The sequence below is a fragment of the Streptomyces sp. NPDC048650 genome (assembly GCF_043199095.1).
In the GTDB taxonomy this organism is placed as follows: Bacteria; Actinomycetota; Actinomycetes; order Streptomycetales; family Streptomycetaceae; genus Streptomyces.
Genome location: NZ_JBICVM010000025.1, coordinates 1 through 56,279, shown reverse-complemented (window position 1 = coordinate 56,279; position 56,279 = coordinate 1). Strand labels below are relative to the sequence as shown.

General features: G+C 70.9%; 54 protein-coding genes (1 of these 54 running past the window's edge). 21 read left to right on the top strand and 33 right to left on the bottom strand.

Annotated features, from left to right (window positions below):
• Positions 1 to 379, bottom strand: part of the annotated coding region (locus ACGFML_RS37340) for a beta-ketoacyl synthase N-terminal-like domain-containing protein (protein WP_393550276.1) (this coding region is incomplete at its 3' end). 1,231 nt of the annotated region lie to the left of the window's left edge; 379 of its 1,610 annotated nt are in view.
• Between the two features lie 499 nt (positions 380 to 878).
• Between ACGFML_RS37340 and ACGFML_RS37335 the strand changes: the two genes are divergently transcribed.
• The 5 genes from ACGFML_RS37335 (at position 879) to ACGFML_RS37315 (ending at position 7,428) form a co-directional block, all read left to right on the top strand.
• Positions 879 to 2,123: a cytochrome P450 gene (locus ACGFML_RS37335; protein ID WP_393550274.1), complete on the top strand. Its 1,245-nt coding sequence runs from the start codon at positions 879 to 881 to the stop codon at positions 2,121 to 2,123.
• Positions 2,124 to 2,169: 46 nt separating this feature from the next.
• Complete coding sequence (rfbA, locus tag ACGFML_RS37330) at positions 2,170 to 3,057, top strand: glucose-1-phosphate thymidylyltransferase RfbA (protein WP_393550272.1); 888 nt, start codon at positions 2,170 to 2,172, stop codon at positions 3,055 to 3,057.
• 84 nt (positions 3,058 to 3,141) lie between these two features.
• Positions 3,142 to 4,140 (top strand): dTDP-glucose 4,6-dehydratase, encoded by a 999-nt coding sequence (rfbB, locus tag ACGFML_RS37325; RefSeq protein WP_393550270.1) that lies wholly within the window; start codon positions 3,142 to 3,144, stop codon positions 4,138 to 4,140.
• 82 nt (positions 4,141 to 4,222) lie between these two features.
• Positions 4,223 to 6,472, top strand: coding sequence for an alpha/beta fold hydrolase (locus ACGFML_RS37320; RefSeq protein WP_393550268.1), 2,250 nt, complete (start codon positions 4,223 to 4,225; stop codon positions 6,470 to 6,472).
• 104 nt (positions 6,473 to 6,576) lie between these two features.
• A complete protein-coding gene (locus ACGFML_RS37315; protein ID WP_393550266.1) occupies positions 6,577 to 7,428 on the top strand; it encodes a putative RNA methyltransferase in 852 nt (283 codons plus the stop codon).
• 129 nt (positions 7,429 to 7,557) lie between these two features.
• Here ACGFML_RS37315 and ACGFML_RS37310 read toward each other — a convergent pair whose 3' ends face one another.
• From ACGFML_RS37310 to ACGFML_RS37290, 5 genes are all read right to left on the bottom strand, one after another.
• Entirely contained in the window at positions 7,558 to 8,826 is a 1,269-nt protein-coding gene (locus ACGFML_RS37310; RefSeq protein ID WP_393550265.1) for a glycosyltransferase, read from the bottom strand.
• A 64-nt stretch (positions 8,827 to 8,890) separates the two neighbouring features.
• On the bottom strand, positions 8,891 to 10,078 hold the full coding sequence (locus ACGFML_RS37305; RefSeq protein WP_393550263.1) for a hypothetical protein: 1,188 nt from the start codon (positions 10,076 to 10,078) through the stop codon (positions 8,891 to 8,893).
• Between the two features lie 26 nt (positions 10,079 to 10,104).
• Positions 10,105 to 11,103, bottom strand: coding sequence for an NAD-dependent epimerase/dehydratase family protein (locus tag ACGFML_RS37300; RefSeq protein ID WP_393550261.1), 999 nt, complete (start codon positions 11,101 to 11,103; stop codon positions 10,105 to 10,107).
• On the bottom strand, positions 11,100 to 11,327 hold the full coding sequence (locus tag ACGFML_RS37295) for a ferredoxin (protein ID WP_393550259.1): 228 nt from the start codon (positions 11,325 to 11,327) through the stop codon (positions 11,100 to 11,102). Before ACGFML_RS37295 ends, ACGFML_RS37300 begins: the two co-directional genes overlap by 4 nt.
• 39 nt (positions 11,328 to 11,366) lie before the next feature.
• Complete coding sequence (locus ACGFML_RS37290) at positions 11,367 to 12,581, bottom strand: cytochrome P450 (protein ID WP_393550257.1); 1,215 nt, start codon at positions 12,579 to 12,581, stop codon at positions 11,367 to 11,369.
• A gap of 314 nt (positions 12,582 to 12,895) precedes the next feature.
• Between ACGFML_RS37290 and ACGFML_RS37285 the strand changes: the two genes are divergently transcribed.
• Genes ACGFML_RS37285 through ACGFML_RS37265 form a run of 5 tightly spaced genes read left to right on the top strand, consistent with a single transcriptional unit; the run spans position 12,896 to position 17,766 of the window.
• Positions 12,896 to 13,666: a TylF/MycF family methyltransferase gene (locus ACGFML_RS37285; protein WP_393550255.1), complete on the top strand. Its 771-nt coding sequence runs from the start codon at positions 12,896 to 12,898 to the stop codon at positions 13,664 to 13,666.
• Between the two features lie 13 nt (positions 13,667 to 13,679).
• On the top strand, positions 13,680 to 14,297 hold the full coding sequence (locus ACGFML_RS37280) for a dTDP-4-dehydrorhamnose 3,5-epimerase family protein (RefSeq protein ID WP_393550280.1): 618 nt from the start codon (positions 13,680 to 13,682) through the stop codon (positions 14,295 to 14,297).
• A gap of 55 nt (positions 14,298 to 14,352) precedes the next feature.
• A complete protein-coding gene (locus ACGFML_RS37275; RefSeq protein ID WP_393550253.1) occupies positions 14,353 to 15,597 on the top strand; it encodes a cytochrome P450 in 1,245 nt (414 codons plus the stop codon).
• Positions 15,591 to 16,637 carry an NAD-dependent epimerase/dehydratase family protein gene (locus ACGFML_RS37270; RefSeq protein ID WP_393550251.1) on the top strand — a complete coding sequence of 349 codons (1,047 nt, stop codon included), beginning with the start codon at positions 15,591 to 15,593 and terminating at the stop codon, positions 16,635 to 16,637. Before ACGFML_RS37275 ends, ACGFML_RS37270 begins: the two co-directional genes overlap by 7 nt.
• Before the next feature lie 7 nt (positions 16,638 to 16,644).
• On the top strand, positions 16,645 to 17,766 hold the full coding sequence (locus ACGFML_RS37265) for a DegT/DnrJ/EryC1/StrS family aminotransferase (RefSeq protein ID WP_393550249.1): 1,122 nt from the start codon (positions 16,645 to 16,647) through the stop codon (positions 17,764 to 17,766).
• A gap of 141 nt (positions 17,767 to 17,907) precedes the next feature.
• On the opposite strand, the gene ACGFML_RS37260 is transcribed toward ACGFML_RS37265, so the two are convergent.
• The 7 genes from ACGFML_RS37260 to ACGFML_RS37230 form a co-directional block, all read right to left on the bottom strand.
• Positions 17,908 to 18,480 (bottom strand): hypothetical protein, encoded by a 573-nt coding sequence (locus ACGFML_RS37260; protein WP_393550248.1) that lies wholly within the window; start codon positions 18,478 to 18,480, stop codon positions 17,908 to 17,910.
• Positions 18,477 to 19,598, bottom strand: coding sequence for an ROK family glucokinase (locus ACGFML_RS37255; protein ID WP_393550246.1), 1,122 nt, complete (start codon positions 19,596 to 19,598; stop codon positions 18,477 to 18,479). The genes ACGFML_RS37260 and ACGFML_RS37255 overlap by 4 nt, the downstream gene beginning before the upstream one ends.
• 237 nt (positions 19,599 to 19,835) lie before the next feature.
• Positions 19,836 to 20,645 (bottom strand): ATP-binding cassette domain-containing protein, encoded by an 810-nt coding sequence (locus tag ACGFML_RS37250; protein ID WP_393550245.1) that lies wholly within the window; start codon positions 20,643 to 20,645, stop codon positions 19,836 to 19,838.
• On the bottom strand, positions 20,642 to 21,694 hold the full coding sequence (locus tag ACGFML_RS37245; RefSeq protein ID WP_393550243.1) for an ABC transporter permease: 1,053 nt from the start codon (positions 21,692 to 21,694) through the stop codon (positions 20,642 to 20,644). Before ACGFML_RS37245 ends, ACGFML_RS37250 begins: the two co-directional genes overlap by 4 nt.
• Positions 21,691 to 22,674, bottom strand: a complete 984-nt coding sequence (locus ACGFML_RS37240; protein ID WP_393550241.1) for a sugar ABC transporter substrate-binding protein — start codon at positions 22,672 to 22,674, stop codon at positions 21,691 to 21,693. The genes ACGFML_RS37245 and ACGFML_RS37240 overlap by 4 nt, the downstream gene beginning before the upstream one ends.
• A gap of 212 nt (positions 22,675 to 22,886) precedes the next feature.
• The gene (locus tag ACGFML_RS37235) at positions 22,887 to 23,891 is read right to left on the bottom strand and encodes a sugar ABC transporter substrate-binding protein (RefSeq protein ID WP_393550239.1); all 1,005 of its coding nucleotides are present in this window, start codon (positions 23,889 to 23,891) and stop codon (positions 22,887 to 22,889) included.
• 123 nt (positions 23,892 to 24,014) lie between these two features.
• On the bottom strand, positions 24,015 to 24,734 hold the full coding sequence (locus ACGFML_RS37230; RefSeq protein WP_393550278.1) for a GntR family transcriptional regulator: 720 nt from the start codon (positions 24,732 to 24,734) through the stop codon (positions 24,015 to 24,017).
• Between the two features lie 285 nt (positions 24,735 to 25,019).
• On the opposite strand from ACGFML_RS37230, the gene ACGFML_RS37225 reads away from it, so the two are divergent.
• Positions 25,020 to 25,448, top strand: a complete 429-nt coding sequence (locus ACGFML_RS37225) for a VOC family protein (RefSeq protein ID WP_393550237.1) — start codon at positions 25,020 to 25,022, stop codon at positions 25,446 to 25,448.
• A 67-nt stretch (positions 25,449 to 25,515) separates the two neighbouring features.
• On the opposite strand, the gene ACGFML_RS37220 is transcribed toward ACGFML_RS37225, so the two are convergent.
• The 3 genes from ACGFML_RS37220 to ACGFML_RS37210 form a co-directional block, all read right to left on the bottom strand.
• Positions 25,516 to 26,358: a transporter substrate-binding domain-containing protein gene (locus ACGFML_RS37220; protein WP_393550235.1), complete on the bottom strand. Its 843-nt coding sequence runs from the start codon at positions 26,356 to 26,358 to the stop codon at positions 25,516 to 25,518.
• A gap of 130 nt (positions 26,359 to 26,488) precedes the next feature.
• Positions 26,489 to 27,157: a bifunctional 4-hydroxy-2-oxoglutarate aldolase/2-dehydro-3-deoxy-phosphogluconate aldolase gene (locus tag ACGFML_RS37215; RefSeq protein ID WP_393550233.1), complete on the bottom strand. Its 669-nt coding sequence runs from the start codon at positions 27,155 to 27,157 to the stop codon at positions 26,489 to 26,491.
• 351 nt (positions 27,158 to 27,508) lie between these two features.
• Positions 27,509 to 27,958: a ribonuclease domain-containing protein gene (locus tag ACGFML_RS37210; protein ID WP_393550232.1), complete on the bottom strand. Its 450-nt coding sequence runs from the start codon at positions 27,956 to 27,958 to the stop codon at positions 27,509 to 27,511.
• A gap of 176 nt (positions 27,959 to 28,134) precedes the next feature.
• Between ACGFML_RS37210 and ACGFML_RS37205 the strand changes: the two genes are divergently transcribed.
• From ACGFML_RS37205 to ACGFML_RS37195, 3 genes are all read left to right on the top strand, one after another.
• A complete protein-coding gene (locus ACGFML_RS37205; RefSeq protein ID WP_393550230.1) occupies positions 28,135 to 28,845 on the top strand; it encodes a helix-turn-helix domain-containing protein in 711 nt (236 codons plus the stop codon).
• 43 nt (positions 28,846 to 28,888) lie between these two features.
• Positions 28,889 to 29,056, top strand: coding sequence for a DUF6126 family protein (locus ACGFML_RS37200; RefSeq protein ID WP_393550228.1), 168 nt, complete (start codon positions 28,889 to 28,891; stop codon positions 29,054 to 29,056).
• 144 nt (positions 29,057 to 29,200) lie between these two features.
• Positions 29,201 to 31,141: a beta-N-acetylglucosaminidase domain-containing protein gene (locus ACGFML_RS37195; protein WP_393550226.1), complete on the top strand. Its 1,941-nt coding sequence runs from the start codon at positions 29,201 to 29,203 to the stop codon at positions 31,139 to 31,141.
• Positions 31,142 to 31,193: 52 nt separating this feature from the next.
• On the opposite strand, the gene alc is transcribed toward ACGFML_RS37195, so the two are convergent.
• The 4 genes from alc to ACGFML_RS37175 all read right to left on the bottom strand — a co-directional run bounded on the left by alc (position 31,194) and on the right by ACGFML_RS37175 (position 36,297).
• Complete coding sequence (alc, locus tag ACGFML_RS37190; RefSeq protein WP_393550224.1) at positions 31,194 to 32,324, bottom strand: allantoicase; 1,131 nt, start codon at positions 32,322 to 32,324, stop codon at positions 31,194 to 31,196.
• Positions 32,321 to 33,664: an allantoinase AllB gene (gene allB / locus ACGFML_RS37185; RefSeq protein WP_393550223.1), complete on the bottom strand. Its 1,344-nt coding sequence runs from the start codon at positions 33,662 to 33,664 to the stop codon at positions 32,321 to 32,323. The genes alc and allB overlap by 4 nt, the downstream gene beginning before the upstream one ends.
• 159 nt (positions 33,665 to 33,823) lie before the next feature.
• On the bottom strand, positions 33,824 to 35,383 hold the full coding sequence (locus ACGFML_RS37180; protein ID WP_393550222.1) for an NCS1 family nucleobase:cation symporter-1: 1,560 nt from the start codon (positions 35,381 to 35,383) through the stop codon (positions 33,824 to 33,826).
• A gap of 125 nt (positions 35,384 to 35,508) precedes the next feature.
• Positions 35,509 to 36,297, bottom strand: a complete 789-nt coding sequence (locus ACGFML_RS37175) for an aspartate/glutamate racemase family protein (protein WP_393550220.1) — start codon at positions 36,295 to 36,297, stop codon at positions 35,509 to 35,511.
• Positions 36,298 to 36,577: 280 nt separating this feature from the next.
• On the opposite strand from ACGFML_RS37175, the gene ACGFML_RS37170 reads away from it, so the two are divergent.
• Positions 36,578 to 37,384, top strand: a complete 807-nt coding sequence (locus tag ACGFML_RS37170; RefSeq protein WP_393550218.1) for an IclR family transcriptional regulator — start codon at positions 36,578 to 36,580, stop codon at positions 37,382 to 37,384.
• Between the two features lie 127 nt (positions 37,385 to 37,511).
• Here the strand turns inward: ACGFML_RS37170 and ACGFML_RS37165 are convergent, their stop codons facing one another.
• Together ACGFML_RS37165 and ACGFML_RS37160 are read right to left on the bottom strand one after the other, a co-directional pair.
• Positions 37,512 to 37,814, bottom strand: a complete 303-nt coding sequence (locus tag ACGFML_RS37165; protein WP_393550217.1) for a DUF5955 family protein — start codon at positions 37,812 to 37,814, stop codon at positions 37,512 to 37,514.
• A 233-nt stretch (positions 37,815 to 38,047) separates the two neighbouring features.
• On the bottom strand, positions 38,048 to 39,892 hold the full coding sequence (locus ACGFML_RS37160) for a serine/threonine-protein kinase (protein ID WP_393550215.1): 1,845 nt from the start codon (positions 39,890 to 39,892) through the stop codon (positions 38,048 to 38,050).
• Between the two features lie 325 nt (positions 39,893 to 40,217).
• On the opposite strand from ACGFML_RS37160, the gene ACGFML_RS37155 reads away from it, so the two are divergent.
• The 3 genes from ACGFML_RS37155 to aceB all read left to right on the top strand — a co-directional run bounded on the left by ACGFML_RS37155 (position 40,218) and on the right by aceB (position 43,047).
• Positions 40,218 to 40,442, top strand: coding sequence for a hypothetical protein (locus ACGFML_RS37155; RefSeq protein ID WP_393550213.1), 225 nt, complete (start codon positions 40,218 to 40,220; stop codon positions 40,440 to 40,442).
• Between the two features lie 45 nt (positions 40,443 to 40,487).
• Positions 40,488 to 41,126: an NTP transferase domain-containing protein gene (locus ACGFML_RS37150; protein ID WP_393550211.1), complete on the top strand. Its 639-nt coding sequence runs from the start codon at positions 40,488 to 40,490 to the stop codon at positions 41,124 to 41,126.
• 292 nt (positions 41,127 to 41,418) lie between these two features.
• The gene (aceB, locus tag ACGFML_RS37145) at positions 41,419 to 43,047 is read left to right on the top strand and encodes a malate synthase A (protein ID WP_393550209.1); all 1,629 of its coding nucleotides are present in this window, start codon (positions 41,419 to 41,421) and stop codon (positions 43,045 to 43,047) included.
• A gap of 107 nt (positions 43,048 to 43,154) precedes the next feature.
• Here aceB and ACGFML_RS37140 read toward each other — a convergent pair whose 3' ends face one another.
• Positions 43,155 to 43,976: a YitT family protein gene (locus tag ACGFML_RS37140; RefSeq protein WP_393550207.1), complete on the bottom strand. Its 822-nt coding sequence runs from the start codon at positions 43,974 to 43,976 to the stop codon at positions 43,155 to 43,157.
• Positions 43,977 to 44,034: 58 nt separating this feature from the next.
• Between ACGFML_RS37140 and ACGFML_RS37135 the strand changes: the two genes are divergently transcribed.
• Positions 44,035 to 45,522 (top strand): PLP-dependent aminotransferase family protein, encoded by a 1,488-nt coding sequence (locus ACGFML_RS37135; RefSeq protein WP_393550206.1) that lies wholly within the window; start codon positions 44,035 to 44,037, stop codon positions 45,520 to 45,522.
• A gap of 199 nt (positions 45,523 to 45,721) precedes the next feature.
• Here ACGFML_RS37135 and ACGFML_RS37130 read toward each other — a convergent pair whose 3' ends face one another.
• Positions 45,722 to 46,849 carry an FAD-dependent monooxygenase gene (locus ACGFML_RS37130; RefSeq protein WP_393550204.1) on the bottom strand — a complete coding sequence of 376 codons (1,128 nt, stop codon included), beginning with the start codon at positions 46,847 to 46,849 and terminating at the stop codon, positions 45,722 to 45,724.
• 63 nt (positions 46,850 to 46,912) lie between these two features.
• Between ACGFML_RS37130 and ACGFML_RS37125 the strand changes: the two genes are divergently transcribed.
• Both ACGFML_RS37125 and ACGFML_RS37120 read left to right on the top strand, forming a co-directional pair.
• Positions 46,913 to 47,479 carry a TetR/AcrR family transcriptional regulator gene (locus ACGFML_RS37125; RefSeq protein ID WP_393550202.1) on the top strand — a complete coding sequence of 189 codons (567 nt, stop codon included), beginning with the start codon at positions 46,913 to 46,915 and terminating at the stop codon, positions 47,477 to 47,479.
• A 211-nt stretch (positions 47,480 to 47,690) separates the two neighbouring features.
• Entirely contained in the window at positions 47,691 to 48,572 is an 882-nt protein-coding gene (locus ACGFML_RS37120; RefSeq protein WP_393550200.1) for a chitosanase, read from the top strand.
• A gap of 123 nt (positions 48,573 to 48,695) precedes the next feature.
• Here the strand turns inward: ACGFML_RS37120 and ACGFML_RS37115 are convergent, their stop codons facing one another.
• The 9 genes from ACGFML_RS37115 to ACGFML_RS37075 form a co-directional block, all read right to left on the bottom strand.
• The gene (locus tag ACGFML_RS37115) at positions 48,696 to 50,189 is read right to left on the bottom strand and encodes a nucleobase:cation symporter-2 family protein (RefSeq protein WP_393550198.1); all 1,494 of its coding nucleotides are present in this window, start codon (positions 50,187 to 50,189) and stop codon (positions 48,696 to 48,698) included.
• A gap of 299 nt (positions 50,190 to 50,488) precedes the next feature.
• On the bottom strand, positions 50,489 to 51,892 hold the full coding sequence (locus tag ACGFML_RS37110; protein WP_393550196.1) for an 8-oxoguanine deaminase: 1,404 nt from the start codon (positions 51,890 to 51,892) through the stop codon (positions 50,489 to 50,491).
• Positions 51,893 to 51,935: 43 nt separating this feature from the next.
• The gene (locus ACGFML_RS37105) at positions 51,936 to 53,339 is read right to left on the bottom strand and encodes a nucleobase:cation symporter-2 family protein (protein ID WP_393550194.1); all 1,404 of its coding nucleotides are present in this window, start codon (positions 53,337 to 53,339) and stop codon (positions 51,936 to 51,938) included.
• An 82-nt stretch (positions 53,340 to 53,421) separates the two neighbouring features.
• The gene (gene pucL, locus ACGFML_RS37100; RefSeq protein ID WP_393550192.1) at positions 53,422 to 54,345 is read right to left on the bottom strand and encodes a factor-independent urate hydroxylase; all 924 of its coding nucleotides are present in this window, start codon (positions 54,343 to 54,345) and stop codon (positions 53,422 to 53,424) included.
• A 7-nt stretch (positions 54,346 to 54,352) separates the two neighbouring features.
• Positions 54,353 to 54,748, bottom strand: coding sequence for a hydroxyisourate hydrolase (uraH, locus tag ACGFML_RS37095; RefSeq protein WP_393550190.1), 396 nt, complete (start codon positions 54,746 to 54,748; stop codon positions 54,353 to 54,355).
• Positions 54,745 to 55,266: a 2-oxo-4-hydroxy-4-carboxy-5-ureidoimidazoline decarboxylase gene (gene uraD / locus ACGFML_RS37090; protein WP_393550189.1), complete on the bottom strand. Its 522-nt coding sequence runs from the start codon at positions 55,264 to 55,266 to the stop codon at positions 54,745 to 54,747. The genes uraH and uraD overlap by 4 nt, the downstream gene beginning before the upstream one ends.
• Positions 55,267 to 55,430: 164 nt before the next feature.
• Complete coding sequence (locus ACGFML_RS37085) at positions 55,431 to 55,811, bottom strand: helix-turn-helix domain-containing protein (protein WP_393550187.1); 381 nt, start codon at positions 55,809 to 55,811, stop codon at positions 55,431 to 55,433.
• The gene (locus ACGFML_RS37080; RefSeq protein ID WP_393550186.1) at positions 55,808 to 56,077 is read right to left on the bottom strand and encodes a hypothetical protein; all 270 of its coding nucleotides are present in this window, start codon (positions 56,075 to 56,077) and stop codon (positions 55,808 to 55,810) included. Before ACGFML_RS37080 ends, ACGFML_RS37085 begins: the two co-directional genes overlap by 4 nt.
• Positions 56,078 to 56,087: 10 nt before the next feature.
• The coding region (locus tag ACGFML_RS37075) for a hypothetical protein (RefSeq protein ID WP_393550184.1) at positions 56,088 to 56,279 on the bottom strand (192 nt) is incomplete at its 5' end.

Below are 56,279 nucleotides of genomic sequence, written 5' to 3'. Positions count from 1 at the left end.
GGGTGGCGTAGTCGTCGGAGGCAATGCCGGCGAAGACGCCGGTGTCGGTGCCCGCGAGCCGGTCGGGGGCGAGGCCGGCGTGCTCCAGGGCCTCCCAGCCGAGTTCGAGCAGGAGGCGGTGCTGGGGGTCGGCCGCGGCGGCCTGGGCCGGGGACATGCCGAAGAACGCGGCGTCGAAGCCGCCGTGGTCGGCCAAGGCCGCCCGCCAGGTGCCGTCCGGTCGCCGGGTGACCTCGTTGCGGCCGGTGCGCAGCAGTTCCCAGAACTCGTCCACGGTGTCGGCACCGGGAAGGCGGCACGACATGCCGATGACCGCGATGGCGGCTCCGTCGCCGTTGCTGTCATCGCCGTTGGACTTCACACCGAATTCCGCGTTCATCAAGTCTCCGTAGCCAAAGCCATAGCGAGTGGCGCGATGTGCCGGTGTCCGCTTGAGGGAGGGGCGTGAGGGTAGGGAGTCCGGGGCACCGAGCCGACCTTCAACTCCGCCAGCCAACCTCCGGTTGGGACGGTGACTCGACAGTTGTCCGGCAACTGTGTCAGGTCGCCCGCGGGGTCGGATTACCGTCATCGCTCCTGGTGGAAAGCGCCCTGGGCACTATGTCAGGTCCCGTCTTGCGGACCGAGAAGGCCGCCGTCTAACTTTCTCGGCATTGCACGACATTCACTCGGCAATGAGCGAATGACCTATCGACATGGCACATGGCGTGGCATTGCATTGCCGGACAGGCAAGGCAGTGGATGTGGCCGGGCCGCCCTCCTGCAATTCCCTACGTTGACCACTGGGTCGCTTCCGCGCTTCGCTCCGCGGCGTTTTCCGGACTGCCGCCGGTCTCTGGCCCCGGCCGAAAGATTCCAGCCCCCACGAGAGAGTCGAGATGACGACGCAGACCAGGGACACCGCAGCAGATTCGGGAACGGAGCCGTCCGTCCATCCACTCGCCCAGCCGGCGGACGCCGATGCGCGGCAGCTGCTGGCGTGGTTCGCCCGCGGCCGAGCGGAGGCGCCGGTGTTCTGGGACGAGTCCCGTCAGGCGTGGCAGGTCTTCCGCTACGAGGACTACCTCACGGTGTCCACCAACCCCCAGGTGTTCTCCTCGGACTTCTCGCCGGTGTTCCCGGTACCCGAGGAGCTGGCCCTGCTGATGGGTCCGGGGACCTTCGGCGGCATCGACCCGCCCCGGCACGGGCCCTTGCGCAAGCTGGTCTCGCAGGCGTTCACCCCGCGCCGTATCGCCCGGGTGGAGTCGCGGATCTCGGACATCTGCCGTGGGCTCCTGGCGGGCCTGAAGGACCGGGACCGGCTGGATGTGGTGACCGACCTCGCCTATCCGCTGCCCGTGATCGTCATCGCCGAGCTGCTGGGCATTCCCGCCGAGGACCGGGACCTGTTCCGGGAATGGGTGGACGTCATCCTCAACAACGAGGGACTGGAATACCCGAACCTTCCGGACGATTTCGCGGAGACGATGGGTCCGGCCATCAAGGAGTGGTCGGACTACCTGTATGCGCAGATCGCGAAGAAGCGGGCCGAACCGGCGGACGACCTGATGAGCGGGCTCATCGAGGCCGAGGCCGAGGGTCAGCGGCTCACGGACGAGCAGATCGTGAACATCGTGGCGCTGCTCCTGACCGCGGGGCATATTTCGAGCGCCACTCTGCTCGGAAACCTGTTCATCGTCCTGGACGAGCATCCCGAATCCCTGGCCGAAGTACGGGCCGACCGTTCCCTCATTCCCGGGGTCATCGAGGAAACGCTGCGCTATCGCAGCCCCTTCAACAACATCTTCCGGTTGCTGAAGGAGGACACAGACATTCTCGGGCACCCCATGAAGGCAAACCAGATGGTGGTCGCCTGGAGTGCCTCGGCCAATCGTGACGCCGCCCATTTCCCCGAACCTGACCGGTTCGACATCCGCCGCACGGGAAACAAGCACATGGCGTTCGGCCATGGAATCCACCACTGCCTGGGGGCGTTCCTCGCCCGGCAGGAAGCCAAGGTGTTCCTCGGCCTCGTCCTGGACGAATTCAGCGACTGCCGCATCGACCACGACGGGGTGGAGTTCTACGACGCGGATCAGCTCACCGCTCGCCACCTTCCCGTTCAGGTGACACGCACCTGACCGGGGGGACCACTCCATGATGACGACTCTTGCGGACCGGCGGCCCATGAAAGGCATCATCCTGGCCGGCGGCAGCGGCACCCGTCTGCGCCCCCTGACCGGGGCGCTGTCCAAGCAGCTGCTGCCGGTGTACGACAAGCCCATGATCTACTACCCGCTGTCCGTGCTCATGCTGGCGGGGATCCGGGATATCCAGATCATCACCTCGAAGGCGCACCTGGAGATGTTCCGATCGCTGCTGGGTGACGGCAGCCGGATCGGGATCCGCGTCGACTACGCCGAGCAGGAGGAGCCCCGGGGTATCGCCGAGGCGTTCCTCATCGGCGAGGAGCACATCGGTGACGGTCCGGTGGCGCTCATCCTGGGGGACAACGTCTTCCACGGCCCGGGGTTCTCCTCCGTGCTGGCCGCCTCGGTGGCGCGGCTGGACGGCTGTGAGCTGTTCGGCTATCCGGTGAAGGACGCTCGGCGCTACGGCGTCGGCGAGGTCGACGCCGGGGGCCGCCTGCTGTCGCTGGAGGAGAAGCCGGAGCGGCCCCGCTCGAACCTGGCTGTGACGGGTCTGTATCTCTACGACAACGGCGTGGTGGACATCGCCCGGCGGCTGACGCCGTCCTCGCGGGGCGAGCTGGAGATCACCGACGTCAACAAGGTGTACCTGGACCAGGGCCGGGCCCGGATGACCGAGCTGGGGCGGGGCTTCGCCTGGCTGGACATGGGCACGCACAGCTCGTTGCTCCAGGCGGGCCAGTACGTCCAGCTTCTCGAGCAGCGGCAGGGTGTGCGGATCTCCTGTGTCGAGGAGATCGCGCTGCGGAAGGGGTTCATCAGCCCCCAGCAGTGCCACGAGCTCGGCCGCGAGCTGGAGAGCTCCAGCTACGGAAGGTATTTGATGGATGTGGCGGCGGCGCACACCGCCGGCCCGGCCGCGTAGTCCGCCGTCTTCCGGCCGTCGGTTCCCCCGCCCGTCCCGCTTGTCGTTCTCCTCCCCGTCCGTGGAAGAAAGGTCCGTGCTCCCATGCGTCTGCTGGTCACCGGAGGTGCGGGCTTCATCGGCTCGCATTTCGTCAGACAACTGCTGACCGGGGCGTACCCGGACCTGGCCGGGGCGCGGACGGTGGTGGTGGACAAGCTGACCTACGCCGGCAATCTCGCCAACCTGGACCCCGTCGCGGGCCATCCGGCCCTGGAGTTCGTGCACGCCGACATCCGGGACGCGGACGCGATGGGCCGGGTCGTGCGGGGTACGGACATCGTGGTCCACTTCGCCGCGGAGTCCCATGTGGACCGCTCCATCGCCGACGCGTCGGCGTTCGTCGAGACGAACGTGGGGGGTACCCAGACGCTGTTGCAGGCCGCGGTGGAGGCGGGGGTCGGCCGGTTCGTCCATGTCTCCACGGACGAGGTGTACGGCTCGATCGCCGAGGGAGCGTGGCGCGAGGACCAGCCGTTGGCGCCGAACTCCCCCTATGCCGCCTCCAAGGCGGCGTCGGACCTCCTGGCCCTGGCCTACCACCGGACCTACGGGCTGCCGGTCGTCGTGACCCGCTGCTCCAACAACTACGGCCCGTACCAGCACCCGGAGAAGGTCATACCGCTCTTCGCCACCAATCTGATGGACGGCCTGACGGTGCCGCTGTACAGCGACGGCGGCAACAGCCGGGACTGGCTGCACGTGGACGACCACTGCCAGGGGATCCGGCTCGTGGCGACCGGGGGCCGCCCCGGCGAGGTGTACCACATCGGCGGCGGTACCGAGCTGACCAACCGGGAGCTGACGGAGCGGCTGCTGGGGCTGTGCGACGCCGATGCTTCGTCCGTACGCCATGTCACCGACCGGCCGGGGCACGACCTGCGCTACGCGCTGGACATCGGCAAGATCGCGGGAGAGCTGGGGTACGCCCCACGCACCGGCTTCGCGACGGGTCTGGCCGACACCGTGCGCTGGTACGCAGAGAACCGCTCGTGGTGGGAGCCGCTGAAGAAGGCGGCGCAGGAGGCCCGGCGCCCGGACTGACCGCGATCGTCCCCGCCTCGACTCCCCCACCCCGCCGCACCGTTTCGGACAGCGGTCCGCCGACCGCGAGGAGCTGCATCACGTGAGTACCCGTTCCGCACCATCCGTTCCCGCCGCCCCGTCGCCGGCCGGATCCTCGGACGAGAGCCTGTGGTTCCGCCGTTACCGCCCGGTGGGGGATCCGGAGCTGCGCCTGGTGTGCTTTCCGCACGCCGGTGGGGCCGCCACGTCCTACCTGTCCCTCGCCCGCGGCCTGGACGAGACGGTGGAGGTGCTGGCGGTGCAGTACCCGGGCCGCCAGGACCGCCGGCACGAGCCGTTGGTCCCGTCCGTCGCCGCGCTGGTCGAGCAGGTGCTGCCGGAGTTGCGGCGCTGGGCCGACCGCCCGTTCGCGCTGTTCGGGCACAGCATGGGCGCCACGGTCGCCTACGAGGTCGCGCGTCGGCTGCGGGACACCGGGGCGGGCCCGGTCCATCTGCTGTTGTCGGGCCGCCGCGCGCCGACGGTGCCCCGGCGGGACGTCGCCCACCTCCTCGACGACGACGCACTGATCGCGGAGATCGCCAAGCTCGAAGGCACCGACGCCGCCGTCCTCCAGGACGAGGAACTGGTCCGCATGGCGCTGCCCGCGATCCGCAACGACTACCGCGCGGCGGGCACCTACCAGTACGTCCCCGGCCCCGCCCTGGACTGTCCGGTCACGGTGCTCACCGGGGACCGGGATCCGAACGTCCCGCTGGAGGAGGCGATGGCGTGGCGGGAGCTGACCACGGGCCCCTTCGCCCTGCATACCTTCCCCGGCGGTCACTTCTATCTGAACGACCGGATCGACGAGGTGTGCCGGACCCTCGACCGGGCGCTCGCCGACCGAGCGGCCGGGCACCCGGCCGCCACTCCCGCCTCGAGCGGCCGTGCGCACGCGGCCCGTCCCGCCGACCCGGTGGACACGGCGCGCCGGGTCCTCGTCTCGGCACGGACCCTCGACAGCCCGGTCACGCCGTTCGAGGGGATCTCCGACTGGCTGACCGAACTCCTGCGCGCGGGACGCTTCGACGTGACGCGCATCCCCCTGGACGAGCTGCGCGGCTGGAGCTTCCACCCGGACACGGGCAATCTCCACCACGCCTCGGGCCGCTTCTTCTCCGTCGAGGGGCTGCACGTCCGCACGGATCGGACTCCCGAGCGGGGCTGGTCGCAGCCGATCATCGTGCAGCCGGAGGTGGGGCTGCTGGGCATCGTGGCTCGAGAGATCGACGGTGTCCTGCACTTTCTGATGCAGGCCAAGATGGAGCCGGGCAACGTCAACGTCCTTCAGGTCTCCCCCACGGTCCAGGCCACCCGCAGCAACTTCACCAAGGTCCACAAGGGGCGCGACATCCGGTTCCTGGACCTGTTCATGGAGCCCGGACGCGCGCGCGTGCTGGTGGACTCCCTCCAGTCGGAGCAGGCCGAGTGGTTCCTGGCCAAGCGCAACCGGAACATGATCGTCGAGCTGGCGCCGGACGACGCCGTCGACACCGGCGAGGACTTCCGCTGGATGACGCTGGGGCAGATACGCCGGCTGTTGCTGCTGGACAACGTGGTCAACATGGATGCCCGGTCCATTCTGGCGTGCCTGCCCACGGCGGACGCCGATGCTGCCGCGGCGTCCCCCGTCGGCCGGTCCTTCTTCGGTTCGCCGTCCCGGGCACGGCACGACACGGCCCAGGTCCTCATGTGGTTCACCGGAGTCCGGGCCGTGCGGGAGTTGGTGCAGAACCGGGTACCGCTGAACTCGGTGACGGCAAACGGCTGGTACCGCACCCGGCAGGAGATCGCGCACGAGAGCGGACGGCACTTCCGGGTCATGGCCGCGGAGGTCACCGCGAGCAGCCGGGAGGTCGCCTCCTGGACGCAGCCGCTGATCGAGCCGCGAACGCCGGGCCTGATGGCGCTGCTGGTGCGGCCGTTCGACGGCGTCCTGCACGCGCTCGTCCAGGCGCGGGTGGACGTCGGGCACCTGAACGTCGCCGAGCTGGCCCCCACCGTCCAGTGCCGGCCGTCGGAGCTCTCCGGCCCGGACGGGGACACGTACCCGCCGTACCTGGACGAGGTGCTGAACGCGCCCACGGACCGGTTCCGCTATGACGCCGTGCAGTCCGAGGAGGGCGGGCGCTTCTTCCACGCGCAGAACCGCTACGTGATCGTGGAGGCGCCGTCGGACTTCCCCCAGGACGTGCCCGACGACTACGCCTGGCTGACGCTCTCTCAGCTCACCGGCCTGCTGGCGCACGGCAACTACCTCAACATCGAGCTGCGCACCCTGGTGGCCTGCGCCCACACGCTGTACTGATCCACCGGCGCCCGGCAGCCCCGCCCGGCAGCCCCGAAGCGGCACGTGAGGAGCATTGATTAGGCTGGACTTCTGTCACGACAGCAGAGGAACAAGGGGACACCATGCGCAATGAGGCAGTGCGATATCTGCGGTGTCCGCACTGTTCCGACACGTTGACGATGACGGACGGTGCGCTCGGTTGCGCCCTGGGGCACAGCTTCGACGTGGCGAAGCAGGGCTATGTGAACCTGCTCCGCGGGGCCGTCAAGTTCAGCGCGGACACCGCCGACATGGTCGCGGCCCGCGCCGAGTTCCTCGCCGCCGGTCACTACGCGCCGATCGCCGAGTCGTTGGCCGCGCTGGCACGCGAGACGGCACCGCAGCCGGCGTCCGGTGACCCCGGCTGCGTCGTCGACATCGGCGGCGGCACGGGTTACTACCATGCGCGGGTGGTGTCGGAGTTCCCGCGCTCCGAGGGCGTCCTGCTCGACATCTCCAAGTTCGCCGCCCGCCGGGCCGCACGGGCGCACCCCCTGATCAGCGCGGTGGTGGCCGACGCCTGGGACCGGCTGCCGCTCGGCGACGGCACCGCGTCGGTGGTCCTCAACGTCTTCGCGCCGCGCAACCCGGCCGAGCTGCGCCGGATCCTGCGTCCGGAGGGCGTTCTTCTCGTGGTCACGCCCCGGCCCGACCACTTGCGGGAGCTGGTGACCACCCTCGGGCTGCTGCGGGTCGGCGAGCAGAAGGACGAGCGCCTGGCCGACCGGTTCGCAGCACACTTCACCGAAGTGGCCCGGGAGGAGTCGCGGCACACCATGCCCCTGGACCACAAGGTCCTGCCGCAGCTGGTCGGGATGGGCCCCAACGCCTGGCACCAGGACGGCGGGCAGTTGGCGGAGCGCATCGCGCTGCTGCCCGAGCCCTGCAGTGTGACACTCTCCGTGACACTGACCGCGTACCGGCCGCGGGTGTGACCTCCGCGACGAACGCGGGGCGAGCACTGGCCGGGGAGCGCCGCGGCAGGGCTCTCTGACGGTGCGCCGGTAGACGCCGCGGTCCCCGGCGGGGGTGACCCTGCCGGGGACCGCGGCGTTCGGCGTGCGTCAGCCGGCGGCCGTAATGACTCCCTTGGCCGCGGCCCACTTCTCGACGACGTCGCATGCGGCGTCGACTCCGCGCTCGGCCGCCACGGCCTTCCCGAGCCGCCGGGCCCGCGCGGCCACGGCAGGGTCGGTCGCCGCCTGCAGGACGCTCGCGGCGAGCTCCTGCCGGTTCATCCGGCGCATGGGCACCGGCGGGCCGCCGAGCCCGGCCCGGAACAACCGGGCCGCCCAGAAGGGATGGTCCGCGAATACCGGCACGATGACATGGGGCACGCCCGCGCGCAGCACCTCGGCCGTGGTACCGAACCCGCCGTGGTGGATCACGGCGGCGGTACGCGGGAACAGCCACGAGTAGTCCGCACCGGAGAGCCGGAAGACGTCGTCGGGCAGCGCCCCGTCCGGGCCGCCGACCACCACGAGCCGGCGCCCGGCGCCGCGCGCCGCGTCGATGGCGTACCGGAGGGTCTCCTCCTGGCGGTGCACCGGCCAGGTGCTGCCCAGGGTGAGCGCGACGGGCGGCTTGCCCGCGGCCAGGAAGTCCTCCAGCCCGGCGGGCGGCTCCCACCCCGGCTCGTCCCAGAACCAGTACCCGGTGACATGGCAGTGACCAGGCCAGTCGGCGGGCTTCGGCAGGACGCTCGGGCTGAACGGGTACAGGTGGGGCTGATCGCGACCGAGCCGGCGCAGGGGCGAGTCGCCGCCGAAGGGCTGCAGGCCGCGCCGGGCACGGTACTCGTCGATCTCGGGGCCGCGCCACACCCAGTCCTCGGCGGCGGCCCGTACATGCGTGTAGTGGTGGTACAGCGGGGTGAGCGGTCCCATTTCGCGCTGGCCGGACTCGATCGCCGGGAAAGCGGTGGTCTCCGTGTCGGGCCACCAGCAGGCGGACAGCCACGGTGTCCGGGACGTGCCGAACGCGGCGGCCACCGTCAGCGGGGAGTGCACAACGAGGTCGACGTCCTCGGCGGCCGTCTCGATCTCGTCGAGCACCTGCTGGTCGTAGCCTTCGGGAGCCTTCGGAAGAGCCTTGATCAGATTCCTCATCGAGGGACTGCGGCGCAGGGCCTCGACCACCTCCGGCATGATGAAGAACCCGTCCGGATCGCCCGGGGTGGTGCGGTGTTCCAGGCCGGCCCGCTCGACCAGGGGGCGCAGGGCGTCGGGAGCGCCGAGCACGACCCGGTGCCCGCGGGCGCGCAGCCCGTCGCCCAGCGCCACGAAGGGCTGCACATCGCCGCGCGAGCCCATGGTGAGCAGTGCTATGCGCATGCCGCGCTCCGGGGCCCGGCGGCGGTGCGGCGCCGGTGGTCCGAACATCGGTCGTGGGACGCGGTCATGCGGCGCCTCCCGACGATGCGGCCACCAGGGAGTCGAAGTCGCGGGGGATCCAGGGCGGGATGCCGCCCTCAGCGTTGGCGCCCTTCTCGATGAAGGCGAGGTTGTGGTAGACGTGCAGGCCCGTCACATGGCGGTCCGCATAGCTGGGGGTACGGCCCTGCTCGGGCGGCCGTTCCTCGTGCTGGAGGCTGTCGATCAGGGACTTGAGCAGGCCGAGGCTGGTCGCGCCGCTCTGCCGCGGGTCCTCGTTCCCGCCGAAGCCGGGCCAGTAGGCGGTCCACAGGTCCTCGATGACATAGAGGCCGCCGTTGCGCACATGGGGGAAGAGGGCGTGGAAGGACGTGCGCACATGCTGGTTGATGTGGCTGCCGTCGTCGATGACGATGTCGAAGGGCCCGTACCGCTCGGCGATCTCCGCGAGGCAGTCCGGGTCGTTCTGGTCGCCGATCAGGGTGGTGATGCGCTGCTCGTCGGCGTGCGACTTGTCGACGATGTCGAGGCCGTGGATCAGCCCGCGGTGGAAGAAGTGCTTCCACATCCGCAGTGACCCGCCGCCCCACTCGGGGTGCTGGTAGCCGCCGATGCCGATCTCCAGGACCCGTACCTCCTGGTCACGGTAGGGCCGGAAGTGGCGGTCGTAGTGCGGGGTGAACCAGTGCAGCGAGCCCCACTTGGGGGTGAGGTAGCGGGAGGTCAGCTCGTTCAGGTCGGGCTTGGCGGAGGTGCAGCCGGCCAGTACGGTCGCGGTCGCCTGCTGGGCGGCCAGGAAGTAGGGGCCGATCTGGTCGGCGGCGTCGGAGCCCGCGTAGGGGAACAGCGTGGTCTCCCGGACGCCGGAGGGATTCTCCCGGGAGGGGCCGAACAACTCGCGTACCAGGTCCGGAAGTTCGTACTCGATCCGCATGGCCACGAAGTCCTCGCCCCGGGCGACGGGACGGACGGGGGCGTCCTTGACGGCGCTGAGCCAGTGGGGCAGCCGCTCGCCGTCGGTGCGCACGACGAACTCGACCAGCACCGGCTCCTCGTTGACGGGGGCCGGGCAGCGCGAGCAGACCTCGTCGATGAGCACCCTGGCAACGGCGTCCGCCGGATGGCGTTCCGACAGTTCGCGGAGGGACGCGGCGTGTCCCCCTGCTGCGCGGATGATGTCCTGCACGAGGGAGAGGTCGGTGTTCTCGGCCACGGAGAGCCTTCCAGGTCGTGGGTCGGTCACTTCGGTTGTGGGCGTTCGTTGCGTCGGTACCAGCGCACGGTGTCCTCCAGCCCCGCGCGCAGCGTCCGGGGCTCGACATCGGTCACCTCGCGCATCCGGGTGAGGTCCAGCCTGCGTACCGGCGCGCCGGCGGGACGGGAGGGGTCCGTGCTGACGCGGGACGGCACGCCCAGAGCCGTGGCCACCTCATGGGCCAGCTCCAGGATCGACACCTCTTCCGCGGAACCGATGTTCACCACCTCGTACTTGCCGGTCTCGACCACCTGGAGCACGCAGCGCACCAGGTCGGCGGCGTGGATGAAGGAGCGGGTCTGGCTGCCGTCTCCCCAGATCTCGATCTTCTCGCCGGCGGCCGCGCGGGCGACCATGCTCGGGATCACCCGGTGGTGGGCGCCGGCGGCGCTGTCCCGGGGGCCGTACACGTTGCCCGGCCGGATCCGGAAGAGCCGGGTGGCGAACTGCCGCTGGTGTTGGTCGGCGATGATCTCCCCGAAGATCTTGGACAGGACGTAGCCGTTCTCGGTGTACTGCGGGCTGCGGCGGACGTCCTCGTCCTCGGACGCCGGGGAGGCGTCAGGTGCGCAGTACACCTCGGACGAGCTCAGCAGCAGGACGTTGTCCACGTCGACCTCGCGGGCGCAGTTGAGGAGGTTCGCCGTGGTGCGCACGTTGGCGTCCAGGATCTCGGCCGAGTGCTCCCGCTTGTACTGGGCGTTGCCGTCCAGAGCGGCGCAGTGGAAGACGGCATCGATGTGCGGGGCCAGGTAGCGGAAGGCGGCCCGGGTCTCGTGCTCGTCGCCGAGATCGACCCGGGCGAGCCGCAGCCGGTCCCCTGCCAGGGTGGCCAGTTCCGACCGGATGGACGGCCGGTCGCCTCGGTAGAGGCCGATCACTGTCGCGTCCTCGGCGGCGAGTCGCTCGACGAAGTGGGAGCCGATGAAGCCCAGGGCGCCGGTGACCAGCACGGTCCGGCCGGCCCAGGTGCCGCGCGTCATGGCGTCTGCCTCCGGTCGCTCGGGGTGGCCCGGTCCGAGGCCATCAGGACCGCACCGACCGGGCAGAGCGCGGCAGCCTCCTGGACGGCGGGCCACTGCTCGGCCGTCGGTGTCTCGGTCAGGGCACGGCTGATCCCGTCGTCGTCCTGGGCGAAGACGTCCGGGGCCGACCGCTCGCACTGGCCTGCGCCGACGCACAGGTCCCTGGCGATGCCTACACGCATGTCATGCGTCCTTCGTTCGCTGTGACTTCGGTGGCCGCGTCACCAGGTGACGGGCAGCGAATGGAGCCCGAAGATGGCGGAGTCCTCCTTCACCCGGAGCGCGTCGACGTCCGTGGCGAGGCGCAGCTCGGGCAGCCGGCGGAGCACCGCGCCGAGGGTGATCTCCAGTTCGAGCCGGGCCAGGTTCTGGCCGAGGCACTGGTGGGGCCCGTAGCCGAAGGCGATCTGCTGCCGGGCGGGGCGGTGGATGTCGAAGACGTCCGGGGAGCTGAAGACGTGCTCGTCCCGATTGCCGGAAGCCAGCAGGAAGATCAGGCCGTCACCGGCCCGGATCGTGTGGCCGTCCAGCTCGATGTCGGCGGCGGCGGAGCGGCGCAGTCCATCGGCGACGGTGAGGTAGCGCAGGAGTTCCTCGACGGCGTTGGGCAACAGGTCCGGATCCGCGCTCAGTTCCTGCCATGCCTGCGGGTGCTGGAGGAGCGTCAACACGCTGAGCGCCGTCATGGCGGCGCTGGTCTCGTGTCCGGCGGCCAGCAGCAGCACGGCGTTGTCCAGGACGTCCGCGTGGGTCAGTTCGCCGGTGCGCAGGCGCTGGGACGCGAGGGCGCCGAGCACTCCGCCGGCGGGGGTCTCGGCTCGTGCCATGGTGGTGATCAACTGGTCGAGGTAGTCCCGCAGTTCCAGCAGCGCGGTGATCGACTCCTCGTCCCCCATGAGCCGGGTGGCGCGTTCGCTGCGGCTCTGGAAGAACTCGTGGTCCTCATAGGGCACGCCGAGCAGCTCGCAGATGACCAGGGTGGACATGGGCAGGGCGAGTTCGGCGACCAGGTCCGCCGGGCGTTCGAGGGTCTCGAAGCGGTCCAGCAGCCCGTCCACGATCCGTTCGATGCCGGGCCGCATCGCGCGGACCCGCCGTACGGTGAACTCGGGGATGAAGACGCGGCGCAGCGTTCCGTGGTCGGGGGCGTCGAGAGTCAGCAGGGAGCGGGTCGCCTCGGCCTCGCCGTCGGCCGGGGACAGCCTCGGCAGCTTGGCGGGGTCGATCCTGACCCGGGGGTCGGCGAGCAGCGCCCGCATGTGCTCCTGCCGGGTGATGAGCCAGGTCTGTGACGTGTCCCAGACGCGGGCCGACGCGATCGGGGTGGTGGCGCGCAGTTCGGCGTAGCGGCCCGGCGGCTGGAAAGGGCAGGTGCGGGCCATCGGCCAGGAGGTCTCCTGCTGCGCCTCGGCATCGGCAGCACGTGCTGGGCTCAACGGACTCCCCTTACGTCATCGATGACGGCACGGCGCACAACCCGCCGTGACCGGCCCAACGAAGCACGCCGCCGCGACGGGCGGCAAGGAAACTCCCGCGATCTTCGTCAGGTCGGCGCGGGTCCGCGGCGGGCCGGGCCGCACCGCGCCGCCACCGCACGGCCGTTGCACCGGAGGGCCTGGTCAGGGTGATGGCCGACCTGACATACGGATCGGCCGGAGAGTGGCGTTCCGCCGTCCGCTGTCCTTAGCGTCGGAACCCTCATGGGCACCCGCCAGGCACCGGTGTGCTCCCCTCTCGCTGGAGGATCTCCTTGACAGTCGCCACCGCCGCCGGACGAGATCTCTACCTCGACCTTCTCAAGAAGGTCGTCTCCAACATGATCTACGAGGATCCCACGCATGCGGCGGGCCTCATCACCGATGCCCGTTTCGACCGGGACGCCCGCGAGAACGGCGAGGACTACCCGGTGGTCGCCCACACGATGATCGGGATGAAGCGCCTGGACAACCTGCACCGGTGTCTGGAGGACGTCCTGCGGGACGGTGTGCCCGGCGACTTCATCGAGACCGGTGTGTGGCGCGGCGGCGCCTGCATCTTCGCCCGCGGGCTGCTGAAGGCGCATGGTGTGACGGACCGTACGGTGTGGGTCGCCGACTCCTTCCAGGGGTTCCCCAAGACGGAGACGGACGACCACCCGATGGACGTCGAGATGGACCTCCACCAGTACAACGAGGCAGTGAGCCTGCCCACCGCCCTGGAGGCCGTGCAGGAGAACTTCGACCGCTACGGGCTGCTGGACGACCGGGTCCGCTTCCTGCCGGGCTGGTTCAAGGACACCATGCCGACCGCGCCGGTCGAACGGCTCGCGGTCATGCGGCTCGACGGCGACTCGTACGGGGCCACCATGGACGTCCTCACCCACCTGTACGCAAAGTTGTCGCCCGGCGGCTACGTCATCGTCGACGACTACTGCATCCCCGCCTGCCAACAGGCCGTTCACGACTTCCGGGACCGCATGGGCATCCACGACGAGATCCATCAGGTGGACCGGCAGGGTGCCTACTGGCGCAACGGTGGCTGAGGACAGGGGCGTCATGCGCCCGCTCGGCATCGAGGGCGCCTGGGTGGTGGAGCCCGAGGTGCACCCCGACCGTCGCGGCGAGTTCCACGAGTGGTTCCGGAGCGAGCAGTTCAGCCACGCCACCGGGCACCCGCTGCCCCTCGCGCAGGCGAACGTCGCGGTGAACCGCCGCGGTGCGCTGCGCGGTGTCCACTTCACCCGACTGCCGCCCGGCCAGGCGAAGTACAGCGCCTGTGTGCAGGGCGCGGGTCTGGAGGTGGTCGTCGACATCCGCACCGGCTCGCCCACGTTCGGGCAGTGGGAGGCGGTACCCGTCGACGAGCACAACCGCACCGCCGTGTATGTGTCGGCGGGCCTGGGCAGGGCGTTCTTCGCGCTGACCGACCGCACCACGCTCGTCTACCTGTGCTCGACCGGGTACGCCCCGCGGCTCGACCACACGATCAGTCCGCTCGACCCCGACCTGGCGATCGCCTGGCCCGAGGGCATCGAGCCGCTGCTCTCCGCGCAGGACGCCGCCGCCCCCACCCTCGCGGACGCGGAACGACGGGGCCTCCTCCCCTCGTACCGCGACTACCGGGACCATCACGCGCGGCTCGGCGGCGGGGACGCCGCACCCGGGCCGGGATGAGGGGCCGGCCGGGGCACTCGCGCAGGATCCGTATCGCTGATCGCAGGAAAGGCTCATGACGTCCGACAGCTCCACCTCCGAGGTAACCCCGCCCGACGCGTCGGCCGGGACCGGTGCGACCGCACGGCCGTATCCGTTCAGCACCGCCACGGGGCTGGGCATGGACCCGCTGTACGGGTATCTGCGCGAACGCGAGCGCATCGCGCGCGTCCGCATGCCGTACGGCGGCGAGGCATGGATGGTGACCCGGCACGCCGACGCCAAACTGGTGCTCAGCGACCCGAGGTTCAGCATGGCGGCGGGCGCGGGCAAGGACGTCCCCCGCCCCACGGAGCAGCTGCTGGAGCCCGGCGGGCTGGTCGCGATGGATCCGCCCGAGCACACCCGGCTACGCCGGCTGGCGGGCGCGGCCTTCACCCATCGCCGGGTGGAGGGCATGCGCCCCTCGGTCGCCGCGCTCTCGGAACGGCTGGTGGACGAGATGACCGCCCGGGGCCCGTCCTCCGATCTGCTGGAGGCGATCGCGCTTCCGGTGTCGATCGGTGTGATCTGCAAGCTGCTCGGTGTGGACTACGAGGACCGGCATGTCTTCCAACGGTTCTCCGAGGCGCTGCTGTCGACCGCGCTGCCGCCCGAGGAGGTCAGACGGGCGGGTGAGGAATTCGTCGGGTATCTGGCGGAGTTGGTCGCGGAGCGGCGCGAGCAGCCGACCGACGACCTGCTGGGCGCGATGGTCCAGGCCCGTGACGACGAGGACCGGCTGTCCGAGAACGAGCTGTACATGCTGGGGGCCGGGCTTCTGGTCGGCGGATACGAGACGACGGCCACGCAGATCGGGAACTTCACGTATCTGCTGCTGCGCGACCGCCGCCTGTACGCCTCGCTGGTCGCCGACCCGGGACTGATCCAAGGGGCGGTGGAGGAGCTGCTCCGTTTCACCCCGCTGACCACGGTGGACGGCTATGCGCGCATCGCCCTTGAGGACGTCATGGTGGGCGACACGCTCATCCGCGCCGGGGACGCCGTGTTCACCTCCGTGGCCGCCGCCAATCTGGACCCGGAGGTCTTCCCCGACCCCGATCGGCTGGACTTCACCAGAGAGCGCAATCCGCACCTCGGCTTCGGCCACGGTATCCACTACTGCATGGGCGCCCCCCTGGCCCGGCTGGAGATCCAGGTGGTGCTGCAGGTGCTCACCCGGCGGCTGCCCTCGCTGCGCCTGGCCGTTCCCGCGGCGGACGTCCGGTGGCAGCCGGGCCTGCTGCTGCGGGTGCCGGAGCGACTTCCCGTCACATGGTGAACCGCCCGGAGTCGATGCGTGAACCCCGGTCCGGCGAACGCGGGACCGGTCAGGGGCCGGAGCCGTCCTCGCGCGGCAGCGTCGTCGTGCTCGGCGGCGCCGGTTACGTCGGGCGGCATGTGTGCGCGGCCTTCGCCGCGCGCGGGCGCGACGTCGTGGTGGTGGGCCGCCGTCCGCCCGAGGAGTCGATGCCGTATCGCTGCCTCACCCTCGACCTGGCCGGTACGGATCCGCAGGCGCTGGCCGCGGCGCTGGACGCCGAGCGTCCGGACACCGTCGTCAACTCCGTCGGCAGCATCTGGGGCCGGAGCGATGCGCAGATGTGGTCGGCCACCGCAGTGCCCACGCTGCGGCTGCTGGACGCGATGGCGCTGATGTCCGCGCGACCGCGGCTGGTGCACCTCGGCTCGGTCCTCGAATACGGCCCGGTGCCGCCCGGCACATCGGTGGGCGCGGACGCGGAGACCCGCCCGGACACGGCGTACGGCAGGAGCAAGCTGGCCGCCAGTGAGGCGGTGCTGCGGGGCGCGTCCGAGGGGAGCATCGACGGCGTGGTGCTCAGGGTCTCGAACGTGTCGGGTCCCGGCACGCCCCGGATCAGCCTGCTCGGCCAGGTCGCCGAACGGCTGCTGGCGACGGCCGGGACCGGTGCAGAGGCCGTCGTGGAACTGTCCCGGTTGCGCGCGCACCGCGACTACGTCGATGTGCGGGATGTGGCCGATGCCGTCGTCGCCGGCGCCCGCGCACCGGCCGTCCCGGTCGCCGTCGGCATCGGGCGGGGCGAGGCGGTCTCCGTCCGCGATCTGGTCGACCTGTTCATCGACGCGAGCGGGATTCCGGCGCGGGTAGTGGAACGCCCGACTCCGGGCCGGGCGGCCGGCGGCCGGGAGGACTGGCTCCGGGTCGACATCGGCCCGGCGCGCGCCCTGCTGGGCTGGGAGCCGCGCCGTTCGCTGCCGGAGTCGGTCCGGGACTGCTGGCACGACCTGGACCGCGCGCACCGGACCCCTACCACCCCATCGAAACCCTCTGGAGGTTGAGCTCTCCGTGACTACTTACGTCTGGGACTACCTGACGGAATACCAGAACGAACGCGCGGATCTCCTCGACGCCGTCGAGACCGTCTTCGGCTCCGGGCAGTTGGTGCTCGGCCCCAGCGTGGAGGGGTTCGAGAAGGAGTTCGCGGACTACCACGCCCTGCGCCACTGCGTCGGCGTCGACAACGGCACCAACGCCGTGAAGCTGGGTCTGCAGGCGCTGGGCGTCGGCCCGGGGGACGAGGTCGTCACCGTCTCCAACACCGCCGCTCCGACGGTGGTTGCCATCGACGGCACCGGCGCCACACCGGTCTTCGTCGACATCCGAGCCGACGACTACCTCATGGACACCGACCAGGTCGCGGACGCCATCACACCGCGGACGAAGGCGCTGCTGCCCGTGCACCTGTACGGGCAGTGCGTCGACATGGCTCCGCTGCGCGCCCTGGCCGAGGAGCACGGCCTGGCGGTGCTGGAGGACTGTGCCCAGGCGCACGGCGCCCGCCATCACGGCGAACTGGCCGGCACGCTGGGCGACGCGGCCGCCTTCTCCTTCTACCCCACAAAGGTCCTCGGTGCGTACGGCGACGGCGGGGCCGTGCTCACCGACGACGTGGACGTCGACGGTGCGCTGCGCAGGCTGCGCTACTACGGCATGGAGGACGTGTACTACGTCGTCCGGACACCCGGCCACAACAGTCGGCTCGACGAGGTGCAGGCGGAGATCCTTCGACGCAAACTCACCCGGCTCGACCGCTATATCGAGGGCCGCCGCGCCGTCGCCCGGCGCTACGCCGAAGGGCTCGCCGACCTGACGGGGCCCGGGGGGCTGGTGCTGCCGTCCGTCAGGGAGGGGAACGACCATGTGTATTACGTGTACGTCGTCCGCCATCCGCGCCGTGACGAGATCATCGAGGCGCTGAAGACGTACGGCATATCCCCCAACATCAGCTACCCGTGGCCTGTGCACACCATGACCGGCTTCGCGCACCTGGGCTACGCCAAGGGATCGCTGCCGGTGACCGAGCGGCTGGCGGACGAGATCTTCTCGCTGCCGATGTATCCGGCGCTCGCACCCGAGGTCCAGGACAAGGTGATCGCGGCACTGCACGAGGTGCTGGGCGCGCTCTGAGGCCGGGGGGGGAGACGCGCATCGAGCGGCTGGGGTCGAGGGCTGCGGCTCTGCACCGGGCCCGCAGGAGGCGTTCTCAGACGGGCCCACTGCGTTCTCGGACGCCGACGCGCCCCCGGAGCCGAAGAGACGGACAGGATTTCAGAACGTGATGGTCGCGACCGTGTAGACGACCGGATGGCCGGGTTCGTCGTAGCTGACCATGATCCGCTGTGACGGCTGCGGCGCCTTCTTGGGGTTCACGGTGCCCGCCCAGGGCCAGTCGACGCCGAAGTCCCAGCCGACCTGCGCCGCCTGTCCGGGCGGAATGGTCTTCACGCCCTTCTTGAGGGCGGCGGTGCTCGTACCCACCGCCTTGAGGTAGTGGTCCAGACCCCAGTCGTTGGTACGGAACTGCACGAAGAGGGAGCTGGTCTTCCAGGAGTTGGTCTCGTAGTAGTAGACCGGCGTCGAGCCCACGGGCACCGGCACGTCGTAGACCCGCTGCTGGACCTTGGACGGGAAGGCGTTGGTGAGCCCGGTGGCCGCGGCCTCCGCCTCCTTGCCCACGCCGCTGTCCCGGCTCTGCTCGGCGGAGATGACGATGTAGCCGGCCGGGATGGCGATCAGCAGGAAGATGATCAGCCCCAGCAGCACGGGGCGGCGGCGCCTGCCGCTCGGCGGCGGCGTGGAGTGGGAGTCGTCGTGCATGGCGTTCGGTTCGCTGTCGGTCATCGGCGGCCGGACCGTTCGTAGCGCTCATAGCGCTCGACACGACGGCGGTTGGCCCGACGGAAGCGTCGGGCCACCAGACGCGCGAGGTCGGCGGCACCGACCATGCCGGCCTCCGGGCCCAGCTGGGCCTTGGCGATGGTGGCCTCGGGGCGGTAGCCGCGGCCGGTGAGGGTGCGCCGGAAGGCGTCCCGGGCCGGGCCGATCAGCAGGTCGTCGGCAGCGCTGACGCCGCCGCCGATCACGAAGCAGGACGGGTCGAGGGCGGCGGCGAGGTTGGCGATGCCGACGCCGAGCCACTGGCCGATGTCCTGGAGGAGCTCGACGCACATGGCGTCGCCCTCACGGGCGAGCTCGGTGATCAGGGGGCCGGTGATGTCGCCGATCCGCCCGCCGACCCGGTCGATGATGTTGTACGCGACCGGGGAGTCGGCGGCGGCCAGCTCGCGGGCCTCGCGGACCAGGGCGTTGCCGGAGCTGTACTGCTCCCAGCAGCCTCGGTTGCCGCACGGGCAGCGGTGGCCGCCGGGCACGACCTGCATGTGGCCGAACTCGCCGGCCACGCCGTACTTGCCGCGCTTGACGGCGCCGTCCTCCAGGATCGCGCCGCCGATGCCCGTGCCGAGCGTGATCATGACGAGGTGGTCCTCGCCGCGGCCGGCGCCGAACCGCCACTCCGCCCACGCGGCGGTGTTGGCGTCGTTGTCGACCATGACGGGGACGGCCAGGCGGCCCGCGAGGCGGTCGCGCAGCGGTTCGTTGCGCCAGTTCAGGTGGGGGGCGAAGAGCACTCGGGAGCGGTCCGCGTCGACCCAGCCGGCCGCGCCGATGCCCACCGCGTGGACGTCGTGGCGGTCGGAGAGGTCCAGGACGAGCTCGGTGATCGTGTCCTCGACGACCTTGGGGCTCTTGGACTTGTCCGGCGTCTCGGTGCGGACCTGCTCCAGGATGTTCCCGTCGGCGTCGACCACGCCCGCCATGACCTTGGTGCCGCCGATGTCGATACCGACGGTGGGCACCCTGGGGGCGGTCAGGTGCGAGCGCCGCTCACGGGTGCCGACCGTGCGCAGGACGGTGGCCCTGGCGGATCCTCGGTGCACCCGGTCCCGGTACATGCTCATCGGCCCACCCCTTCTCCGTGACGTCCTCCGTGACGGATGCCATGACGGTCGCGGCGGCTGCATGCTCGCAAGAGTCGTCTCGTCCCTGCGGGTATCGGGAGGCCGGGGCCTCGGCGTGGATGGCTGGTGTTGCGGATGGCTCGGTGCGATTGTGCATCACCGGCGACGTCCGGCGCATCGCGGCGTGGGCTGCCGTGCCCCGCGCGGCCGTGAGCCGGTGCGGGGCACGGCGGTGGATCAGTCGGGCCGGTGGCCGCCGGGGAACTTCGGGGTCGCCGTGCGGGCCAGCTCATGGCTGAGCTGCTCCAGCTCGCTGCCGCCCGCCATCTGGCGGGTCAGCTCCTCCAGGGCGATCTCCGACTTGGCGTGGCTGCCGGCCATGGCGCCGCGCTTGAGCAGGATGAAACGATCGCCGACGAGGTAGGCGTGGTGCGGGTTGTGGGTGATCAACACCACGCCGAGCCCGGCGTCCCGCGCGGCCGCGACGTACTTCAGGACGACGCCGGACTGCTTGACGCCGAGCGCTGCCGTGGGCTCGTCGAGGACCAGGACCTTGGCACCGAAGTAGACGGCTCGGGCGATGGCCACGCACTGCCGCTCGCCGCCGGAGAGGGTGCCGATGGGCTGGTCGACGTCGCGCAGGTCGATGCCCATCCGCAGCAGTTCGCTGCGGGTGGTCCGGCGCATCGTGCGCACGTCGAGGCGCTTGAAGGGCCCCACTCCGGTGGTCGGCTCGGAGCCGAGGAAGAAGTTCCGCCAGACCGGCATCAGCGGGACGACGGCCAGATCCTGGTAGACGGTGGCGATACCGCGGTCGAGGGCCTCGCGCGGGGAGGCGAGCCGGGTCTCCTCGCCCTCGATGGTGAGGGTGCCCGCGTCGTGCCGGTGCAGCCCCGCGATGATCTTGATGAGGGTGGACTTGCCGGCGCCGTTGTCGCCGAGCACACAGGAGATCTCCCCCGCGTGCACTTCCAGGGACACGTCCTGAAGCGCCTTGATGTTGCCGTAGAACTTGCTGACGTCGTCGAGCTCGATCAGCGCGGTCATGACTTGTCCTCCGCCCGCTTGCGGACCCATGCGTTCAGGAGTGTGGCGAGCAGCAGCATCGCGCCGAGGAAGAACTTGTACCAGTCCGGGTTCCACTGCGCGTAGACGATGCCCTTGCTGGTCATGCCGAAGATGAAGGCGCCGACCGCGGCACCGATCGCCGATCCGAAGCCGCCGGTCATCAGACAGCCGCCGACGGCCGCCGCGATGATGTAGAGGAATTCGTTGCCGACGCCGTCGCCGGACTGGATCGCGTCGTACGAGAACAGCAGGTGCTGGCCGGAGACCCAGGCGGCGAAGGCGACGCCCATGTAGAGAGCGATCTTCGTCCTGGTGACCGGGACGCCGACCGCGCGCGCCGCGTCCGCGTTGCCGCCCACCGCGAAGATCCAGTTGCCGGCCTTGGTGCGCAGCAGGATCCACGTGGCGAGGGCGACCAGCACGATCCACCACAGGATGGTGATCTGGATGTCCACGCTGCCGACGGTCAGGTGGGAGGCGAAGAGCGCACGCGCCGACTCGAAGCCCTCCATGTCGGCGATGGACTTCGTGGAGACGGTCCCGCTGATCAGCTTGGTGAAGCCGAGGTTGAGGCCGGTCAGCATGAAGAAGGTGCCGAGCGTGATGATGAAGCTGGGCAGTCTCGTACGGATGAGCAGTACGCCGTTGAAGACGCCGATGGCCAGCGTGACCAGCAAGGACACCCCGACACCGACCCAGGTGTTGGCCGTCATCTGGTAGCTGAACATGGACGAGATCAGCGCCGAGCTGACGACCATGACACCGGCCGACAGATCGAATTCGCCGCCGATCATCAGCAGCGCCACCGGTACGGCCATGATGCCGATGGTCGACGAAGCGTAGAGCACGGTGGAGAGGCTGGAGGCCCGCAGGAACGGCTCGGCGGCGACGGCGAAGAAGAGGAAGACGGCGATGGCGCCGACGACCGAGCCCAGTTCGGGGCGGCCCATCAGGCGGCGCGCCAGCGAGCGGTGCAGCAGCCGTTCGTCACCGGTCTTCGCGACCGGCGGGGCGTCGGTGTTGCTCATCGGGTCCCCCGCTTCGTGAACTCCTGCAGTGCGGCGGCGTCCTTCTTGGTGATCACCTGGGGTCCGGTGAGCACCGGCTTGCCGCCTCCGAGGACGTCGGCGTTGTACTTGTAGAGCCAGAGCAGGTCCACGGCCTGGTAGCCCTGGAGGTAGGGCTGCTGGTCGACGGCGAAGCCCAGCGAGCCGTCCTTGAGGCCGCCGGCGACCTGGGCGTTGAGGTCGAAGGTGTCGATCTCGGCCTTGCTGCCGGCCTGCTCCCTGGCCTTGACGGCCGTGGGGGCGAAGGGCGCGCCGAGCGTGACGACGGCGTCGATTCCGGGGTCCGCCTGGAGCTTGGACTCGATGGACGACTGCACGTCGGGCATGTTGGTGCCCTCGACGTAGAGCTTTTGCAGATCGCCCTTGAAGGTCTTCTCCGCGCCGTCGCAGCGCTGCTCATGGCCGACGTTGCCCTGCTCGTGCAGGACACACAGGGCCTTCTTCCGGCCGCGCTTGTTGAGCTCCTCGCCGACCGCCTCGCCGGCCACCGTCTCGTCCTGCCCGATGTGGGTGAGCGCGCCGAACGCCTTGGACTCGGCGGCCCCGGAGTTCACCGAGATCACCGGGATGCCGGCCTTCTCGGCCTTCTTGACGACGTCCTTCATCGCGCTGGGCTTGGCGAGCGAGACGATCAGCCCGTCGACCTTCTGGTCGATGTAGGACTGCACCAGCTGGGCCTGCCGCTGGGCCTCCTTGTCGTGGCCGTAGACGAACTTGATGTTGTCCTTGGCTGCGGCCTGCTCCGCGCCGCTCTGCACGATGTCCCAGAAAGTATCGCCATCACCCGAATGGGTGACCATCGCAAATGTCCACCTGGGCGTGTTCACGGCGGCCCTGCCGCCGGCAGCGGCGGCGGCGCGCGCGTCCTCGGCCCGCTTGCCTCCGGTGCTGCTGCACCCTGCCAGCGAGACGCAGAGCGCCCCCGCCAGCACGGCGCTCACGACGCGTCCCCTTCTTCGAACCCTTGCCACGAGGACTCGCCCTTCCCGCTGATGTCGCTGTGTCGGCCGCTTCGGTTGTCCTGGCCCAACCGGCCAAGTATCCGTTACCGGTGATCTGTACCGGTTCGTGGGGTCCGGTCGCCGGTCCCGCCCGGGCTCCGGCCGCCCTTCCCACCCGGGATCGCGTCCCGGTTCCGGTCTTCCGTGAGGCTTCATCGGGTACCCCGTCCGGTGTACTTCTCCAGCTTCGGAACATCCTTGCCGGTGACGAGCGCGGGCCCGGTGAGCACCGGCTGTCCGCCACCCAGCACGTCGGCGTTGTTCTTGTGCAGCCACAGCAGGTCCACCGCCTCGTAGCCCTGGAGGAAGGGCTGCTGGTCGACGGCGAAGGTGACGTCCTTGTCCTTGAGCAGCCGTACGACGGCGGAGTTCAGGTCGAAGGTCGCGATGCCCGCCTTGCTGCCCGCCTCCTTCTTGGCCTTGACGGCGATCGCCGCCATCGGCGCACCGAGCGTGACGATCGCGTCGACGGACGTGTCGGACTGCAGCTCGGCCTCGACGGAGGACTGCGAGGCGGGCGCGTTGGTGCCGTCGACGTTGAGGTTCTCGACCGGCCCTGAGAAGCCCTTGCGCACGCCCGCGCAGCGGTCCTCCAGTGACACGTTGCCCTGCTCGTGGATGACGCACAGGACCTTCTTGGCGTGCCGGGCCGTGAGCTCCGCGCCGACCGCCCGGCCGGCCACCGACTCGTCCTGGCCGATGTGCGTCAGCGCCCCGTACGCCTGCGAATACTCACCGCCGGAGTTGACGGTGATGACCGGGATCCCCTGCGCGACGGCCTTGTGGATCACCGCCTTGAGGGCCTGCGGCTTGGCGAGGGTGACGATCAGCCCGTCGACCTTCTGGTCGATGTAGGACTGCACCAGCTCGGCCTGCTGGGAGCCCTCCTTGTCGTTGGCGTAGAGGAACTTCACCCGGTCCTTGGCGGCGGCCCGCTCCGCGCCGTTCTGGACGATGTCCCAGAAGGTGTCGCCGGCGCCGGAATGGCTCACCATGCCGATGGTCATCCGGGGGGCACGGGAGTCCTGGCCGGCGTCCTGCCCGCCGGCGGCGCTGCACCCGGTGGCCAGCGCGAGGGCCGCCGTCAGGGCGGCGGCACCGCGGGCGGTGACGGGTCCGGCCGTACGCACTCTTCGCGCGCTTCGCACGCCGCTCATCGTGGAACCGCCTTTGCTCCGGGCCGCGGGAATGCGGCTGGAGGAGTTCTAACGGCGGGCACGGAGCCACGTCAATGGTTTGTCAGAACATTCTGACGAACATACGGCCCGGGGCACCGGACCTCAGGGACGCACCAGCAGCTGGAACTCGAAGGCGTACCGCGACGCGCGGTAGACGTGCGAACCGAACTCGACCGCCCGCCCGGTGTCGTCGAAGGTGGTGCGCTGCATCGTGAGCAGCGGGGCGCCCTCGGGCTCGTCGAGCCGGCGACCCTCCTCCCCCGTCGCGGCTCGCGCACCGACGGCCTGGCGGGCACTGTGCAGGGTGATCCCGGCCGACCGCATCAGACGGTAGAGCCCGGTCTCCTCCAGCGCGGCGGTCTCCAGCGTCAGCAGTCCGGCGGGAAGGTGGTTGCGCAGATGCGCGACGGGCTCACCGTGGGTCAGGCGCAGCCGTTCGACCAGCGCGACCTCCGCGCCCTCGGCGATGCCCAGCGCGGCGGCGACCTCGGCGTCGGCTTCGGTGGTGGTGTTGAGCAGCACCCGGGTCGCGGGCTTCTGCCCGGCGGCCTCCAGGTCGTCGTAGAGGCTGCTCAGCTCCAGCGGGCGCTTGACCTGGCTGTGCACGACCTGGGTGCCGATGCCGCGGCGGCGGACCAGCAGCCCCTTGTCCACCAGCGACTGGATCGCCTGGCGCACCGTGGGCCGGGACAGCCCCAGCCGCCCGGCCAGCTCGATCTCGTTGCCGAGCAGGCTGCCGGGCGCCAGCTTGCCGTGCTCGATCGCGGCCTCCAGCTGCTGGGAGAGCTGGAAGTACAGCGGGACCGGGCTGCTCCGGTCCACGCTGAACTGGACCGGGCTCACGGCGCCCGCGGCGTCTGCATCGCGTTTCCCCACGGTCGCGAGCGTATCCGCCCGCGCAGATGACGGGAAGTCCGGAGGTCACATTGTCCGGACAAGGTGGGTACGCCCCCGGGGCGCCGGAGGGCTCGGCCGGCTCGGAGGCGCTGCCGAGGGGGCGGGGGCGCGGGCGGCGGGCGGCGCACCGCACGGGGCCTCGGCCGGCCGTTCCGCTCCCCCGGGCGCCTTCGCACGGCAGACTCGAGGCCCCCGACCGAGGAGCCAGCGATGTCCGTCCGCCGCGTCGTCCCCGATGTGCTGTCCGACTCCCTGGAGAGGAGCCGGCAGTTCTACGGACTGCTGGGCCTCGAGGAGGTGATGAACCAGGGCTGGGTGATGACCCTGGCGTCCCCCGCCAACCCCACGGCGCAGCTCACCTTCATGACGGAGGACCGGACCGCACCGGTCATGCCCGACATGAGCATCGAGGTGGACGACGTGGACGCGGCGTACGCGGCGGTGCTCGCGAGCGGCGCGGAGATCGTCCGTCCGCTGCGGGACGAGGAGTGGGGCGTGCGTCGCTTCTTCGTCAGGGACCCGGACGGGCAGGTGGTGAATGTGCTCGGGCACATCGACCGGCTAGGGCACCCGGAACCAGGAGACGGGGGCCACGAGGACGCGGTCGGGGCCGACCGCCCGCGCGGGACGGCCCGCTGAGCGGCCCCGCACCCACCGCCGGACCGGTTGGTCGTGCCGTGCGTCATGCCACGTACGGGATCGTCGGTCACTTCATCCAGACGTCCTCGTACGTGCGGTACGTCCCGTCGTGCGTGGCCAGGTGCACCCACTGGTTCACATACGCCGTGAACTCGCCGTCACCGCGCGGCAGTGCGTACGCCTTCTCGGAGAAGGAGAAGGGCTTGTCGGGATGGACCGAGCACAGCTGCGGGTGCACCTTCGCCTGGTAGCGGGTCTCGCCGGCGTCGGTCATCATCACGTCCGCGCGACCCGCCACGATCTCGTCGAAGATCGTGGTGTTGTCGGGGTGGACCGTGAGGGCGGCCCGCTTGATGTGGGCGCGGGCGAACTCCTCGTTCGTCCCGCCGGGGTTGACGATGACCTTCGTCCCCGGCCGGTCGATCCGATCCAGCGTCCGGTACTTGTCCTTGTCGGCGCAGCGCACGATGGGCGTCTTGCCGTCCGTGCGGGTCGGCTCGCTGAAGGCGACGGCGCGGGCCCGGGCGAGGGTGATGGAGACACCGCCCATGCCGATGTCGCAGCGCCCGGCCGCCAGGTCACCGACGAGCTTCGCCCAGGTCGTGGCGACGTAACGCGGCCTGGCGTCCAGGCTCTTGGCCAGGTCCCGGGCCATCTGGATGTCGATGCCGGTGTACTTGCCGGTCCTGGGGTCGCGGTAGCTGAAGGGGCGGTAGTCGCCGGTGGTGCAGACGCGCAGCACCCCGCGCCGCGGGACGGCGTCCAACAGCGTGGTCGCCCGGTGCCGGATGTCGGGGGCGGCGGTGGGGGCGGACCCCGGTGCGGGCGCGGGGGTACGGGCGGGTGAGGGGGCCGCGGCGGTGGCGGCGAGCAGACAGGCGAGGGCGGACAGCGTGGCGGCGCGCTTCATGGGGGCTCCTGCGTCATGAGCATGATCGCGTGATCGACTCGCTCAGCGTGGCAGAGGCCGCGGCCGAGGTGAACCCCGTGACCGGTCGGTGGGATCACCTCGGACCGCGGCAGGGCCGCACGGGCAGCTCTCAGTCGTCGTACAGCCCGGTGGGGACACCCGCCCGCGCCTGATCGGGGGCCACTTCGGCAAGACGGGCGAGCAGATCGGCGGCCCGCTTGGCCACCGTGTCGCGGTCCCCCTCGGACAGTGCGGAGCCCATCCCGACGGCCACCGCGCCCGCGGCGATCCAGTCCGGCGCGTCCTCGACGGTCACGCCGCCGGTCGGCAGCAGCGGCGCCTGCGGCAGCGCGGCGCGCACGTCGCGTATCCAGGAGGGGCGGTGCGAGGAGGCGGGGAACAGCTTGAGCGCATCCGCGCCGAGCTCCAGCGCGCGGACCATCTCGGTCGGCGTCGAAACTCCGGGGAAGACCGGCACGCCGTAGCGGTGGCCGGTGCGGATGACCTCGGCGTCGAGGCTCGGCGAGACGAGGAAGCGCGCCCCGGCGTCGACGGCCATCCGGGCCGACACCGCGTCAAGGACCGTGCCTGCGCCGATGACCGCGTCCTCACCCAGCTCCCGGGTGAGGGTGGTGACCGCCTCCAGGGCGAACGGAGTGGTCAGCGATATCTCCAGGCTGGTGATGCCGGCCGACAGGAGGGTGTCGGCGGTGGCGCTCGCCTCGTCGTAGGTCTTGCTGCGGACGATGGCGAAAACCCGCTGAGCCAGGGCGGCCCGGGTAATCTCCCAGCGATACACGGCAGTTCGCCGTCCTTCCTTGTCTCCAGCGCTCCACGCCGCCACCGTGACCCACGGCGCAGACAGCACTTCCCGGGGCGGGCCGGTGCAACCGACCGCTTCATGGCCTCTTTGCCGCCGATGCCCGCCCACTCCTCGTTTCTACCGAAACGCTACCGGCAGCCACTGACAATCCCTCCGCGGGGGTGCCCTCCCGCCCCCTCCCGCCCTCTCCCGCGCACCCACCGCCGGGAGCGGGCGGGTGGTGCCCCGGGCCCGGAACGCAGAACGGCGGCGGCCGGGGTGCGTGTGCACCCCGGCCGCCGCGGTCTTCTCCGTGGCGGTGGACGACCGCCGCTCCCGTCCCCGCCGTCAGCAGCTGCGGTCGACGAGGTCGAACGTCTCGTAGTGGTCGGCGGTGTAGTAGTCCTCGTTCTTCTTCTCACCGGCCACGATGCGCCGGGCACCGCGGTCGGGAGAGCCGGGAGTGATGACGGTGTACTCGTGGTAGTAGCCCGTGCTCTGGGCCGGGAGGATGCCCTCGCGGTTGTCGAAGACGGTGCCGTCCTTCGGGTACGGGAAGGGGCCGCCCTTCTCGATCAGGCCCAGGGTGTCGTGCGCCTGGGAGGGCAGCTTCGAATAGCAGATGTCGCCGACGGCGTTCACCTGCACGGTCGTTGCGTGCGCCGGCGCGGCGTACGCGGTGGCGGCGTGGTGGGGGGTCGCGACGGCGGGCGCGGCGACCGCGGTGCCGCCGAGGAGCAGGGCCGATGCGATGGCGCCGGCGGCGCCGATCCTGGTGATCCGTGGGGGGATTCTCATGCCCTCCAGCATGACGCGCGTAGACATGACCCTGTCAATGCCAACGGGCCGAAGTTTCCAAGGAGTTCACAGAATTCCCCCTCTGGCCGGTCCGGCCCACGCCGCCCCTTCAGGGGCGACTTTGCCTCAGAGGCAAAACTTTTGCCCGGGAGGCGAAGGGTCGGTATACCAGGGACATGACGGACACGCCCACGGACCCGCCCGCCGACCGGCACTCGGAGCCGGGACCGGCCGGACTCTCCGACGAGCGGGGGACCCCGCCCCCACCCGCGCCCGCGCCCGCTCCCGCTCCCGCCCCCGAGGAGCTGACCGCCGTCGCACCCCGGCTGCGGGACCTGCGACGGCGCAGCGGTCTGACCCTCGAGGCCGCGGCCCGGCGGGTCGGGCTGTCACCCGCGCACCTGTCGCGGCTGGAGACCGGTCAGCGCCAGCCGTCGCTGCCGATGCTGCTGGCACTCGCCCGGACGTACGGAACCACGGTATCCGACCTGCTCGGCGAGACCGCGCCCGAGCGGGACCCGATCACGCGGGCCGGGCGCACCGAACCCTCTCAGGCCGGCGGCTGGACCTACTGGACCGTGGGCGCCGCGGGGCGGGCGATGCAGGCGCTGCGGGTGCACGTCCCGCAGCGGGCGCAGGGCGACCTGGTGCGGGTGCACCCGGGCGAGGAGTGGCTGTACGTCCTCAAGGGGCGGCTGCGGCTCACCCTCGGCGAGGCGGTGCACGTGCTGGATCCCGGCGACACGGCGCACTTCGACTCGCTGACGCCGCACCGGATCGCCGCCGCCTCACAGGGCGGGACGGAGCTGCTGTTCGTGCACACCCTGCTGCAGAGCGGGGCCGCGGAGCTGTGCCTGGGCGACGCGGCCCCCCGCCGCGGTCTGTGACCGGGCGGACCTCACCACCGAATCCAGGGAAGGACGTACACCCGTGACCGAGCAGACCCCTGACGCCCCCGCCGGCCCCACCCCCGCCCCCGCATACGTCGAGACCAAGCCGCCGCGCGGCGTCTATGTGCGGGTGTTCGTCTACGTCGTCGCCACCCATGTGCTGCTGGCGTTCATGAGCCTGCTGGTGTTCGTCGCCAAGACCCGCTGAAGGCCGGGGCGCGCGCCGCTCCTCCTGACGGCGATGTCCATCCATACGGTGGGAAAGTCCATTGCCCCGGCCCGCCCAGCGGGTAAAGCCTGCATGCGCACCCCCGCTCCCGTACCCGCCCGCCGCACCGAGGAGGACCGAAGGATGCCCCGCACCCGTACCGCCGCGGTCACCGCATTCGCCCTTGCCCTCGCCGTGATCCCCCTGACGGGCATGTCCGGGCCGCCGGGCCCGGCCGGGTCGGCCGGGTCGGCCGGGTCGGCGCCCGCCGCCTCGGTCTCCCCCACGCCGCAGTCCGTCCACCCCCGCCAGGACCAGGTCACCATCACCCCGTCCGTGACCGTCGTGGCGGGCCCCGGGGCCGATGCCCCCGCGCTGGCACTCGTCGAGAAGTCCCTCAAGGACGCCGGTGCCGGACGGGTCGTCCGCGCCCGGCACGCACCCTCCGGACGGCAGCTCGCCGTGTACGTGGACGGGACGGACGCGACGCGGGCGCTGCGCGGGCTGGGGGCGCGGGACACCGGCGGGCTGCCCGCCGAGGGGTACAGCCTGGCGATCGGCGACGGCCGCATCGCCCTTTCCGGCAAGGACGCCACCGGGACGTACTACGCCGCCCAGTCGCTCCGTCAGCTGCTGCCGCACCGCACCCGACCGGGTGCCCGCGTTACGGGCACCGTCGTACGGGACTGGCCGGCCACCCCGCTGCGCGGCGTCATCGAGGGCTTCTACGGCACTCCCTGGTCGCACGACGCCCGCCTGGACCAGCTCGACTTCTCCGCCGAGCACAAGATGAACCTCTACGTCTACTCGCCGAAGGACGACGCCTATCTGCGCGAGAAGTGGCGCGACCCCTATCCCGCCGACCAGCTGGCGCGGCTCAAGGAGCTGGTGGACCGGGCGCGGCAGCGGCATGTGGAGTTCACCTACGCGCTCTCGCCCGGTCTGTCCGTCTGCTACAGCTCGGACGCGGACCTCAAGGCGCTGACCGCCAAATTCCAGACGCTGTGGGACATCGGTGTCCGGACGTTCGCGGTACCGCTCGACGACATCAGCTACACGGACTGGAACTGCGCGGCGGACAAGGAGAAGTTCGGCACCGGCGGCGGAGCGGCGGGTGCGGCGCAGGCGTATCTGCTCAACCGCGTCAACCAGCAGTTCATCGCCGGGCACCCTGGCGCCCAGCCGTTGCAGATGGTGCCGACCGAGTACTACGACGTGAAGCCGTCGCCGTACAAGAAGGCTCTTGCCACCCAGCTGGACAAGGAGGTGCTGGTGGAGTGGACGGGCGTCGGCGTGATCGCGCCGACGATGACCGTCGAGCAGGCCCGGCAGGCCCGGGAGGTGTTCGGGCACCCGATCCTCACCTGGGACAACTACCCGGTCAACGACTATGTGACCGGCCGGCTGCTGCTCGGACCGTTCAGCGGGCGCCAGAAGGGACTGCCGGCGCAACTGGCCGGGATCACCGCGAATCCGATGATCCAGCCGTCCGCGTCCAAGATCGCACTGCACACCGTGGCCGACTACGCCTGGAACGACACCGCCTACGACGCACGCGCCTCCTGGGGCGCCGCGGTGGACGAGCTCGCCGGGGGTGACGCCCGTACGGCGCGGGCGCTGCGGGCCTTCGCGGACGCCAGTTACTCCTCCGCACTCAACCCGCAGCAGGCACCCGGACTCGCCGCCGCCATCGGCGAGTTCAAGAAGGACGGCGACGTGGGGCGGCTGGACGCGGCGCTGCGCACCGTCCAGGAGGCACCCGGGGTGCTGCGCGACCGGCTCGCCGACCGCGGCTTCGTCAAGGACAGCGGCCCGTGGCTGGACGCGACCCGGGCGTGGGGCGTCGCGGCCCGTACCGCCCTGCGGCTGATCGAGGCCACCAGGGCGGGCGACGAGGCGCAGGCGGGGCGGCTGCGGCAGCGCATCCCGGGCGAGGTGAAGACCGCCAAGTCCTTCGTCTATGTCGACATGAAGGGGAAGCGGGTCCCGGTGCTGGTCGCGGACGGGGTGCTGGACACCTTCATCGAGGACGCCGTCGCCGCGCACGACAGGGCACCGGGCGCCACCGGCCGCCCCACATCCTGAAGATGCGGAGCGGGGGCGGCCCGCCGGGCACGGGCGGGCCGCCCCTCGGGAGTCAGCCGCCCAGCGCCTCGACGCGGGTGGCCAGCCGGTGCGCGCCCTCCTCGGTGAGGGAGCCGTGCAGCCGCAGTCGGGCGATGCCGCCGTCCGGGAAGATGTCGATCCGGACGTGGGTGGCGGCCGGGGCGTCGGCCGGCAGGAAGCGGTGGACGGTGTCGGGCTGCAGACGGGTGCGGGGCAGCAGTTCGGTCCACTCGCCGTCCTCGCCGTCCCGCGCGGACAGCGCCGCCCAGCCCGCCGCGTTGCCCTTGAGGTAACCGGTGTCGATCTCCACCGCGCGGATCACCGACTGTTCGGTGAGCCGGTAGCGCACCCAGTCGTTGCCGCTGCCGCGGCGGCGCCGGGTCTCCCAGCCGTCGTCCATCTTGCGGGAGCGGCCCGGCTGGATGGTGTGGGTGGGCGAGGAGTAGAAGCGGTCCGAGGCGTCCTCGACCCGACCGCCGTTCTCCAGCGCGGCGACGTCGAACGTGCCCAGCGCGGCGAGCCAGGCGGGGGCCGGGACGACCTCGCCGTGGACTCGGAGGCGGGCCACGCCGCCGTCGGGGTGCTGGTTGAGGCGCAGATGGGTGAAGCGCCGTTCGGTGTCGACGGCGAAGCCGTTGGCGGCGTGGCCGCCGATGGCGGTGCGCGGGACGAGCGTCGTCCAGACCACGTCCTCGGCCAGGAGGTCGTCGGGCGAGGGGGAGCCGTCGACGCAGGCGCCCTGCACGCTCACGGACTGCGGGTAGTTGCCGCGGAAGTGGGCGGTGTCGACGACGATGCCGTGGATCACGCCGGGCGCGCCGAGCCGGATCAGCGCCCAGTCGTGGTCGGCGTCCGCCGGGAAGGGGTGCTCGCCGTCGATGCCGCGGCGGCGCCTGGTCTCCCAGCCGTCCATGATCTTGCCCTTGTGACCGAAGTGCTCGGGGTCGAAGTGGGCGGGCTCGGGCGTGAGGAGGTTCTCGCGTTCGGCGAAGAACTCGTCGTTCGCGGCGATCACACCCGCGCCTAGTCGCCGATCGGCGAGGTCGGGCAGCTGGTCGAAGGCGAAGCCGTCCGGGCCCGGCGTGCGGTAGTCGGCGTAGGGGTCGCCGCCGGCGTACGGGCCGGCGTCACCGGTGTAGCGGGGGAGAGCGGCGGGCGTCATGCGCGGTCCGCCCTTTCCAGGAGCTCGCCGGTGGGCTCCGCGAGGGCTGCGCCGTCGTTGATCCGGCGGCCGCGGAGCCAGGTGGACCGTACGACGCCGTACAGCGTCTTCCCGGCGTATGCGGTGATCTTGTTGCGGTGCTGGAGGGCCTGCGGGTCGACGGTGAAGGTCTCGTCCGGGGCGAGGACGGCGAAGTCCGCGTCCCGGCCGGGCTCGATGGCGCCCTTCTGCCCCAGGCCGACCAGCGCCGCAGGTGCGGTGGCCATCCAGCGCACGACGTCGTCCAGGGTGTGGCCACGCTCGCGGGCCGCCGTCCAGATGGCGGGCAGACCGAGCTGGAGCGAGGAGATGCCGCCCCAGGCGGCGCCGAAGTCGGCGGTCTTGAGGTTGGCGGTGGAGGGTGAGTGGTCGGAGACGATGCAGTCGATGGTGCCGTCGGCCAGGCCCTGCCAGAGCGCGTCCTGGTTGGCCGCCTCGCGGATCGGCGGGCAGCACTTGAACTCCGTCGCGCCGTCCGGGATCTCCTCGGCGGTCAGGGTCAGAAAGTGCGGGCAGGACTCGACGGTGATCTTCACGCCCTCGGCCTTGGCGGCGGTGATCAGCGACAGTGCGTCGCTGGAGGACAGGTGCAGGACGTGCACCCGGGCGTCCAGCAGCTTGGCCAGGGCGATCAGACCGGCGATGGCGTCGTTCTCGGAGACCCGGGGGCGGGAGGCGAGGAAGTCGGCGTACTTGGGGCCGTGCGCCTCGGGGGCGGCGTCCAGGTGCCCCGGGTCCTCGGCGTGCACGATCAGCAGGCCGTCGAAGCCGGCGATCTCCCCGAGGGCGGCGGCCAGCTGCTCCTGGTCGAGCTGGGGGAACTCGTCCACGCCGGAGGGCGACAGGAAGCACTTGAAGCCGAAGACCCCGGCGTCGTGCAGCGGGCGCAGGTCCTTGACGTTGCCCGGGATGGCGCCACCCCAGAAGCCGACGTCGATGTGCGCCTTGCTGCGGGCCACCTCGCGCTTGGTGTCGAGGTGGGCGGTGGTGGTCGTGGGCGGCAGGCTGTTGAGCGGCATGTCCACGAGGGTGGTGATGCCACCGGCCGCGGCCGCGCGGGTGGCCGTCCAGAAGCCCTCCCACTCGGTGCGGCCGGGGTCGTTGACGTGCACGTGGGTGTCGACGAGGCCGGGCAGCAGGACGTCGTCACCGAAGTCCTCCACCCGTGCGCCGGCCGGAGCCTCGGCGTCGTGCGGCAGCACTGCCACGATCCGGCCGTCCTTGACGGTGACGGACGCGGCGCGCGTTCCCTCCGGGGTGACGACGCGCGTGGAGCGCAGCACCAGCTCTATTTCGGACACCCAGTCCCCTCCTCGTATCGTGTCTTCATCGTTGCGTGACGGCGCGCGGGACGCACGGCCGCAGGGCGCCGTGGCGCCGTCGGCCGGTTTCTCCACTCCGCGACGACATACGGAATTCAACAGTCTGTTGAATGAGTCTTCACTCCGGATCCCGGCCCGTCAAGACCCCTTCGCGGGCAGCGGTGCGACGACCACCCCGGCCCCCTCCGACGCCTCCGGCTGTTCCACGGCACCCGCCCTGACCTGCGACGCGATAATCTCCTGCGGGATGGGCCCGGCACCCGCCCCGACCCGTCCACGGCGCGAGACCGCGGCGTAGAGCGCCCCGGAGACCCCCATGCCGAAGATCCAGGAGAACGGCGCCAGCGCCCCGAAGAGCGGAATCAGGGCGAGCGCGGCGGAGACCGCCGCGGCCGGCAGAAAGGCGATCACGGCCTTCGGGTTGTAGCCGCGGCGGTAGAAGTACGCGCCCTGCTCGTCGGCCGAGAACAGCGCGTCGACGTCGATCCGGCCGCGGCGTATCAGGAAGTAGTCGACGAGCAGGATGGCCACCAGCGGGCCGAGGAAGGCGCCCAGCGCCCCCAGGAAGTACTGGATCACCAGCGCCGAGGAATACAGCTTCCAGGGCAGGACGAGCACGGCCAGCACCGCCGTGATCATGCCGCCGCGCCGGAAGTTCAGATACTTCGGGGCGAGGTTGGCGAAGTCGTAGGCGGGCGAGACGAAGTTGGCGACGACGTTGATGCCGATGGTGGCCACGACGAAGGCCAGCGCGCCGATGACCGTCACCACCGGGTTGTCGATCTTCTGGATCACCTTCACCGGATCGTAGATCGCTTCACCGAAGACGGAGATGGTGCCCGCGGTGACCAGGACGGCGACCACCGCGAAGGCCGTGAAGTTCACCGGCAGGCCGATCAGGTTGCCGCGGCGGTAGGAGCGGTGGTCGGGCGTGAACCTGGCGAAGTCGGCGTAGTTGAGGACCAGCGTCAGAAAGGTGGCCACCGTCAGACTGACCGCGATCAGGCTCTGCTCGACCTGGGCGCCGCTGTCGAGCCCGGTCAGGCTGCGGGTCAGTGAGATGTCGCCGTCCGCCCTGACGACCAGGTAGACGGCGAGCGCCAGCACCACCAGCCAGACCACCGGCCCGGTCGCGAAGTCCTGGACCTTGCGGATGAACTCCATTCCGCGCGTCAGCAGCGCGGCCTGCAGGCCCCACATCACCATGAAGGCGACCCAGCCCAGGGTGGACAGGCCCAGGACCGAGTTGTGGTGGTAGGCGTCGAGCCCCGGCGCGAGCTGGAGCGTCAGCAGGACCACGGCCGTCGAGGCGAGCCAGGTCTGGATGCCGTACCACGCCACCGCCATCACCGCGCGCAGCAGCGCCGGGATGTTGGCCCCGTAGACGCCCCAGCTGGCGCGGGCGAGTACCGGGTAGGGGACGCCGGTCCGGTGCCCCGCGTGCCCCATGCGGTTCATCAGCCAGTAGACGATCGAGATGCCGACCAGCAGCGCGAGGAACACCTCCCAGGCCGGCAGACCGAGCACGAACAGGCTGGCGGCGAAGGCGTAGTTGCTGATCGCGTGGGTGTCGGACATCCACAGCGCGAAGATGCTGTACGTGCCCCACTTGCGCTCGGGGGCGGGCGCGAGGTCCTCGTTGAAGAGGCGGGCGTCGGGTGGTGCGGGGCGCTGTGTGTGCTGCGGGGACGTCGGCATGTGTCCTCCCGGGCAGGTGAGGTGGAGCTCAGGGACCGGTTGTCAGGTGTCGGATCCGGTGGCGTGGTCGTGTGGGGTGGACCGATCGCGGCGCTCGTGGGTGGACCACGGTCGCGGGGCAGTTGTCAGATGTCTGATGTCTGTGCCGAAAAGTCGACGCCCCGTGGGGAGTCCTGGAAACGCTCCGGGGACAGATGGGTGCTCAGCGGCCAGGAGCCGATGACCTTCGGGCGGGGCGGCGCGAAGCTGCGTGCCGTACTGGTCGTCAGCCCGAGGCCGACGACCGCCTCGGCGAACTTCACCGCGGCGGCGACCCCGTCCACGACGGGCACGCCCAGCGCGTCGGCGACCCTCTCCTGCAGGCCGGCCATCCCGCCGCAGCCCAGGCAGATCACCTCGGCACCGTCCCGGACCGCTCCGCGGGCGGTCTCGATGATCACTTCGACGGTCCGCTCCGGGTTCGCCTCCAGCTCCAGGACGCCGAGGCCGGTGCCGCGGACGGCGGCGCAGCGCTGCAGCAGCCCGGCGGTCAGCAGCCGGTCCTGGATCTGGGGTACGGCGCGGTCGAGGGTGGTGACGATGCCGTAGGCGTGGCCGAGCATCATGGCCATCTGGGCGGCGCTCTCGGTGATGTCCAGGACGGGGACGTCCAGCAGCTCCTGGGCACCCTCCCGGCCCGGTTCGCCGAAACCGGCCATCACCAGGGCGTCGAAGGACGTGTCGAGGGTGGTGAGCCGGTCCAGGACGGCCGCGGCGCTGAGGTAGCCCTCGAAGTGGCCCTCGATCGACTCCGGGCCCCACAGGGGTTCGGTGGCGATGATCGAGGTCCCGGGAGCCGCGACGGCGGTGGCGGTGGCGCGGATCGATGCGGTCATGGAAGCCGTGGTGTTCGGGTTCATGACGAGAATGCGCATGACGCTCCAGCAATTTGGAGGATTCCACAGAATGGACAGTAGGTTTCGCGCAGCAGAACGTAGCTATGGCCACTGGCACCGTCAAGAGATGGCGACTAGAGAACGCACCCTTCTCACGCCTTGGGACGCCCAACACGCTGACCGGCGCGAACGAGTGTGCGAGAGACCGTGTGTCGACGGAAGGGGACCGGTAGGCTGCTCCGATCGGGCCCGGCGCCCGAAAGCCTCAGGGCACGCACTTTGCCGAGACCGATCTGACCCGCCCCGAAAGGAACGCGACGTGCCGCCGTCCAGCGCCAGCACCTCCGCCGCCGAAGCCAAACCCCAAGGCGCCAGCGGCGGCGTCCAGTCCCTCGAGCGCGCCTTCGACCTGCTCGAGCGGATGGCCGACGCCGGCGGCGAGGTCGGTCTCAGCGAACTCTCCGGCAGCAGCGGCCTGCCGCTCCCCACCATCCACCGCCTGATGCGCACGCTCGTGGCCTGCGGCTACGTCCGACAGCAGCCCAACCGCCGGTACGCCCTCGGCCCGCGGCTGATCCGGCTGGGCGAGAGCGCGTCGCGGCTGCTGGGCACCTGGGCACGGCCCTATCTGGCCCGCCTGGTCGAGGAGACCGGCGAGACTGCCAACATGGCGCTGCTCGACGGCGACGAGATCGTGTACGTCGCCCAGGTACCCTCCCGGCACGCGGTCCGCATGTTCACCGAGGTCGGCCGCCGGGTGCTGCCGCACTCCACGGGCGTCGGCAAGGCGCTGCTGGCCAACCACCCGCCGGAGGAGGTCCGCGCGCTGCTCGGCCGTACGGGCATGCCCGCCGCGACCGAGAAGACGATCACCGACCCGGACACCTTCCTCGACGCCCTCGCGGACGTCCGCCGGCTCGGCTTCGCGGTGGACGACAACGAGCAGGAGATCGGCGTCCGCTGCTTCGCGGTGCCGGTGCCCAACTCCCCCACGTCGGCGGCGATCTCCATCTCGGGCCCGACGGGCCGGGTGACGGAGGCGTCGACGGACAAGATCGTGCCGGTGCTCCAGGAGGTCGCGGCGCAGCTGTCGGTGGCGCTGGCCAACCAGTCGCCGACGCAGTAGGGACCGGCCGGGCCGGGCGCGCGAGCCCCGGCCCACGCCCGTCCGCGCTGCCGTGCACCTGCAGCCTTCCGCTCTCCCGCGGGACCGCGGCGTCACCCGCCACTCGCCGCCCGTCACCCGCCGCCCGTCACCCGTCGCGTGGCAGTTCCCCGAATCCGTCGATTCCCTCGCGGACCTCGGCCAGTGCCGGCGACAGCGCACTCACCGAACCGACCGCCCCCGCGATCAGCAGTAACGAACGCCGCAGCCGGGGCACTTCGGGCGGCCCGTGGCGCACCATCGCCTCCAGCGCGGCCAGCTCTTCGTCCGCGGCCGCGCGGTCCGGCAACTCACCTGGCAGAAACGCCAGTTGACGCCGCAGTCGGGCCACCGCCACCCGCAACTCCCGGACCCGGGCCGCGTCCCCTCCGCCGGCCGTGCGCCCGGTCATGCGCCTGCGCTCCGCTGTCTCCACCTGGGCCTGTTCCACAACGGCTGCGGCCTCCATGGTCGTTGTCCGCTGCACAATGCGGGACAGTAAACGCCACGCTGGGGTGACCGCGCCATACGGAGAGCGAAACCGATCATCGGGTGGGCCGCCCCGGTGGAGGCGGACCGCGGCGGCCCGCCTCCTCCCGGCCCGGGCCCGGAAGCCGCATCACGCCACGGCGCCGGGCCTCCCGCTCACTGCTGGTCCTCGGACTCCACCGCATTGCGCCACACCCGCACCGCAACGGTCACATAGCTGCTCACGTCCGACTCGGGCGCCATGCCCTTGAAGGTGATCAGCGCGACCGTGCCGTAGTTGGTGGTCAGGCACATCTGTGCACCCTTGGTCAGCTTCTTGATGCTGATGCTCGTGGCGAACCGGGTCTCCGTACGGCAGGTGGCCAGCGTGGCCTCCTCGCCGGAGTTGAGCAGGACCAGCTTGCCGGTCTCGGTGTCGACCGTGCTGTCCGTGTAGTCGTTGTGCGAGAAGGAGAAGTCCCCGTCCGCATCGCTGTCCTCGCTCTTGGGCGCGACCGGCTCGTCGTCCATGGACAGGTGGTAGTCGTCGGGCAGATCGATCTTCGCGTAGTCGATGGGCTTGGGATCCTTCACCACCGTTCCGGAGCCGTCGCCGCCGTCCGCACCGGGGCTCGGCGACGCATCGCCCGGCTTGCCGGACTCGTCGCCCTCACTGCCCGCCGGCTTCTTCTGCTGGGTGCCGCCCTTGCTCTCGGCCCGGTCCTGCGTCGCCTTGCCGTCGTCCTTCATGAGGTAGTAGACGGCGGTGCCGCCCGCGCCCGCGAAGACCAGCATGCCCGCCAGCGCCAGGGCCGTGACCAGCCCCTTGCGCTTCTTCTTCGGGGGCTGCGCGGGTGGCGAGCCCGCCACGGTGGCGGTCGGGCCGGTGCCGGCCGGGCCGCCGCCGATCTGGGTGAGGGGTGCGGTGAAGTGGGCGGTCGGCGCGTACGCCGCGGCGCCGGGGCCGGGCGGCGGCGTCTGCGGCTGATGCGGCACGGGCGCCACCGGCTGGGCAAGCGGGTACGCAGGGGCCTGCGGGACGGCCGCCGCGGGCACGGTCGGCTGCGTGGTGGGCGCCTCCACCGGGGGCGGCGGGGTCGGCGTCGGCGCGGGGGCCGCCGTACGCGTGGTGATGTCGGCGGCGACCGCGGTGGGCAGCCAGTCCTCCGGGCGGCGCAGCTGGGTCTGACCGGAGGCCGCGCCGCACAGGGCGATCACCTCGGCGACGGACGGGCGCCGTTCGGGTTCCTTGGCCAGGCAGCGGGTGACCAACTCGCTCAGCTCGTCGGGGAGTCCGGTCAGATCCGGCTCCTCGTGGACGATGCGGTAGAGCACACCGTGCGAAGTGCCCTCGCCGAACGCCGGGGAACCGATGGTCGCGTAGGCCGCCACCTGGCCGAGCGCGAAGACGTCGGTGGCGGGGGTGATGGTGCTGCCCGCGGCCTGTTCGGGCGCCATGAAGGTGGGGGTGCCGACCGTGACACCGCTGCTGGTCAGGGAGGTGGCGTCGGCGGCGCGCGCGATACCGAAGTCGATGACGCGCGGGCCGTCCGCGGCGAGCAGGACGTTGGACGGCTTCAGGTCCCGGTGGACGATGCCCGCGCCATGGATGACCTGCAGCGCTTCGGCGATCCCGGCGACCAGCAACAGCACGGTGGAGACCGGGAGTTTGCCGTGTTCGGCGACGGCCGCGGACAGCGAGGGGCCCGGCACGTACGCCGTCGCGAGCCACGGGTTGGCGGCCTCCGCGTCACTGTCGATGACCGGGGCGGTGAACAGCCCCTGGACGCGCTGCGCGGACTGCACCTCCTGCTTGAAGCGGCGGCGGAATTCGGCGTCCTCGCTGAACTCGGGCCGGATCACCTTGATGGCGACCGGCCGCCCGCCGGGCGTGTACGAGAGATAGACCTTGCCCATGCCGCCGGACCCGAGCTTCGCCGTGAGCCGGTAGCCCGCTATCGCCCGCGGGTCGTCGCCCTCCAACGGCTGGAAGATCCCGGACGATCCCACTCTGTTCACCACTAGGTCCCCCGACTCAGAAAACGGGCCCGCCGTATCGGCACGGCGGCCACAATGCCCGCAACGGAGCAGAACTTTATCCGGCCGATCGCCGTGCCGCGCCATCCGTCCCACCACCGCGGCCGCCATGTCCGAACCGCCGGATTCGCGACCGGCCCGGCGAGCGGAGCAAGCGTCTACCCGCCAACTTCCTGATCATGCATCGGATATGCGTTCGCCACGCCACCCGTTGGCGTGGGCGTAGGGCATCCGATGCGTACAGCGGGACGCGATGGAGCACTCTCACGTTCAGGGAAATTTCCGGCATATCACTGGATCGGAGACTGTCTTGGACCCCAACACCGGCCCCGAATCCGGCCCGAACCCGCACCCCGTCAGCGTCGTACAACTGATCTGCCGGGCGTACGGCCTCTCCGACGCGTCGGAGATCACGGTGGAACACATACACCGCTATGTCACCGAGCACCGACTCGCGGACCAGCGCACGCATCGACTCCGGGACCGCCTGCGGCCGAGAATCCCGCGGCAGCGGGCGTCCGGCGATGCGGCGTGACCCAGCGCACCGCATCGGCGGGCCGCCATGAGGTAAGCACTCCCCATGGCATCGACCTCTCGAACGACAGCATCGAACCGGACGCCGCAGCCGCCACCGGGACGGGTGGCCGGACTCCTCCTCGCCGCGGGCGGCGGGCGGCGACTGGGCGGGCGACCCAAGGCGTTGCTCGACCACCGGGGCCGCCCCCTGGTCGAGCATGCCGCACGGGTGCTGCGGGACGGCGGCTGCGACCCGGTGCACATCGTGCTGGGCGCGGCCTCCGGCGCCGTGCGCGAGCGGGCCGACCTCGCCGCGTACTCCGTTTCGGAGAATCCCAACTGGGCTCAGGGCATGGGCTCTTCACTGCGGGTGGGCCTGGCCGCACTGGCCGGCTCGGGCTCGGACGCGGTCGTGGTCTCCCTGGTGGACCAGCCGGGCATCGGCGCCGCCGCGGTGGCACGGGTGGCCGCCGCCTATGAGGACCGCGCCTCCCTGGCATCGGCGGCGTACGGGGGCCGGCGCGGCCATCCGGTGCTGTTCGGCGCCGACCGGTGGGCGGACGTCGCGGCGGGCGCGCAGGGCGATCAGGGTGCGCGCGACTATCTCCGGCGACACGCCGATGTGATCAACCTCATCGAGTGCTCGGACGTGGCCGAGGCGTACGACATCGACACCCCCGAGGATCTGTACCGGCTGAAGTGACCGGACAGGGGCCCGACCTGGGGCGCGGCCGGAAGTCGCCCCTCACCCCGGGCGGTGATGGAGAGTGACGACAGTGGCACTCGGCGCCATTTGATCTTCATTTCTGTCGACTCAGAGAATCTCGACATCAACAAACCATTGAAGTTCCGCGATAAGGAAACTACTCTCCACTGGTCAGAAGCGCCCTGAACCCAGACGGCGCCCGCGACCGTATCTCGGAGCCCGCGGCACCCCGTGCCGCCCAGGCGCCCCGGCGGCCGCCAGGCACCGCCGCTGAATGGAGTGACAGCTCATGTCCGCACCAGCGCCGTCCCCGCTGGCCATCGTCGAAGTCGACCCCGCCCACACCCCTGCACGGCAGGGCGAGGTCCTCACCGACGCCGCACTCGCCTTCGTCGCCGAGCTCCACCGGCGGTTCACCCCGCGCCGCGACGAGCTCCTCGCCCGCCGCGCCGAGCGCCGCGCCGAGATCGCCCGTACCAGCACCCTGGACTTCCTCCCGGAGACCGCGCACATCCGGGCGGACGACAGCTGGCGGGTCGCCGAGGCACCGGCCGCGCTCAATGACCGCCGGGTGGAGATCACCGGTCCCACCGACCGCAAGATGACGATCAACGCGCTCAACTCCGGCGCCCGCGTCTGGCTCGCCGACTTCGAGGACGCCTCCGCTCCCACCTGGGAGAACGTCGTCACCGGTCAGCTCAACCTGATCGACGCCTACGAGCGCCGGATCGACTTCACGGACCAGAAGTCGGGCAAGTCCTACGCGCTCAAGCCCGCCCAGGAGCTCGCGACCGTCGTGATGCGCCCGCGCGGCTGGCACCTCCAGGAGCGCCACCTGCGGTTCGAGGGGACGCCCGTGCCCGGCGCCCTGGTCGACTTCGGCCTGTACTTCTTCCACAACGCCCAGCGCCTCCTGGACCTCGGCAAGGGCCCGTACTTCTACCTCCCGAAGACCGAGTCGCACCTCGAGGCCCGCCTCTGGAACGACATCTTCGTCTTCGCCCAGGAGTACCTCGGGATCCCCCAGGGCACCATTCGCGCCACCGTCCTCATCGAGACGATCACGGCCGCGTACGAGATGGAGGAGATCCTCTACGAGCTGCGCGATCACGCCTCGGGCCTGAACGCCGGCCGCTGGGACTACCTCTTCTCCATCGTCAAGAACTTCCGTGACGGCGGCGCCAAGTTCGTCCTGCCGGACCGCAACGCGGTGACGATGACCGCCCCGTTCATGCGGGCGTACACCGAACTCCTCGTCCGCACCTGCCACAAGCGCGGCGCCCACGCCGTCGGTGGCATGGCCGCCTTCATCCCCAACCGCCGCGACCCCGAGGCGAACGAGCAGGCCCTCGCCAAGGTCAAGAACGACAAGGACCGCGAGGCCGGCGACGGCTTCGACGGCTCCTGGGTCGCCCACCCCGACCTGGTCCCGGTCGCCCGCGCCTCCTTCGACGCGGTGCTGGGCGACAAGCCCCACCAGAAGGACCGACTGCGCGAGGACGTCTCGGTCGCCGCCGCGGACCTCATCGCCATCGACTCCCTCGACGCCAAGCCCACCTACCAGGGCCTGGTCGACGCCGTTCAGGTCGGCACCCGCTACATCGAGGCATGGCTGCGCGGTCTGGGCGCGGTCGCCATCTTCGGTCTGATGGAGGACGCCGCCACCGCCGAGATCTCGCGCTCGCAGATCTGGCAGTGGGTCGACGCCGGAGTCGAGTTCGAGAACGGCGAGAAGGCGACGGTCGACCTCGTGCGCAAGATCGCCACCGCGGAACTGGCCGCCATCCGCACGGAGATCGGCGAGGAAGCCTTCGCCTCCGGCGCCTGGCAGCAGGCCCACGACCTGCTGCTCCAGGTCTCCCTGGACGCGAACTACGCGGACTTCCTCACCCTCCCCGCGTACGAACTGCTGGGCTGACCCCGCCCGCCCGACGGCTCACCCCCGAAGGGCCGCACGCCCGAAGGGCCCGTACCCGCCGCCGCACTGCGGCGGGTACGGGCCCTTCGCCATGTGCCGTGCGGGAGTCACCCACCGCTGGGGCCCGCCGGATCCTGTGCGGAGGACCGGGTCGCGGTGCACCCGGGTGCACACCGGCCGGCGTCGCTCCGGTAGGCGAACGGACGCAGGAGGAACTGGGTGACCGGGCCGACCGCGAGGGCGTACACCACGGTGCCGACGCCCACCCGCCCGCCGAGCAGCCAGCCCACAACGAGCACGGCGATCTCGACCAGGGTGCGGACGAGCCGCAGGGAACGCCCGGTGACGGAGGCCGCGCCGGTCATCAGCCCGTCCCGGGGGCCGGGCCCGAAGCGCGCGCCGACGTAGACGGCGACGGACAGACCGTTGAGGAGCACGCCGCCGACGAGCAGGAGGGCCCGGGCCGGGAGCCCGAGGTGCTGGGGGATGAGCCGGAGGCCGAGATCGGACGAGCACGCCAGGACGACGACGTTGGCGAAGGTGCCGAACGTCGGTCGCTGCTCGAGGGGAATCCACAGCAGGAGCACGAGCACACCGAGGGCGGCGGTGATCGTGCCGAAGCTCAGGGAGATGTGCCGCGCCAGCCCCTCGTACAGCACGCTCCAGGGGTTGGCACCGAGCGAGGACCGGACCAGGACCGAGAGGCTGAATCCGTACAGGGCAAGGCCGGCGAACAGTTGGGGAAGGCGCCTGAGCGGGCGCTCACGGAGGGGGACGTAGGTGAGCGGCGGCAGGCGCGGGCGCGTCCCGGGTGGCCGGGGTCCCGCGGCCCGGCTCCGAGGGCGTCGCCGGTGTACGCGCTCGCCGCGGTCCGTGGCCTCGTGCTCCATGACCGTCGCCTCCGGTGCGCTCGTCCGCCTCAACATCATGGTGGCGAGTCTGTACAGTCATTGGCCCAGATGGCACAGCCAATTCGGGGAGAATGGTATGGCCGAGGTGCATCCGCTCCCGCCCATGGACAGAGCGGGCCACGCGGGGCGGACGCTGGGGGGCCGTCAGCTCGCCGCCCTGCTGCCCGACCCGGTGGGCGTGAAGCCCGTCTACCGCCACCTCGCCCGGGCGATCGGCGAGCTGATCCTGGACGGACGGATCGCGTTGCACGTCAGGCTCCCTGCCGAGCGCGAGCTGGCCGGCGCCCTGAACGTCAGCAGGGCCACCGTCACCGCCGTGTACGACCTGCTGCGCGAGAGCGGTCATGCACACAGCCGTCAGGGATCCGGCACCTGGACGGCCCTGCCCAAAGGCCGCACCCCGCACGGCGTCACCCGGCTGCTCGGGCGCCAGGACACCGCCATCGACCTGGCGAGGGCCGCCCCCGGACTGCCGGAACAGACCCTCGTCGACGCCCTCTTCCAGATCGCCCCGCAGCTCGCCGAGCACGCGCACACACCCGGCTACCACCCGTACGGCCTGCCGGAACTGCGCGCCGCCATCGCCGAGCGATTCACCCGGCGGGGTCTGGTGACCGTGCCCGAACAGATCCTCGTGACCTCCGGCGCCCAGCACGCGCTCACGCTGGTCATGGGCCTGCTGTGCCGCCCCGGCGACCGTGTCGTGGTCGAGAACCCGTCCTACCCGAACGCACTGGAAGCGATGCGCCGGAGCCGGCTGCGCACCGTATCGGTCCCGGTGACCGACACCGGCTGGGACGGCGAGATCGTCGCATCGACCCTGCGTCAGGTGGTGCCTCAATTGGCCTACCTGATACCCGACTTCCACAACCCGACCGGTTGTCTCATGCCGGACGAGGAGCGTGTCCGCATCCTCCGCACCGCGCAGCGCTCCGGCACCTGGCTACTCGTCGACGAGACCCTCGCCGAACTCGCCCTCGACGTTCCCGCCCCGCCGCCCTTCGCCTCGCACGCCACGCCCGCCGGGGCCGGCCAGGTCATCACGATCGGTTCGATGAGCAAGACCCACTGGGCCGGCCTGCGCATCGGCTGGCTGCGCGCCCCCTCGCGGCTGGTGACCGAACTCGCCGGCCAGCGCGTCGTCACCGACATGGGCGGCTCGGTACTGGACCAGCTCCTCGCCCTCACTCTGCTGGCACGGGCCGAGGAGCTGCTGCCGCCCCGCCTGGAACAGCTGCGCCGACAGCGCGCCGCACTGGTCGCCGCCCTGGCCGAGCACACCCCGCAATGGACCTGGCAACTGCCGCCCGGCGGGCTGTCCCTCTGGGTCGACCTGGGCGAACCGATCGCCTGGACACTGGCCGAGCGGGCGCTGGACCACGGGGTGCGGATCGAAGGCGGCGCCGCCTTCGCCACCGACCCCGGCATCTTCGAACAGCGCCTACGCATCCCGTACACCACGCCGCCGGACACCCTGCGCGAGGCGGTGCACCGCATGGCCACCGCACTCGCCGACGGTCTCCCCCGCACACCGGCGGCGCGCGGGCCGCACTGGATCGCCTGATGCCCCGGGGCGATCACGGAACGGACGAATCAGGCTGGTGAAGCGGCTGCACCCGCCGACCCGATCCGGCCGGCGGGGCCCTGCCGGTCGACCTCCACGACACCCTCGTCGCCCGCATCGCCGAGGCCGAGCACCAAGGGAGGCCGATGAAGAGCCCGTCCTCGCCGCTGAGACCGGCGACGGGAGGGGCCGGGCGGCTTCAGTCGGGCGGGCCGCCGAGGGTGAGTGCGGCGCGCAGGACGGCGTTCCGCGCGCTGGTACAGCGGCGCACCCGGGCCATCCGGCTCATGGCGCGTGCGGTGCGGGCCAGCCGCCGGGTGGGCGGCCGTCGCCGGGCGTCGTAGGCGCGCAAGGCGGTCGGCACATCGGGGGCGGCGCGTAGCGCGGACGCCAACTCCACGGCGTCCACCAGCGCTTCGCAGGCGCCGCGGCCCAGGTCCGGGGTCATGGCATGGGCGGCGTCGCCGATCAGGACCGTGCGGCCGGCGAAGTGGCGCGGCAGCGGCGGGTCGAGCCGGCAGAGGTCGTGCCGCAGCACCTCGCCCTCCTCCAGGCGGTCGAGGATGTCGCGTACGGCAGCGTGCCAGTGGCCGAACCGGGCGCGCAGGGCGGCGATCTCCCCCTCGGGCGAGTGGGATCCTGCGGGCTCGGGGGCCGCCGCGAACCAGTTGGTCCGGCCGCCCTCCTGCGGCGTGATCCCGAAGCGCCGCCCCTCCCCCCAGGTCTCGGTGACCATCCCGGTGTCGCCGTCGACGGTGCCCCGCCAGCCGGTGGTACCCGCGTAGACCGCGCGGTACGCCGGGCCGAACAGGGCCTCCCGCACCCGGCTGTCGGCGCCGTCGGCAGCGACGACCAGGTCGTATGCGCGCTCCAGCGCGGGGAGCCGAGCGCCGTCGACCGGCGCGCCGAAGCGGACCGTGCCGGGCCCGGCGGCGTCGTGCAGCAGGCCCAGGAGGGCGGGGCGGGAGAGCAGGTGGACGGTGTCGCCGGTGCGGCGCGCCAGGCCCGCGATGTCGAGGGTGGCGATCCGGCGGCCGTCGGGGCGCAGGAAGGCGCCGCCGGTCTGCGGCCGCCCCAGGTTCCGTACGGCGCCGCCGATGCCGAGCTGGTCCAGTGCGCGCAGGGCGGCGGGCCACAGACCGAGGGCGGTGCCGGTGGAGGGGACGGCACCGGCGCGTTCGCGGACCTCGACGCGCCAGCCGTCGCGACGCAGGGCGATGGCGGCGGCGAGCCCGCCGATGCCGCCGCCGACGACGAGCGCGCGGGGCCGGGGGCCAGGTGCGGACCACCCATGCGGCGAGGGCTGTGCGAGCGCGGGAGGCGTCATGCCAGCACGGTACTATGTTTGTAGTAAATCGGCACTATGAACGTAGTAAAAGGAGCGGGTGACGTGGCACGACGGCGGGAGCAGGTACTGGACGCGGCGATCGGGGTCCTGGGTGCCGAGGGCTCACGGCGCCTGACCTATCAGGCCGTGGACTCCGCGGCGGGCGTCCCCACGGGCACCACGTCGAACTACTTCCGCAACCGCACCGCCCTGATCGACGGCATCGTCGACCACCTCCAGGCCCTGGAGCGCCGCGAATGGGAGTCCTTCGCGGCCGGCACCGACCCCGCCGACCCCGGAGAACTGGCCGAGGCCATGGCCGCCTTCGCCCGGCACGCCACCGGGCCGGGGCGGGCGCGTACGGCCGCCCGCTTCGCGCTCTTCCTGGAGTCGTCGGCCCGTCCCGAACTGCGCGCCCCGCTGACACGCGGGCGGCAGGCGGTCCTCGCCTGGAGCGCGGAGTGGGTGGGCCGCTTCGGCTCCCCCGCCCCGGAGCGGCACGGGCGGATCCTGCTCGACCACCTCGACGGCGTGGTACTGCATCAACTCGCCTTTCCCGCAGAGGACTTCGACCCGACAGCGGACATCCGGGACCTGCTGGGGGGACTGCTGGGCCGCCCCGGCCACTGACGGACGGGAGCCGGCACGGCCACGCCGGGACCAACCCCCGTACCGCGGCGGGCTGTTGGCGGTGCGTGACGGGTTCACACCGTGTGGCATGACGGGTTCACGCCGCGGTGCGTGACGGGTTCACGCCACACGCCAAGTCTGGTAGGAAAGCTTCCTAACGATTGGGGACCCCCCACGGCCCCCCACGGTTCACTCCGGACTGGAGGACTCCATGCGCACCCGATCGACAGACAGCCGGGCACCGGGCAGCGGTCTGCCCAAGACCGCCGTCCGCGTCGCCCTCGGCCTCGCCCTGCTCGCCATACCCGCCACCGCCGTCGCGACCACGGCCGCCCCGGCCGGACACCCCGCCCCGGCCGCCGCGCCGCAGGCCCCGCGGGCCGCGACCGGCCTCGACGACCCGGCGAAGAAGGAGATCGCCATGCAGCTGGTCTCCAGCGCGGAGAACTCCTCGCTGGACTGGAAGGCGCAGTACAAGTACATCGAGGACATCGGCGACGGCCGCGGCTACACCGGCGGCATCATCGGCTTCTGCTCCGGCACGCACGACATGCTGGAGCTGGTGGAGCTCTACACCCGGCGCAAGCCGGACAACGTCCTGGCCGCCTACCTGCCCGCGCTGCGCAAGGTGGACGGCAGCGACTCGCACGAGGGGCTGGACCCCGGCTTCCCCCAGGACTGGAAGAAGGCAGCGGCCGACCCCGAGTTCCGGAAGGCGCAGAACGACGAGCGCGACCGGGTGTACTTCGACCCGGCGGTCGAGCAGGGCAAGGCCGACGGCATCGGTGTGCTCGGGCAGTTCGCGTACTACGACGCGATCGTGATGCACGGCGACGGCGACGACGCCACCAGCTTCTCCGGCATCCGCAAGCGCGCGCTGGACAAGGCGAAGCCGCCGGCCCAGGGCGGCGACGAGACGGCCTATCTGAACGCCTTCCTCGACGCCCGGGTCTGGGCGATGAAGCAGGAGGAGGCCCACAGCGACACCAGCCGGGTGGACACCGCACAGCGGGTGTTCCTCAAGAAGGGCAACCTGGACCTGCACACGCCGCTGGACTGGAAGGTCTACGGGGACAGCTTCCACATCGGCTGAGCGGCCCCGGACCCCGGCGTACGGCCCGCACGCACCGACGGCCCGTACGGGAGCAGTCGTCGCCGCTCCCCTACGGGCCGTCGTCGGCATCCGGGGCTGTGCGGGGTAATCCGCCTTCCATGGTCAGTGCGCGGGGGCCGACGCCGGGTCGTCCGACTCCCGGTCCCGGTGATCGGGCTGTTGCGGGATGCTCATGGGCGCGCCGTCACCGGCCTCCGCCCCCTCGACCGGAGTCGCCGTATCCGCCCCATCCGCCGTATCCGCCGGATCCGCCGTGTCCGCGCCCTTGCCGAAGTGGTTGAAGGCGAGGTTGAGGACGATGGCCACCAGGCACCCTGTGCTGATGCCGGAGTCCAGGACGACCAGCAGGTCCTTGGGCAGGCTGTGGTAAAAGTCCGGCGCCGCGATCGGGATCAGGCCGATGCCGACGGCGGCCGCGACGATCAGGGAGTTCTCGCCCTTCTCCATCGCGGCGGAGGCCAGCGTCTGGATGCCGCTGGCGGCCACCGAACCGAACAGCACGATGCCCGCGCCACCCAGGACGGGCAGCGGGACCAGCGAGATCACCGAGGCGGCCACCGGGGACAGCCCCAGCACGATCAGGATGAGGCCGCTGGTGGCCACCACGAACCGGCTGCGCACCTTGGTCATCGCGACCAGGCCGATGTTCTGGGCGAAGGCGCTGTTGGCGAAGCCGTTGAACAGCGGGCTGACGGCGGTGCCGAGCGTGTCGGCACGCAGGCCGCCCTCGATGGTGCGCTCGTCCGCCGGGCGACCGACGATCTTGCCGAGGGCGAGCATGTCGGCCGTCGACTCGGTCATGCACACCAGCATCACGATGCACATCGAGACGATCGCGGCGACGTCGAACTGCGGGGCGCCGAAGTGGAACGGCGTCGGGAAGCCGACGACGTCCGCCCGGGTGAGGGCGGAGAAGTCGGTGATGCCGACCGGGATCGCGATCAGGGTGCCGGCGACCAGGCCGAGCAGGATCGCGATCTGCTGGAGGAAGCCGCGCAGCACCTTGCGCAGCACCAGCACGATCACGAACGTCAGCGCAGCCATGCCGATGTTCGTGAGGGAACCGTAGTCGGGCGCCCGGTCGTTGCCGCCCTGGGACCAGTTGAAGGCCACGGGGAGGAGGGAGATGCCTATCAGCGTGATGACGGTGCCGGTGACAACCGGCGGGAAGAAGCGTACGAGCTTGGAGAAATAGGGGGCCAGCGCGAAGCCGAGCACACCGGCGACGATCACCGCACCGAAGATGATCGGCAGGGCGTTCTCGGGGCTCTGGGCCTTGCCGATGGCGACCATCGGCGTGACACCGGCGAACGAGACGCCGTTGACGAAGGGGAGCTTGGCGCCGACCTTCCAGAATCCGAGGGTCTGCAAGAGCGTCGCGATGCCCGCCGTGAAGAGGCTCGCGCCCATCAGGAAGGCGGTCTCGGTGGGACTCAGCCCGCAGGCCGGCCCCACGATCATCGGCGGGGCCACCACACCCGCGTACATCGCGGCCACGTGCTGCAGGCCGCTGGTGAACATCTTGAAGGGCGGGAGGGTTTGATCGACCGGATGCTTCCGGTCCTCCTCCGACTTCTGCCCGGTAACTGCGGCCACTGCGGGCCTCCTGTCGATTTCTGCATCGCCGGCGGCCGGCGAGGCGAGGCTGTCACGGAGGGCGTGCCATGTGGTGCGGTGGTGCGGAGAAGTCGCTGGTGAGCGTGGTGTGGTGGAGCCGCGCTTGTGGCGCTGGGACGGCGCGGGGGCGTGGGGCCGGACCGCGAGGTGCCCGGGCCCGGGGGTACGAGAAGATCTCGCACCCCCGGGGTCCGGCGCTTGTGGATCCCGCTCGGATCCACAAGCTCAGCCGGGAGCCGTCCCTCCCGACCGAGTCTTGTGCTGTGTACCCGAGGAGATCAGCCCTCGGCGGAGATGCGGGCCAGACGCTGGGCCTCGGCACGGGCGGTGCGTGCCACGGCCTCCTCGTCGACACCCGTGAGGTGGTTGTCCTCGACGACCGGCTTGCCGTTGACCAGCGACAGCGTGACCGGGGCGGCCGCGCCGAAGACCAGGGCGGTGACCGGGTCCGCGATCGAGGAGTGACCCAGGCCGTCGAGCTTCCACAGCACCAGGTCGGCGAGCTTGCCGGCCTCCAGGGAGCCGATCTCGCTCGTGCGGCCCAGGACCTGCGCGCCGCCGAAGGTGCCCAGTCGCAGCGCCTTGCGGGCGTTGAGCGCGGCCTCCCGGTGGGCGCCGAGTCGGTTGATCAGCAGCGCGTTGCGCAGTTCGGTGTGCAGCTCGCCGGACTCGTTGGAGGCGGTGCCGTCGACGCCGAGGCCGACCGGTACGCCGGCCGCGAGCATGTCGGGGACACGCGCGATACCGGCGGCGAGACGGGCGTTGGAGGAGGGGCAGTGCGCGACGCCGGTGCCGGTGCGGGCGAAGGCGGCGATGTCGGAGTCGTTCATGTGGACGCAGTGCGCCATCCACACGTCGTCACCGAGCCAGCCGGTCGACTCGAAGTAGTCGGTCGGGCCCATGCCGAAGAGTTCGTGGCAGAACTTCTCCTCCTCGACGGTCTCCGAACCGTGGGTGTGCATCCGCACGCCCTTGCGGCGGGCCAACTTGGCGCCCTCCCGCAGGAGTTCGGTGGAGATGGAGAACGGCGAGCAGGGCGCGGCGGCGATGTGCACCATCGAGCCGAAGGAGGCGTCGTGGTGCTTGTCGATGGCGTCCTCGGTGCCCAGGAGGGCGCCCTCGGTGGTCTCGACGGCGAAGTCCGGGGGCAGCCCGCCGTCCTTCTGGCTGCGGTCCATGGAGCCGCGGGCCAGGGTGATCCGGGCGCCGATCTCGGCGGCCGCGGCCAGCTCGGCGCTCACGAGGTCGCCGGAGCCCTGGGGGAAGACGTAGTGGTGGTCGGAGGCGGTGGTGACGCCGCCCTTGACCATCATGCCGAGCGAGCCCTGGGTGGCGGCGGCGAGCATGGGGGCGTCGATGCGGGCCCAGGTCGGGTAGAGCGCGACCAGCCAGTTGAAGAGGTTGTGGTCGGTGGCCAGACCCCGGGTGATCCACTGGTAGAAGTGGTGATGGGTGTTGATCAGGCCGGGGGTGACCAGGTGTCCCGTGCCGTCGACCCGGCGGACGACGTTCTCCAGCCCCTCGGGGGCCTTGCCCGCGCCCAACGACTCGATGACGTTGTCCGCGACGACCACATGGCCGGTGGCGTACTCGGTGTCGTGGGCGTCAACGGTCGCGATGGCGCAGTTCTCGATGACGATGCGCTGCTTCACCGCGCTGTCAGGGGATGCCGATGCAGCCATGGTGCTCCTACTTTCGATACTGGGCTTTGGGCACGGCATGGCCCTACGGGATTTGAGTGCCGGAGCCGGGCGAGGCGGCTGACAGTACCGCTGCCCGTGTGCTGCTCCGGGTGCCGAGATGGTGGAAGAACAGGTTGAGCAGGACCGCGACCAGGGCTCCGGCGCTGATTCCGGAGCCGAGTACGGTCTGCGCCCAGGCGGGGAAGTCCGCGTAGAAGGTCGGCGCGGCGAGCGGGATGATGCCTGCGCCGAGCGACACCGCCACCAGGATGATGTTGGAGCTGTCGTCGAGTCCGGCCTCGGAGAGGGTGCGGATACCGCTGACCGCGATCGAACCGAACAGGACGATACCCGCACCGCCGAGCACCGGCATCGGCACCAGGGAGACCACAGCGCCCAGGACGGGGAAGGCACCGAGGACCAGGAGGACCGCGCCGGCCAACGCGACGACGTAGCGACTGCGGACGCGGGTCAGCGACACGACGCCGACGTTCTGCGCGAAGGCGCTGGTCGGGAAGCCGCCGAAGACCGGGCCGAGCAGGGTGGCGATGCCGTCGGTGCGCAGTCCGCGGGTGAGGGTGGTGCCGGTGGTCCGGCGGTCGCAGATCTCGCCGAGGGCCAGCATGCCGGCGGCCGACTCCGTCATCAGCACCAGCATCACGATGCACAGCGAGAGGATCGCGGCGGGCTGGAACTCGGGGGCGCCGAAGGCGAACGGGGTGGGCAGGGCGGCGACCGGGGCCGAGCGCAGCCCCTCGAAGCTCGCCATCCCGAAGGGGATCGCGACGAGGGTGCCGACGACCAGCCCGATCAGCAGCGCGATCTGCTTGACGAAGCCCTGGGTGAAGCGCTGGATGAGCAGGATCACCACGAGGGTGACACCGGCGAGGGCGAGGTTCTTCATGTCGCCGAAGTCGGCGGCGTGTTCGTCGCCGCCCTGGGCCCAGCCGACCGGTACGGGCATCAGGGTGACCCCGATGAGGGTGATCACCACGCCGGTGACCAACGGTGGGAAGAAGCGCAGCAGTTTCCCGAAGAACGGGCCGATCGCGAGGCAGAAGACGCCGGCGACCATGACTGCCCCGTAGATCGCGGGGAGTTGGTGGCCCTTGGCGGTGGTCTCGGCGATGGCGAGCATCGGGGTGATACCGGCGGAGCTGGCGGCGTTGACGAAGGGGAGGCGGTTGCCGACGAACTTCCGTACGCCGAGCGTCTGCAGCAGGGTGGCGAGTCCGGCGATGAGCAGGCTCGCGGCGATCAGCCGGGTGCGGCCGGCGGTGTCCAGGCCGACGGCCTGGCCGATGATGAGCGGAGGGGTGACGACGCCGGCGTACATGGCAGCGATGTGCTGGAGTGCGGCAGGGACGAGCCGCTTCGGCGCCGGCTTCTCGTCCACCGGGTGAACCGGTGGGACGGGGTGGTGCGGGGCTTGCTCTTGCTGTGCCATGGGTCGTTCCCCTCGGAATTCGCGGCCCCTCCCCGCTGCGGGGTGGGGAGGGGCGGCGAGGCACGGCGTTGCGTCGGAGCCGTTAGAGGTTCGTCAGATCCATCGGGATCAGGGCTTCGACACCGTCGCGCAGAACAGTGGCTTCGATCAGGCCGTACGGGCGGTCCGCCGCGTAGTAGACCTCGTTGTCGTTCTTCAGCCCGAACGGCTCCAGATCCACCAGGAAGTGGTGCTTGTTCGGCAGCGAGAAGCGGATCTCGTCGACCTCGGAACGGTTGTTGATGATGCGCGAACCCATTTGGTACAGGGTCTGCTGGAGGGAGAGGCTGTACGTCTCCGCGAAGGCCTGCAGCATGTGCTTCTTGACCTGCTCGTACGAACGCTCCCAGTTGGGCATCCGCTGCTCGTCGTCGGTCCAGTTGAACCGCCAGCGGCTGGCCACCTGCGTGGCGAGGATGCGGTCGTACGCCTCCTTCAGGGTCGTGTACTGGTCCTTGATGTACCCCCAGAACTCCGAGTTGGTGGAGTTCATGACGACCAGGTCCTTCAGGCCGGAGATGACCTGCCACTGCTCACCGTCGTAGGTGATCTCGGTCAGCCGGGTCTCCTGTCCCTTGCGGACGAAGGAGTGCTTGACGTCGTCCGAGCCGATGAACTTGGAGTTGGCGTCGGCGGTGGCTATCCGCTCCCAGGAGTACTCCTCGATACGGATCCGGGCGCGCTTGATCGGCTCCTGGCTGGTGACGAAGTGCCGGGCCAGGTGGATGCCGAACTGCTCGGCCGACTCGATGCCGTATTCCTTGGCGAAGGCGTACACGGTGTTCTTCGTCGTGTCCGTCGGCAGGCAGTTGGCGTTGGAGCCGGAGAGGTGGACCTCTTCCAGGTCGCCGGAGAGTGCGACGGAGACGTTCAGGTCCTTGATGTGGTGCGTGTCGCCGTCGCGGGTGATCTTGACGACGCGGTTTTCCGCTTTGCCGTACTGGTTCTGGCCGAGAATCGTGGGCATGTCGGTGCTAGCTCCCTCGGTATACGGAGTAGCCGAACGGGTTGAGCAGCAGCGGTACGTGGTAGTGCTCGCCCGGCTTGACGGCAAAGGTGATTGCCACCTCCGGGAAGAAGGCTCCGCTGTCCCTTACGCGGGGGGCGTCCTGCTGTTCCTCGGCTTGCTGATGGGTGAAGTAGTCCTCGACGGCGAAGTCGAGGCGGACGTGCGTGGTGCCCTCCGGCAGCGCCGGCAGGTCCTTGCAGCGCCCGTCGGCGTCGGTCTTGGACGCCCCGTGGGCGATCCAGGCACCGTCGCTTCCGGAACGCACCGCGAGCGTGAGGGCGACGCCCTCGGCGGGGCGGCCCACGCTGGTGTCCAGGATGTGCGTGGACACCGACGTCGGTGCAGCCGTCTCGCTGCTCATGCTGCGTCTCCTTCTGCGGTTTCGGTCAGGCGGGTCAGGCGAATCCGGTTGATCTTGCCGAGCTCTCCTCGAACGATCTCCCGTTCCTGTTCCGGCGTGTTGTCGATCCGGTTACGGACCGCATCGCGCATCTGCTCCCCGGTACGGCCGGAGGCGCAGATCAGGAAGACGTGCCCGAACTTCTCCTGGTAGGAGAGGTTCAGCTCGAGCATCTCCGTCTTCAGCTCGTCGGAAGCGCCTGCCATGCCGCTCTGCTCGCGGTTCGAGGTCGCGTCGCCCGGCTTGGGCCGGCCGATCGGCGGGTGCCCGGCCATCGCCTCGGCCAGGTCCGCCGCGGTCAGCTCGGCCGTGGCGGCGTCGCTGGCGGCGAACAGGGCATCGGGGGTGGTGTACGGGCGCTGGGCGAGAATCTTGCTTCCCCACGCCCGGCTGGCACACACCTCGTGCAGCTCGGCCGCGGCCGTACTGTCGTCGGCGGCGTTGAGCCGGGAAAGACCTGGGGTCGAACTCGAAGACACGGGAAGCCTCCGTGGCCTGGTGCTGGACAGCTCTGCTTGGCTGGAAACAGCTAAGACCCCCGGCAACATCACGTCAACACTTTGTTGAAAACTCGGCAACACAAAAGCCGCCGTCCGGTGCTTCCGGACGGCGGCTCGGGTGTTCGGGGCGGGGCCGGTTCGCCTCAGTCGGCACCCTTCGCGGCGTTCTCCCGGTTCAGGTAGTTGTAGACGGTGAAGCGGGAGACCCCGAGGGCGCCCGCGACGGTCTCCACCCCGTGCCGCACGGAGAAGGCGCCGCGCGACTCCAGGATCCGTACGACCGACTGCTTGGTCTTGCGGTCCAGGTCCGCCAGCGGCATGCCGTGCCGGCGCTGCAGCTCGGCGAGGATGTGGTCGAGCGATTCCGACAGATGCGGGAGCCGTACGGCCACCCGGTCCCGCCCCTCCCAGGCCAGGACGACGTCGTCGCCCTGGGCCTGGTCCGGCGCGACCATCTGTCCGCCCATCGCGTCCACCAGCGGTTTGACCGCCTGGACGAACGGGTGGTCGGCGGGCTCGGTCACGTCGCGTCCCCCTTGTCCGGCTCGGTGTCCGCGATCACATTGACCTGCAGGGACACCCGGGTGGCACCCGCCCCCAGCGACTCGCGCAGCAGGGCGTCGACCGCGCCGAGCACCCGCTCGGCGTCGCCCTCGGCCGTATTGCCGAAAGGCCCGACATCCACTGCGTCCAGCCCGGCGCCGGTGACGATGTCCCGCGCCACCACCGCATGGGCCGGCGCCTCGTCCAGGTCGAACGGCTCCGTCGTGAACTCCACTCTCAATCGCACGCGGTTCAACCTACGCGCGCATCGCCCCGGCCACCAGAAATTGCCCACGACCCCCCTTGACAGCATCCGAACCCGGCAGGCAATGTTCCGTTAAGCAGAAAAGAAGTTCCGCTATTCGGAAGGGGCGCCGACCTTCATGGGTTTCACGGACACGCGCTTCAACGTCAATCTGTCGATTCTGTTCACCGAGCTTCCGTTGTTG

Bases quoted from the DNA above. Each gene is read 5' to 3' on its own strand.
- ACGFML_RS37130 (WP_393550204.1), bottom strand. From the start codon at position 46,849: ATGACGCCTCCCGCGCTCGCACAGCCCTCGCCGCATGGGTGGTCCGCA.
- pucL (WP_393550192.1), bottom strand. From the start codon at position 54,345: ATGCCCACGATTCTCGGCCAGAACCAGTACGGCAAAGCGGAAAACCGC.
- ACGFML_RS37270 (WP_393550251.1), top strand. From the start codon at position 15,591: ATGGTGAACCGCCCGGAGTCGATGCGTGAACCCCGGTCCGGCGAACGC.
- ACGFML_RS37335 (WP_393550274.1), top strand. From the start codon at position 879: ATGACGACGCAGACCAGGGACACCGCAGCAGATTCGGGAACGGAGCCG.
- ACGFML_RS37245 (WP_393550243.1), bottom strand. From the start codon at position 21,694: ATGAGCAACACCGACGCCCCGCCGGTCGCGAAGACCGGTGACGAACGG.
- ACGFML_RS37110 (WP_393550196.1), bottom strand. From the start codon at position 51,892: ATGGCTGCATCGGCATCCCCTGACAGCGCGGTGAAGCAGCGCATCGTC.
- rfbB (WP_393550270.1), top strand. From the start codon at position 3,142: ATGCGTCTGCTGGTCACCGGAGGTGCGGGCTTCATCGGCTCGCATTTC.
- ACGFML_RS37175 (WP_393550220.1), bottom strand. From the start codon at position 36,297: ATGCGCATTCTCGTCATGAACCCGAACACCACGGCTTCCATGACCGCA.
- ACGFML_RS37120 (WP_393550200.1), top strand. From the start codon at position 47,691: ATGCGCACCCGATCGACAGACAGCCGGGCACCGGGCAGCGGTCTGCCC.
- aceB (WP_393550209.1), top strand. From the start codon at position 41,419: ATGTCCGCACCAGCGCCGTCCCCGCTGGCCATCGTCGAAGTCGACCCC.
- ACGFML_RS37260 (WP_393550248.1), bottom strand. From the start codon at position 18,480: ATGACCGACAGCGAACCGAACGCCATGCACGACGACTCCCACTCCACG.
- ACGFML_RS37105 (WP_393550194.1), bottom strand. From the start codon at position 53,339: ATGGCACAGCAAGAGCAAGCCCCGCACCACCCCGTCCCACCGGTTCAC.
- ACGFML_RS37210 (WP_393550232.1), bottom strand. From the start codon at position 27,958: ATGAGAATCCCCCCACGGATCACCAGGATCGGCGCCGCCGGCGCCATC.
- ACGFML_RS37180 (WP_393550222.1), bottom strand. From the start codon at position 35,383: ATGCCGACGTCCCCGCAGCACACACAGCGCCCCGCACCACCCGACGCC.
- rfbA (WP_393550272.1), top strand. From the start codon at position 2,170: ATGAAAGGCATCATCCTGGCCGGCGGCAGCGGCACCCGTCTGCGCCCC.
- ACGFML_RS37315 (WP_393550266.1), top strand. From the start codon at position 6,577: ATGCGCAATGAGGCAGTGCGATATCTGCGGTGTCCGCACTGTTCCGAC.
- ACGFML_RS37195 (WP_393550226.1), top strand. From the start codon at position 29,201: ATGCCCCGCACCCGTACCGCCGCGGTCACCGCATTCGCCCTTGCCCTC.
- alc (WP_393550224.1), bottom strand. From the start codon at position 32,324: ATGACGCCCGCCGCTCTCCCCCGCTACACCGGTGACGCCGGCCCGTAC.
- ACGFML_RS37295 (WP_393550259.1), bottom strand. From the start codon at position 11,327: ATGCGTGTAGGCATCGCCAGGGACCTGTGCGTCGGCGCAGGCCAGTGC.
- ACGFML_RS37165 (WP_393550217.1), bottom strand. From the start codon at position 37,814: ATGACCGGGCGCACGGCCGGCGGAGGGGACGCGGCCCGGGTCCGGGAG.
- ACGFML_RS37250 (WP_393550245.1), bottom strand. From the start codon at position 20,645: ATGACCGCGCTGATCGAGCTCGACGACGTCAGCAAGTTCTACGGCAAC.
- ACGFML_RS37235 (WP_393550239.1), bottom strand. From the start codon at position 23,891: ATGAGCGGCGTGCGAAGCGCGCGAAGAGTGCGTACGGCCGGACCCGTC.
- ACGFML_RS37275 (WP_393550253.1), top strand. From the start codon at position 14,353: ATGACGTCCGACAGCTCCACCTCCGAGGTAACCCCGCCCGACGCGTCG.
- ACGFML_RS37225 (WP_393550237.1), top strand. From the start codon at position 25,020: ATGTCCGTCCGCCGCGTCGTCCCCGATGTGCTGTCCGACTCCCTGGAG.
- ACGFML_RS37135 (WP_393550206.1), top strand. From the start codon at position 44,035: ATGGCCGAGGTGCATCCGCTCCCGCCCATGGACAGAGCGGGCCACGCG.
- ACGFML_RS37300 (WP_393550261.1), bottom strand. From the start codon at position 11,103: ATGACGCGCGGCACCTGGGCCGGCCGGACCGTGCTGGTCACCGGCGCC.
- ACGFML_RS37205 (WP_393550230.1), top strand. From the start codon at position 28,135: ATGACGGACACGCCCACGGACCCGCCCGCCGACCGGCACTCGGAGCCG.
- ACGFML_RS37220 (WP_393550235.1), bottom strand. From the start codon at position 26,358: ATGAAGCGCGCCGCCACGCTGTCCGCCCTCGCCTGTCTGCTCGCCGCC.
- ACGFML_RS37280 (WP_393550280.1), top strand. From the start codon at position 13,680: ATGCGCCCGCTCGGCATCGAGGGCGCCTGGGTGGTGGAGCCCGAGGTG.
- ACGFML_RS37255 (WP_393550246.1), bottom strand. From the start codon at position 19,598: ATGAGCATGTACCGGGACCGGGTGCACCGAGGATCCGCCAGGGCCACC.
- ACGFML_RS37150 (WP_393550211.1), top strand. From the start codon at position 40,488: ATGGCATCGACCTCTCGAACGACAGCATCGAACCGGACGCCGCAGCCG.
- uraH (WP_393550190.1), bottom strand. From the start codon at position 54,748: ATGAGCAGCGAGACGGCTGCACCGACGTCGGTGTCCACGCACATCCTG.
- ACGFML_RS37140 (WP_393550207.1), bottom strand. From the start codon at position 43,976: ATGATGTTGAGGCGGACGAGCGCACCGGAGGCGACGGTCATGGAGCAC.
- ACGFML_RS37310 (WP_393550265.1), bottom strand. From the start codon at position 8,826: ATGCGCATAGCACTGCTCACCATGGGCTCGCGCGGCGATGTGCAGCCC.